The organism is Micromonospora sp. NPDC051227 (assembly GCF_044455385.1).
GTDB lineage: Bacteria > Actinomycetota > Actinomycetes > Mycobacteriales > Micromonosporaceae > Micromonospora.
Genome location: NZ_JBITET010000012.1, coordinates 110855 through 166366, shown reverse-complemented (window position 1 = coordinate 166366; position 55512 = coordinate 110855). Strand labels below are relative to the sequence as shown.

General features: G+C 72.1%; 55 protein-coding genes and 1 pseudogene (1 of these 56 running past the window's edge). 27 read left to right on the top strand and 29 right to left on the bottom strand.

Annotation, left to right across the window (positions count from 1 at the left end):
* The 5 genes and pseudogenes from ACIA47_RS25850 to ACIA47_RS25830 form a co-directional block, all read left to right on the top strand.
* Nucleotides 1–397: pseudogene (locus ACIA47_RS25850) on the top strand (BTAD domain-containing putative transcriptional regulator); its annotated part reaches 161 nt to the left of the window's first position; the annotation flags it as partial.
* Nucleotides 398–560: 163 nt separating this feature from the next.
* Nucleotides 561–1391, top strand: a complete 831-nt coding sequence (locus ACIA47_RS25845; RefSeq protein WP_396711116.1) for an NB-ARC domain-containing protein — start codon at nt 561–563, stop codon at nt 1389–1391.
* The gene (locus ACIA47_RS25840; protein ID WP_396711077.1) at nt 1334–3226 is read left to right on the top strand and encodes an Imm21 family immunity protein; all 1893 of its coding nucleotides are present in this window, start codon (nt 1334–1336) and stop codon (nt 3224–3226) included. Before ACIA47_RS25845 ends, ACIA47_RS25840 begins: the two co-directional genes overlap by 58 nt.
* 73 nt (nt 3227–3299) lie before the next feature.
* Nucleotides 3300–3575, top strand: a complete 276-nt coding sequence (locus ACIA47_RS25835) for a type II toxin-antitoxin system prevent-host-death family antitoxin (protein ID WP_203118519.1) — start codon at nt 3300–3302, stop codon at nt 3573–3575.
* Nucleotides 3572–3829: a Txe/YoeB family addiction module toxin gene (locus ACIA47_RS25830; protein WP_203118520.1), complete on the top strand. Its 258-nt coding sequence runs from the start codon at nt 3572–3574 to the stop codon at nt 3827–3829. Before ACIA47_RS25835 ends, ACIA47_RS25830 begins: the two co-directional genes overlap by 4 nt.
* A 65-nt stretch (nt 3830–3894) precedes the next feature.
* Here ACIA47_RS25830 and ACIA47_RS25825 read toward each other — a convergent pair whose 3' ends face one another.
* The 3 genes from ACIA47_RS25825 to ACIA47_RS25815 all read right to left on the bottom strand — a co-directional run bounded on the left by ACIA47_RS25825 (nt 3895) and on the right by ACIA47_RS25815 (nt 6730).
* On the bottom strand, nt 3895–4467 hold the full coding sequence (locus ACIA47_RS25825; protein WP_396711076.1) for a hypothetical protein: 573 nt from the start codon (nt 4465–4467) through the stop codon (nt 3895–3897).
* Nucleotides 4468–4515: 48 nt separating this feature from the next.
* Nucleotides 4516–5703: an NAD(P)/FAD-dependent oxidoreductase gene (locus ACIA47_RS25820; RefSeq protein WP_396711075.1), complete on the bottom strand. Its 1188-nt coding sequence runs from the start codon at nt 5701–5703 to the stop codon at nt 4516–4518.
* Between the two features lie 82 nt (nt 5704–5785).
* The gene (locus tag ACIA47_RS25815; RefSeq protein WP_203118524.1) at nt 5786–6730 is read right to left on the bottom strand and encodes an RNA polymerase sigma-70 factor; all 945 of its coding nucleotides are present in this window, start codon (nt 6728–6730) and stop codon (nt 5786–5788) included.
* 138 nt (nt 6731–6868) lie between these two features.
* Between ACIA47_RS25815 and ACIA47_RS25810 the strand changes: the two genes are divergently transcribed.
* Nucleotides 6869–7255: an HD domain-containing protein gene (locus ACIA47_RS25810; protein WP_396711074.1), complete on the top strand. Its 387-nt coding sequence runs from the start codon at nt 6869–6871 to the stop codon at nt 7253–7255.
* Nucleotides 7256–7261: 6 nt separating this feature from the next.
* Here ACIA47_RS25810 and ACIA47_RS25805 read toward each other — a convergent pair whose 3' ends face one another.
* The 6 genes from ACIA47_RS25805 to ACIA47_RS25780 all read right to left on the bottom strand — a co-directional run bounded on the left by ACIA47_RS25805 (nt 7262) and on the right by ACIA47_RS25780 (nt 11147).
* Entirely contained in the window at nt 7262–8482 is a 1221-nt protein-coding gene (locus ACIA47_RS25805) for an MFS transporter (protein WP_396711073.1), read from the bottom strand.
* A gap of 75 nt (nt 8483–8557) precedes the next feature.
* Nucleotides 8558–9037, bottom strand: coding sequence for a hypothetical protein (locus tag ACIA47_RS25800; protein ID WP_203118526.1), 480 nt, complete (start codon nt 9035–9037; stop codon nt 8558–8560).
* 25 nt (nt 9038–9062) lie between these two features.
* On the bottom strand, nt 9063–9620 hold the full coding sequence (locus ACIA47_RS25795; RefSeq protein WP_396711072.1) for a hypothetical protein: 558 nt from the start codon (nt 9618–9620) through the stop codon (nt 9063–9065).
* Nucleotides 9574–10026 carry a hypothetical protein gene (locus ACIA47_RS25790; protein WP_396711071.1) on the bottom strand — a complete coding sequence of 151 codons (453 nt, stop codon included), beginning with the start codon at nt 10024–10026 and terminating at the stop codon, nt 9574–9576. The genes ACIA47_RS25795 and ACIA47_RS25790 overlap by 47 nt, the downstream gene beginning before the upstream one ends.
* A gap of 52 nt (nt 10027–10078) precedes the next feature.
* Nucleotides 10079–10534: a GNAT family N-acetyltransferase gene (locus ACIA47_RS25785; protein ID WP_203118529.1), complete on the bottom strand. Its 456-nt coding sequence runs from the start codon at nt 10532–10534 to the stop codon at nt 10079–10081.
* Between the two features lie 10 nt (nt 10535–10544).
* Nucleotides 10545–11147, bottom strand: a complete 603-nt coding sequence (locus tag ACIA47_RS25780; RefSeq protein WP_203118531.1) for a TetR/AcrR family transcriptional regulator — start codon at nt 11145–11147, stop codon at nt 10545–10547.
* A gap of 131 nt (nt 11148–11278) precedes the next feature.
* Between ACIA47_RS25780 and ACIA47_RS25775 the strand changes: the two genes are divergently transcribed.
* From ACIA47_RS25775 to ACIA47_RS25760, 4 genes are all read left to right on the top strand, one after another.
* The gene (locus tag ACIA47_RS25775; RefSeq protein ID WP_203118541.1) at nt 11279–12298 is read left to right on the top strand and encodes an aldo/keto reductase; all 1020 of its coding nucleotides are present in this window, start codon (nt 11279–11281) and stop codon (nt 12296–12298) included.
* Nucleotides 12299–12424: 126 nt separating this feature from the next.
* Nucleotides 12425–13219: a class I SAM-dependent methyltransferase gene (locus ACIA47_RS25770; protein WP_396711070.1), complete on the top strand. Its 795-nt coding sequence runs from the start codon at nt 12425–12427 to the stop codon at nt 13217–13219.
* A 442-nt stretch (nt 13220–13661) separates the two neighbouring features.
* Nucleotides 13662–13931, top strand: coding sequence for a hypothetical protein (locus tag ACIA47_RS25765; RefSeq protein WP_124771135.1), 270 nt, complete (start codon nt 13662–13664; stop codon nt 13929–13931).
* Nucleotides 13931–14968, top strand: a complete 1038-nt coding sequence (locus ACIA47_RS25760) for a hypothetical protein (protein WP_203118546.1) — start codon at nt 13931–13933, stop codon at nt 14966–14968. Before ACIA47_RS25765 ends, ACIA47_RS25760 begins: the two co-directional genes overlap by 1 nt.
* A gap of 47 nt (nt 14969–15015) precedes the next feature.
* Here the strand turns inward: ACIA47_RS25760 and ACIA47_RS25755 are convergent, their stop codons facing one another.
* Nucleotides 15016–15546 carry an SRPBCC family protein gene (locus ACIA47_RS25755; protein WP_203118548.1) on the bottom strand — a complete coding sequence of 177 codons (531 nt, stop codon included), beginning with the start codon at nt 15544–15546 and terminating at the stop codon, nt 15016–15018.
* Nucleotides 15547–15858, bottom strand: a complete 312-nt coding sequence (locus ACIA47_RS25750; protein WP_112699184.1) for a helix-turn-helix transcriptional regulator — start codon at nt 15856–15858, stop codon at nt 15547–15549. It abuts the gene before it with no gap.
* A 98-nt stretch (nt 15859–15956) separates the two neighbouring features.
* Between ACIA47_RS25750 and ACIA47_RS25745 the strand changes: the two genes are divergently transcribed.
* Entirely contained in the window at nt 15957–16886 is a 930-nt protein-coding gene (locus ACIA47_RS25745) for an LLM class F420-dependent oxidoreductase (protein ID WP_396711069.1), read from the top strand.
* A 33-nt stretch (nt 16887–16919) separates the two neighbouring features.
* On the opposite strand, the gene ACIA47_RS25740 is transcribed toward ACIA47_RS25745, so the two are convergent.
* Nucleotides 16920–17342: a hypothetical protein gene (locus ACIA47_RS25740; RefSeq protein WP_396711068.1), complete on the bottom strand. Its 423-nt coding sequence runs from the start codon at nt 17340–17342 to the stop codon at nt 16920–16922.
* Between the two features lie 119 nt (nt 17343–17461).
* Here ACIA47_RS25740 and ACIA47_RS25735 point away from each other — a divergent pair, with 119 nt between their 5' ends.
* The 3 genes from ACIA47_RS25735 (at nt 17462) to ACIA47_RS25725 (ending at nt 20534) form a co-directional block, all read left to right on the top strand.
* Nucleotides 17462–18214, top strand: a complete 753-nt coding sequence (locus ACIA47_RS25735; RefSeq protein WP_396711067.1) for a hypothetical protein — start codon at nt 17462–17464, stop codon at nt 18212–18214.
* Entirely contained in the window at nt 18211–19482 is a 1272-nt protein-coding gene (locus tag ACIA47_RS25730) for an FAD-binding protein (protein ID WP_396711066.1), read from the top strand. Before ACIA47_RS25735 ends, ACIA47_RS25730 begins: the two co-directional genes overlap by 4 nt.
* A gap of 143 nt (nt 19483–19625) precedes the next feature.
* Nucleotides 19626–20534 (top strand): alpha/beta hydrolase, encoded by a 909-nt coding sequence (locus tag ACIA47_RS25725; protein ID WP_396711065.1) that lies wholly within the window; start codon nt 19626–19628, stop codon nt 20532–20534.
* 73 nt (nt 20535–20607) lie between these two features.
* On the opposite strand, the gene ACIA47_RS25720 is transcribed toward ACIA47_RS25725, so the two are convergent.
* Nucleotides 20608–21747, bottom strand: coding sequence for a site-2 protease family protein (locus tag ACIA47_RS25720; RefSeq protein WP_203118561.1), 1140 nt, complete (start codon nt 21745–21747; stop codon nt 20608–20610).
* Between the two features lie 186 nt (nt 21748–21933).
* A complete protein-coding gene (locus tag ACIA47_RS25715; RefSeq protein WP_396711064.1) occupies nt 21934–22788 on the bottom strand; it encodes an alpha/beta hydrolase in 855 nt (284 codons plus the stop codon).
* A gap of 254 nt (nt 22789–23042) precedes the next feature.
* Between ACIA47_RS25715 and ACIA47_RS25710 the strand changes: the two genes are divergently transcribed.
* Genes ACIA47_RS25710 through ACIA47_RS25695 form a run of 4 tightly spaced genes read left to right on the top strand, consistent with a single transcriptional unit; the run spans nt 23043 to nt 26549 of the window.
* Nucleotides 23043–23942, top strand: a complete 900-nt coding sequence (locus ACIA47_RS25710; RefSeq protein ID WP_396711063.1) for an ABC transporter ATP-binding protein — start codon at nt 23043–23045, stop codon at nt 23940–23942.
* 1 nt (nt 23943) lies between these two features.
* Nucleotides 23944–24762 carry an ABC transporter permease gene (locus ACIA47_RS25705; RefSeq protein ID WP_396711062.1) on the top strand — a complete coding sequence of 273 codons (819 nt, stop codon included), beginning with the start codon at nt 23944–23946 and terminating at the stop codon, nt 24760–24762.
* Between the two features lie 27 nt (nt 24763–24789).
* Entirely contained in the window at nt 24790–25920 is a 1131-nt protein-coding gene (locus tag ACIA47_RS25700; protein ID WP_396711061.1) for a sensor histidine kinase, read from the top strand.
* Nucleotides 25917–26549 (top strand): response regulator, encoded by a 633-nt coding sequence (locus ACIA47_RS25695; RefSeq protein WP_396711060.1) that lies wholly within the window; start codon nt 25917–25919, stop codon nt 26547–26549. Before ACIA47_RS25700 ends, ACIA47_RS25695 begins: the two co-directional genes overlap by 4 nt.
* Nucleotides 26550–26565: 16 nt before the next feature.
* Here the strand turns inward: ACIA47_RS25695 and ACIA47_RS25690 are convergent, their stop codons facing one another.
* Together ACIA47_RS25690 and ACIA47_RS25685 are read right to left on the bottom strand one after the other, a co-directional pair.
* Entirely contained in the window at nt 26566–27477 is a 912-nt protein-coding gene (locus tag ACIA47_RS25690) for a L,D-transpeptidase family protein (protein ID WP_203118571.1), read from the bottom strand.
* 75 nt (nt 27478–27552) lie between these two features.
* Nucleotides 27553–28998 (bottom strand): alpha-amylase family glycosyl hydrolase, encoded by a 1446-nt coding sequence (locus ACIA47_RS25685; protein ID WP_396711059.1) that lies wholly within the window; start codon nt 28996–28998, stop codon nt 27553–27555.
* A 271-nt stretch (nt 28999–29269) separates the two neighbouring features.
* Here ACIA47_RS25685 and ACIA47_RS25680 point away from each other — a divergent pair, with 271 nt between their 5' ends.
* The 5 genes from ACIA47_RS25680 to ACIA47_RS25660 all read left to right on the top strand — a co-directional run bounded on the left by ACIA47_RS25680 (nt 29270) and on the right by ACIA47_RS25660 (nt 37230).
* Nucleotides 29270–30916, top strand: coding sequence for a hypothetical protein (locus ACIA47_RS25680; protein WP_396711058.1), 1647 nt, complete (start codon nt 29270–29272; stop codon nt 30914–30916).
* Nucleotides 30916–32379, top strand: a complete 1464-nt coding sequence (locus ACIA47_RS25675) for an NADH-quinone oxidoreductase subunit NuoF family protein (protein ID WP_203118573.1) — start codon at nt 30916–30918, stop codon at nt 32377–32379. The genes ACIA47_RS25680 and ACIA47_RS25675 overlap by 1 nt, the downstream gene beginning before the upstream one ends.
* A 52-nt stretch (nt 32380–32431) precedes the next feature.
* The gene (locus ACIA47_RS25670) at nt 32432–33049 is read left to right on the top strand and encodes a TlpA family protein disulfide reductase (protein WP_396711057.1); all 618 of its coding nucleotides are present in this window, start codon (nt 32432–32434) and stop codon (nt 33047–33049) included.
* Entirely contained in the window at nt 33046–33936 is an 891-nt protein-coding gene (locus tag ACIA47_RS25665; protein WP_396711056.1) for a cytochrome c biogenesis protein CcdA, read from the top strand. Before ACIA47_RS25670 ends, ACIA47_RS25665 begins: the two co-directional genes overlap by 4 nt.
* Before the next feature lie 147 nt (nt 33937–34083).
* Nucleotides 34084–37230 (top strand): discoidin domain-containing protein, encoded by a 3147-nt coding sequence (locus ACIA47_RS25660; RefSeq protein ID WP_396711055.1) that lies wholly within the window; start codon nt 34084–34086, stop codon nt 37228–37230.
* Between the two features lie 161 nt (nt 37231–37391).
* On the opposite strand, the gene serS is transcribed toward ACIA47_RS25660, so the two are convergent.
* From serS to ACIA47_RS25635, 5 genes are all read right to left on the bottom strand, one after another.
* Entirely contained in the window at nt 37392–38675 is a 1284-nt protein-coding gene (serS, locus tag ACIA47_RS25655; protein WP_203118578.1) for a serine--tRNA ligase, read from the bottom strand.
* 97 nt (nt 38676–38772) lie between these two features.
* Entirely contained in the window at nt 38773–39855 is a 1083-nt protein-coding gene (locus tag ACIA47_RS25650) for a MerR family transcriptional regulator (RefSeq protein ID WP_396711054.1), read from the bottom strand.
* Nucleotides 39856–39880: 25 nt separating this feature from the next.
* Nucleotides 39881–41077: a saccharopine dehydrogenase family protein gene (locus ACIA47_RS25645; RefSeq protein WP_396711053.1), complete on the bottom strand. Its 1197-nt coding sequence runs from the start codon at nt 41075–41077 to the stop codon at nt 39881–39883.
* A 51-nt stretch (nt 41078–41128) separates the two neighbouring features.
* Nucleotides 41129–42277, bottom strand: coding sequence for an alcohol dehydrogenase catalytic domain-containing protein (locus ACIA47_RS25640; protein ID WP_396711052.1), 1149 nt, complete (start codon nt 42275–42277; stop codon nt 41129–41131).
* Nucleotides 42274–42714 carry a hypothetical protein gene (locus ACIA47_RS25635; protein WP_396711051.1) on the bottom strand — a complete coding sequence of 147 codons (441 nt, stop codon included), beginning with the start codon at nt 42712–42714 and terminating at the stop codon, nt 42274–42276. Before ACIA47_RS25635 ends, ACIA47_RS25640 begins: the two co-directional genes overlap by 4 nt.
* Before the next feature lie 143 nt (nt 42715–42857).
* On the opposite strand from ACIA47_RS25635, the gene ACIA47_RS25630 reads away from it, so the two are divergent.
* The gene (locus tag ACIA47_RS25630; RefSeq protein WP_396711050.1) at nt 42858–45704 is read left to right on the top strand and encodes a LuxR C-terminal-related transcriptional regulator; all 2847 of its coding nucleotides are present in this window, start codon (nt 42858–42860) and stop codon (nt 45702–45704) included.
* A 5-nt stretch (nt 45705–45709) separates the two neighbouring features.
* Here the strand turns inward: ACIA47_RS25630 and ACIA47_RS25625 are convergent, their stop codons facing one another.
* The 3 genes from ACIA47_RS25625 to ACIA47_RS25615 form a co-directional block, all read right to left on the bottom strand.
* Entirely contained in the window at nt 45710–46258 is a 549-nt protein-coding gene (locus ACIA47_RS25625) for a DsbA family protein (RefSeq protein WP_091409221.1), read from the bottom strand.
* Nucleotides 46255–46752 (bottom strand): redoxin domain-containing protein, encoded by a 498-nt coding sequence (locus ACIA47_RS25620; protein ID WP_396711049.1) that lies wholly within the window; start codon nt 46750–46752, stop codon nt 46255–46257. Before ACIA47_RS25620 ends, ACIA47_RS25625 begins: the two co-directional genes overlap by 4 nt.
* A gap of 96 nt (nt 46753–46848) precedes the next feature.
* A complete protein-coding gene (locus ACIA47_RS25615) occupies nt 46849–47535 on the bottom strand; it encodes a BON domain-containing protein (RefSeq protein ID WP_396711048.1) in 687 nt (228 codons plus the stop codon).
* Between the two features lie 359 nt (nt 47536–47894).
* Here ACIA47_RS25615 and ACIA47_RS25610 point away from each other — a divergent pair, with 359 nt between their 5' ends.
* Complete coding sequence (locus ACIA47_RS25610; RefSeq protein ID WP_396711047.1) at nt 47895–50606, top strand: cellulose binding domain-containing protein; 2712 nt, start codon at nt 47895–47897, stop codon at nt 50604–50606.
* Nucleotides 50607–50759: 153 nt separating this feature from the next.
* Here the strand turns inward: ACIA47_RS25610 and ACIA47_RS25605 are convergent, their stop codons facing one another.
* On the bottom strand, nt 50760–51158 hold the full coding sequence (locus tag ACIA47_RS25605) for a hypothetical protein (RefSeq protein WP_396711046.1): 399 nt from the start codon (nt 51156–51158) through the stop codon (nt 50760–50762).
* Nucleotides 51159–51327: 169 nt separating this feature from the next.
* Entirely contained in the window at nt 51328–51471 is a 144-nt protein-coding gene (locus tag ACIA47_RS25600) for a hypothetical protein (protein ID WP_158629639.1), read from the bottom strand.
* Nucleotides 51472–51856: 385 nt separating this feature from the next.
* Here ACIA47_RS25600 and ACIA47_RS25595 point away from each other — a divergent pair, with 385 nt between their 5' ends.
* Nucleotides 51857–52219 (top strand): STAS domain-containing protein, encoded by a 363-nt coding sequence (locus tag ACIA47_RS25595; protein ID WP_030330302.1) that lies wholly within the window; start codon nt 51857–51859, stop codon nt 52217–52219.
* Between the two features lie 18 nt (nt 52220–52237).
* Here the strand turns inward: ACIA47_RS25595 and surE are convergent, their stop codons facing one another.
* Nucleotides 52238–53065 carry a 5'/3'-nucleotidase SurE gene (gene surE / locus ACIA47_RS25590; RefSeq protein ID WP_396711045.1) on the bottom strand — a complete coding sequence of 276 codons (828 nt, stop codon included), beginning with the start codon at nt 53063–53065 and terminating at the stop codon, nt 52238–52240.
* Nucleotides 53062–54039 (bottom strand): PfkB family carbohydrate kinase, encoded by a 978-nt coding sequence (locus ACIA47_RS25585; RefSeq protein WP_203123098.1) that lies wholly within the window; start codon nt 54037–54039, stop codon nt 53062–53064. Before ACIA47_RS25585 ends, surE begins: the two co-directional genes overlap by 4 nt.
* A gap of 189 nt (nt 54040–54228) precedes the next feature.
* Between ACIA47_RS25585 and ACIA47_RS25580 the strand changes: the two genes are divergently transcribed.
* Nucleotides 54229–54693 carry an SRPBCC family protein gene (locus tag ACIA47_RS25580; protein ID WP_396711044.1) on the top strand — a complete coding sequence of 155 codons (465 nt, stop codon included), beginning with the start codon at nt 54229–54231 and terminating at the stop codon, nt 54691–54693.
* Nucleotides 54694–54890: 197 nt separating this feature from the next.
* Here the strand turns inward: ACIA47_RS25580 and ACIA47_RS25575 are convergent, their stop codons facing one another.
* On the bottom strand, nt 54891–55400 hold the full coding sequence (locus ACIA47_RS25575) for a hypothetical protein (RefSeq protein ID WP_203123100.1): 510 nt from the start codon (nt 55398–55400) through the stop codon (nt 54891–54893).
* Between the last annotated feature and the right edge of the window lie 112 nt (nt 55401–55512).

The window sequence follows — 55512 nt, the reverse complement described above, 5'->3', positions numbered from 1 at the left end:
ATATCTGCTCGACACCGGGCCGGATTCCACGGATGTCCAGGCCGCCGAGCGCCTCATCGAGCTGGCTCGGCGCTCGACGGACCGCAACGAGCAGGTGAGGCATCTGACGGCCGCGGTGGCACTGTGGCGGGGCCCACCGCTGGCCGACGTGGCCGGGTCGGCCTGGCTTGAGGAGCAGGCGGAACGCCTGGCACGCCTACGGTTGGAGGCCGAACGATCGCTCGTCGAGGCCCGGTTGTCCGTCGGTGAGCACGCTGGGCTGGTCCCCGGGTTGGAACGGCTCGTCCGACAGCACCCCTTCGACGAGCACCTGCACGCGCAGCTGATGCTCGCCCTGTACCGCGACGGCCGACAGGGGGAGGCGGTCGCCACGTACCGGCGGCTGCGCGACAACCTGCGGGAGAACCTGGGTATCGACCCGGGTCCGCGGCTACGCGACCTGGAGTGCGCCATCCTGCGCCAGGACACCGCGATCGCCGCACCGGCCGCGACGGCACCGACGCGGGTCGCGGCGCAGCTGCCTCCCCCCCGTACCCACGTTCACCGGACGCGACGCGGAGCTGGCGGCCCTCGACGCGCTGGTCGACCGGGGCGGCGCCGTCGTGGTGTCCGGGTCCGCCGGCGTCGGCAAGACCGCCCTCGCCGTGCACTGGGCGCACCGTGCGGCCGAGCGCTCTCCCGACGGGCAGCTCTACGTCAACCTGCGCGGCTTCGACCCGGCGGCCACACCGACCGAACCGGCGCGAGCGCTGCACGGCTTCCTGGAGGCGCTCGGCGTTCCGGTGGCCCGGATGCCCAGCGACCCGGACACGATGGCGAGCTTGTACCGCACGACGGTGGCGGGCAAGCGACTGCTGGTGGTGCTGGACAACGCCCGCGACGCGGAACAGGTCCGGCCGCTGCTGCCCGGCTCACCGGACTGCCTCGCCATCGTCACCAGCCGCGACCAGCTCATTCCGCTGGTCGTCACCGAAAGCGCCCAACCGGTGCCCCTCGACCTGCTGAGCCCCGGCGAAGCCCGCGACATGCTGGTCCGCCGGCTCGGGGAGCGCCAGGTCGCCGCCGAACCCGCCGCCGCCGACATGATCGCCGACCGGTGCGCGCGGCTGCCCATCGCCCTGGCCATCGTGGCCGCCAGAGCCGCCGCCAACCGGCACTTCTCGTTGGCCGCCGTCGCCGGCGAACTGGGTGACCTGGACGCCTTCCGCGCAGGCGACGAGACCACCGACGTACGGGCGGTCTTCTCCTGGTCGTGCCGGACGCTCAGCCCACCCGCGGCGCGGCTGTTCCGGCTGCTGAGCCTTCATCCCGGCCCGGACGTCTCGCCCCGGCCGTGGCCAGCCTGGCCGGCGTCGACGGGCAGGCGACCGGCCCCCTGCTCACCGAGCTGACCCGAGCGAATCTCTTCACCGAGCACACCTACGGGCGTTACGCGTTCCACGACCTGCTGCGCGCGTACGCCGCCAGCCTCGCCGACGAGACTGAGCCGCCGGCCGAGCGTCGGGCCGCCATGCACCGGCTGCTCGACCACTGCCTGCACACCGCCCACGCCGCCGACCTGGCACTGCACCCGCACTTCAGCGCGATCAGCCTCCCGCCACCCCCGGCGGGCGTGACGCCGGAGCGCCCCAGGAGCCGGTCGGCCGCCGCGGCGTGGTTCACCACCGAGGTTTCCGTCCTGCTCGCCGCGGTGCCGCTCGCGGCGCGGTCCGGGTTCGAGGGGCACGCCTGGCGGCTCGCCTGGACCATGGCCGGCTTCCTGCACCGGCAGGGACACTGGCAGGACTGGCTCGGCACGCAACAGATCGCGCTGGCCGCCGCGTCCCGCATCGGGGATCAGGCGGGGCAGGGCCACGCGCACCGCAGCCTCGGTCTCGCCTGCTCCCGGCTCCGACGGTACGACGAGGCCGACGACCACCTGCGGCGCGCACTCGACCTGTTCACCGACGTCGGCGACGACGCCGGACGGGCACACACCTGCCTGAACCTTGGTCAACTGGCCGAGCGGCAGGGGCAGCACCAGCAGGCGCTGCGCCATTCCCGGCGGGCGCTGGCCCTGTTCCGGGGGAACGGAAACCGGGCCGGGCAGGGGTACACCCTCAACGCTGTCGGTTGGCAGGAAGCGCTGCTCGGCAACTACCACCACGCCCTCGAATCGTGCGGCGAGGCGCTGCGGATGTTGCGGGAGGTGGACGACGTCCAGGGGCAGGCCGACACCTGGGACAGCCTCGGCCACGCCCACCACCAACTCGGGGACTACCGGCGCGCTATCGCCTGCTACGAGCACGCCCTCGAACTCTTCACGCAGGTCAACGACCGGTACGCCGAAGCCAGCACGTACGTCAATCTCGGCGGCAGCCAACGGGCGCTCGGCGACCTCGGCGCCACCCGTGCCGCCTGGCGCCGAGCCCTCGGGCGCCGCGACCGGGCCCGCTACTTCGCCGCTGTCATCGGCCGAGGTGAGCATCCCGATCTGCTGAAGCCCAACCCGGTGCCGGTTGTGCAGGCACTACAAGCGCTGAACGTCGCACCGGGTGCCGCTGTGCTGGTCGGTGATTCGATCACCGACATCGCCGCAGCCCGAGCTGCCGGTGTCGCCTGTGTCGGGTACGCCAACCGGCCCGGCAAGGCCGAAGGCCTCGCCGCCGCCGGTGCCAACGCGATCGTGACCGACATGACCGACCTGGCCGGCGTCCTCGCTCGTACGCGCAGGCCGGTCAGCCAGCTGCCGTGGGTCGATTCGGGCGGCGGGCCGCTCATCGTGGTGCCGACGACGGCGCTCGACGAGTGGGAGGGCGCGTCGGTGGACGACGATGACTCCTGGGGTGACTACGGCCGGGCCTGCCAGGTCGACGGTTACGCCGGGGTGCTGGACGTCGGTGCCGACCAGGCGCTCGTTCTGGCCGACGAACCCGCCTCCACCACGTACCTCCCGGACCGGCGGATCTTCGTGCGGTGGCTCTACGCCGTCTCCGAGGCAGAGGTCGTCCGCCTCGTTCCCCGGGCGGTCGAGATCGCCGACTGGGAAGACGCGGGTACGTGGACGACCAGCGGGCCAGCCGAGTTGTTCGACTCCGGATTTACCGGCGACGGGCTGGAGCACACCACCCACCTCACGGTCGACGTGGCTGCTGGCACCTACCTGATCCGCACCGCTTCTGTGCAACCCGACACGAGGACGGCGCTGATGCTGGTTCAACTGGTTGACCAGACGACGTCAGCGTGAACGCCACGGCCGGACTTCTGCCGCCCCCATCGCCGGTTGAGGTACAGTTTTCTGTACCTGTACGGAGGTGATCGTGCGAACCGTGAACTTCACCCAACTTCGGCAAAACCTGGCCGCCGAACTCGACAGTGTCATCAACGACGCCGAGGAAGTGGTGGTGACCCGGTCGGGCCACGAACCAGTGGTGATCGTGCCGCTCGCCGAGTACGAGTCGATGAAAGAAACCGAATACCTCCTGCGGAGCCCGAGCAACGCCGCCGCCCTGCGTCGATCGATCAAAGAGTTGGAGGGCGATGATGCGGCGGAGCATGACCTGATCGACCCGGCAACCGTGCGAGACGTCGCATGAGGTTGGTCTTCACCACGACTGCGTGGAGCCAGTACCTCAGTCACACCGACCGTAAGTTGGTCAAACGCATCAACGACCTCATTGCGGACGTGATACGCAACGGGTACGAAGGCATCGGAAAACCGGAGCCCCTTCGGGGAGAGCTGTCCGGCTTCTGGTCCCGCCGGATCGATCGTGAACACCGGCTGGTGTACCGGATCACCAAGGATGACGTCGAGATCATCGCCTGCCGGTACCACTACGGTGACAGCTAGCGCCTTCGCAGCGCCGACAGGTCCTCGCGCTTCCACGAGCCTCCGGGAGTTGCGGCGCCCCCCGGCTATGAGTCCAGCGGGGGCTCGCACATGCTCAGCGCGTTCTCCTGCCAGGGGCTCCCGACGAGCGCGATGGGGTAGCGCACCTCTCTGAGCCGCTTGTCCTCGGTCTCGACGGAGAACCGCACCGACAACGGCTCCGGCTGGAACGCGGTCGAGCACTCGAATTCCAGGTCGACGAGAATCTGGCCGGTGCCACCGGGTCGTACCAGCCGGCCCAGGCCCATACCGCGGACCTGGACGCCCGGCCTCTCCGCGTGAACCGTGCGAATCGTGATCGGCGCGGGGCCGGTGTTGATCAGTGTCAGCTGGCCGTTCAGCAGGACGGTTCCCCTGCTGGTTGAGCCTCCCGAATAGCCCGATCCGGGTAGGGCCACGAGGGAGACCACAGTGGAGCGCTCGCGCTGTGCACGAGAGTCTCGCAACTCACTGACACCGATGCCGCCGAGCACCACACCGATCACGAAGGCGGTGCCGAGTTGAAGGAGCACCTTCCGCCTGGTCGCGGCACTTCCCTGGGGGTTGCCGCTGCGTTCGGCCGGCTCATGATCGTGCTCGTGTTCGTCGAGGTCGATCACCACATGCTCCGCCGCCATTGCGACAGCCTAGGGCCGGCGGGCGTCCGATCAGGACACGCCGGTGCGGATCTCCGATCGGGTCGGGACGACGCGGTGGCGTCGCACCGGGTAGAGCACCGGGTGGGAGATGCTCCAGGCGGCGCCCGTGCAGACAAACTCCTTGTACCGGGCCGCCAGCTTCCCGGTGAGTTGGGCCGGCCTGGCCCGGTCGTCGGCGGTCACGTACTGGATGATGCCGTCGCGGCGGCCGAGGCTGATGCACTGGTTGAAGTAGCGCAGCGGGGCCTTGGGGAACTTCGCCCGACCGGTCAGGCGTGCGGCGATGGCGTCGGCGGCCTGCCAGGCCATCGGGATGCCGGAGGCGCAGGACATCCGCAACGGCTTGCCGCCCGGTCCTTCGGCGATCGCAGCGTCGCCCACCGCGTACACCTCGGGGTGTGAGACCGACCGCATGCTGGCGTCGACGATGATCTGCCCGGTCTCCGCGACCGCCAGGGTCGTGGCGGCGGCGATGGGGTGCACGGCGAAGCCTGTCGTCCACACCGTCACCTGGGCCGGGATCTCCCGGCCGTCGCGGGTGACCGCGCCGGCCGCCTCGACCCGCGCGATGTCGGTGTGCTCGTACACGGTGATGCCGAGCCGGTCGCAGACGCCGCGCAGGTGCTGCTGCGCCTTGCCGTTGAGCCAGTCGCCGAGACCGCCGCGGGCGGCGAGCGCGACGTCGAGGTCCGGTCGGGCCTCCGCGATCTCGGTGACCGCTTCGAGGCCGGTGAGGCCCCCGCCGACGACGAGCACGGTCCCACCTGCCGCGAGGTGGGCGAGGCGGTCGCGCAACCGCAGCGCCGAGGGCCTTCCGGCGATGTCGTACGCGTGCTCGGCGACCCCGGGGACGCCATGGTCGGCGGTGACGCTGCCGAGGGCGTAGACGAGCGTGTCGTAGGTGATCTCGTCGGTGCCGTTGTCGTCGGCGAGCGCTACGGTCCTGCGATCGGCGTCGACGGCGGTGACCCGGGCCAGCCGAGGCTTGACGCCGGTGCCGGCGTAGACCTTGCTCAGTGGGCGTGGTTTGAGGTCCTGCCCGGTGGCGAGTTGGTGCATGCGGACCCGCTCGACGAAATCCGCGTCGGCGTTGACGACGGTGATTTCGATGTCGTCCGGGTGCAGCCGCTTGGCGAGGCGCCCGGCGGCCATGGCTCCGGTGTACCCCGCTCCGAGGACGACGATTCGGTGCTTCATGGTGGCACTCCTGTCTCGGTGGTGGTCGCTTCCTGAACCGGACAGCGCCGCGATTCCTGACAGGGGTCGGCTATGAGCTGAATCACCAGACGTGGAGGGTGGGCTCCTCGTGCTCCGAGGCGGACCACTGCCGGGTGGCACGGACGAGCTTGTCGGGGTTGACCTGGTTGTGGATGGCCGTGACACCCTCGGGCGTCACCTCCAGGGACATCACGCCGATGACCCGGTCGTCGATCACGACCACCACCGCCGGAGCGCCGTTGGCGGTGGTGACGTACATGGCCGGACTGCCACCGACCAGGTCCCGTTTGACGTCGGCGGGCTTGAACAGGCCACGCAGGAACTTCGCCACCGCCAGCGCGCCGACGATCGGCGCGGCCCGGGCCGGGATCTTGCCGCCGCCGTCGGCGGTGCTCGTCGCGTCGGCGGTCAGCAACTCCACCAGTCGCTGGATCTCGCCGTTGTTGGCCGCGGTGAGGAACTCCGCGACGATCTTCCGCGCGGCGGCCCGGTCGACCTCCGCGCGGGCCCGTTCGGCGGTGACGTGCTGCTTGGCGCGCCGGTAGGTCTGCTGGCAGTTCGACTCGGTGATGCCGAGGATCTCGGCGATCTCACCGTGCGAGTAGCCGAAGGCCTCCCGCAGCACGTATACCGCGCGTTCGTTGGGCGACAACCGCTCCAGCAGGGTGAGCACCGCCATCGAGACCGACTCGCGCTGCTCGGCGGTGTCGAGCGGGCCGAGCATCCGGTCCCCGGCGAGGACCGGTTCGGGCAGCCACGTGCCCACATAGGTCTCCCGCCTGGCTCGCGCCGAGGTCAGCTGGTTGAGGCACACGTTGGTGAGGACCTTCGTCAGCCACGCCTCGGGCGTCTCGACGTGCTCCCGGTCGGCGCCCTGCCAGCGCAGGAAGGTGTCCTGGACGGCGTCCTCCGCGTCGCTTGCCGAGCCCAGCAGGCGATAGGCGATCGCCTCCAGGCGGGCCCTGGAGTGCTCGAACAGCTCGACCTCGTCCGGACTGAGCGGCATGGCTAGACAGTATCCGGGCGCACGGCGAACGGTTCAGAGCTGGCTCGTGCCTGGGCCGGAAACCCGGGTCGACTCCCGCGACCCGCGTAGAAGATCACCCCGGCCCACAGCAGCACGAGCGCCAGCGGCAGTGAGGCGGTGCTCTTCGGCGCCGCCACCCACGACATCGGCAAGGTCCGGCACCCGGATGAGCTGTCCGGGCCCGGGTCCGCGCACGAGGCCGCCGGCTACGAACTGCTGCTCCAGCACGGCGTCGCCGAGTCGTCGGCCCGGTTCGCGCGCGACCACGCGTCCTGGCACCGGGACGGCATCGACGTCGACGACCTGCTGGTCAGCGTGGCCGACAAGGTGTGGAAGGGAAAGCGGATCACCGACCTGGAAGAGTTGCTCGTCGACCGGCTGGCCGGCGTCACCGGCCGTGAGCGGTGGTCGGTCTTCCTCGACCTGGACGAAATCCTCGACCGGATCGCCGCCGACGCCGACCGCCGGCTCGCCTTCCAGGCAACCCATCCGGTACGCGGCTGACCCCGGTCAGCGGCTCGCCGGGCCCGTTCCCGCCGTTCGACGCGGCGCCGGCGCGGTCGGCGTCTCGTCGGACGGCGTCGACCGGCGGTGGAACGTGGCCACCACCACGGCTGTCAGGCAGATCGCCGCGGCGGCGATGAGCGTCGGGCGGGCGCCGAGGTGGACGGCCGCGGAGCCGAGCGGGATCGTCGCGACGAGCGGTCCGAACATCGCGGTGTTGGCCGTCGCGGAGACCCGTCCCAGCAGCGCCGACGGCGTGTGCGTCTGCACAGCGGTCACCGCCGCGACCAGGGTCCAGGGCAGGCCGACGCCGGCCACCACCGCCCCGACGACAGTGGCCGGCCACCACGGCAGGCAACGCGCCAGGCAGCCGACGGCGAACAGCGCCGTCCCGGCGACACCGACGGCACCGGCACCTCTCGCCGCGACGAGCCGGCCGACGATCACGCCACCGAGAATGGAGCCGGCGCCCTGCGCGCTGGCCAGCACGCCCAGGAACGTCGTCGGCAGGCGCAGTTCGGTGACGACGACCGCGTAGATCCCCGCCGTGGTGAAGCCGGACATCGCGATCGACACCGCCGCGAGCACGACCGGCAGCCGTGTCGCCCGCTGTCCGAACAGGACCACCAATCCGGTACGCGGGCCGCCGCCGCGTTCGGTGGACTGGTCGATGGGTGCCCGGTTGAGGCGGAGCACCGCGTACAGGACGGCGACCAGGACCGGCATGGCCGCGCTGAGCACGGCGACCGCGGGGCCGCCCCGCCACGCGTAGAGGCCGGCCCCGGCGAGGGGAGCGACGAGCTTCATGCCCTCCTGGGCGCTGGAGCGCCACCCGTTGACGTCGCCGAGTTCGGTCGGCGCGAGCGCCGAGGGCAGCAGCGCCGTCTCTCCGGCGTCGATCAGCACGTAGCTGACGCCGTAGGCGCACGAGACGGTGAAGATCAGCCAGGTCTGCCCCGGCCCTCGCACGGTGAGGAGTGTCAGCAGGGCGGCGGCCAGGATGAGGTTGACGGCGATGACCAGCGGCCGCCGGGGCGCCCGGTCGAGTAGACCGCCCAGCCACGGGCCGGCGAGCACCGGGGCGTACACGCAGAGGCCGGCGAGAGCGGCGAGGCTGGTGGAGCCGGTGAGGTCCAGGATCCAGATGCCGGCGACGAGCGACATCGCGCTGCTGCCGAAGCCGGACAGCAGGGAGATCGCCACGAACAGGCTCGCGTTGCGACGCATGAGCGCTCCGAGTTGAGTCGAGGTGACTCACATCTTTAAGCTTGAGCGGAACGCAAGCAATGCCGCCGCTTGCTGTCAACGGGTCGTTGACAGAGCGATGTCGAGCCTCGTCGCGGCGGTTCGAGCGGGCGCGGGTAGTCGCTCACCCGCTTCGGCGAGGTCGGTGGCGAGGTGCAGGGCCAACTCGTACAGCGAGCCCGGTGCGGCGTCCAGCGCGGCGTCCACAGTGCTCCGCACGAGTGCCGCTCGACGAAAGCGGCTGTCCCACCGCTGATCGGCACCGATCCACCGGCCGAGGTCGGCCACCGCCGCCCGCAGCGCCGCGATCTGCGGGGGCAACCGGAGGTCGAGCCGCCGCCGCCGCGACGATCGCGCCGCCATCAGCCGCTGTCGACGCTGCTCGGCGGCCTGCCGGCTGCCGAGGCCGAGTGCCGTCGCGATCTGCGCCCACGTCGCCCCGTCGTGGCGCGCGCGGTCGATGATCTCCAACTCCTGCGCGTCCAGGCGGGCGCGGGTAGCGCGAACCTCCGCCAACCGGGCCAGCTCCGACGTCATCTGTCAACGTTACATTGACACGGTTCTAGACAACCGCACCCAGTTCCTCGGCCCTGGGCACCTCCCAATGGATCCGGTACGTGCTCCGCACCGGCGGCTGGGAGCGCTTGAGGCTTGCAATTACAGCTGACTTCTCATCGACGAGCGAGTGATCGATGGTGAAGAGCCCTTGTCGCTTGATGTGCTGCGTCTCGTTCGTCATCTCATTGTCCCCGGCCAGCACCTGGAGGCCATGCCGTCGACTTCGCAGGGAATCGGGTATGACCACCTCGAAGAGGAAGTCGTCGACGGGATAACTGATATCGATCGCGCTGAACTCAGCCTCACCAGGGGTCGGGACTTTGGACAAGGGACGTCGTCGTAACGCTTCCAAAGTCCCCGTCGTCGCCAGTGGGATCTCAAGTCGCATGGAGATGGAGACCTCCTCACCCGGAGAGAGCATCGGATCGAACTCGATGCGGAACGCCAGGGCGGCTGCTTTCTTGTAGAGCGGCAGGAAGGTGCACCGGCCGCTACCAGTTCGTTGTGCCCATCTATCATGCACCGATGGAACGACCGCCGAAAGTGTAGGAAATGTCGTCATCCGCCCGCCTGACGTTCGACCAGGTGAAGTATCGGACGGGGCGCAGAGCGACGATCCTGCGTTCAATGATCTTCGTGACCGCCCAGAAATCGGTCGACGGTGCTGCACGGTAAATGTGCCGAGAGCTGTAATGCAGGTATCTTCGGTCGAACTGGTACAGCTGCTGTACCTGCCCCCGCAGCAGACGATTCTGCCTCCAAAGGTGGGTTGCAAATGCCGCCGCGGGGACACCCACGAGAAGGCCACTCGCCACCCAATCCGGCGTCTTGGACGCCAGAGTCGAAGCAGCGGCGAGGGCTTCGACACCGGTGGCAACCCAGAAGACGGGCTTTGAGTGCCGTCGCGTGCCCGCCAGAAGCCGGTCAACTGGCGAGACTTCCCTGTCACCAGAGCCCTGTGAAGACATAGATCAAGGCTAGAGTGATTAATCCACAGACACAGGTCGGCGTTTCGGTCAGTCAGAGCGCTCCGGTCGGGTTCGGGGTGCGGATCATGAACACGTCCACCGGATCCTCGGTGTCGAGCGTGAAACCGTGCCGCTCGTACAGCCGTCGGGCCGGGCTGCCCCGCAGCACGTTCAGCCGGACCGGCGTGCCGTCGCGGTCGCACCGGTCCAGCAGTTCGCGCAGCACGGCAGTGCCGATGCCGCTGCCCTGTAGCCGCGGGGCCAGGTAGAAGTGCTCCAGCCAGTGGGCGTCCGCGCCCGGGCGCAGCGCCACGCAGCCGGCGAACGCGCCGTCCACCTCGACGACCCAGGTGTACGCCGGTGCGAAACCGTCCCGCAGGCGCTGCCGCACCCGCTGGTCGTCGTAGCGCCCGAGCCGCTCCAGATCGGCCCGCAGCACCACCGCCCGCAACTCGGCCACCGCCTCGACGTCCGCGACCGAGGCCGGCCGAATCTTCCAGTCCGCCATGATCAGCAAGCTATCGCGGCCCGGCGCTCTGCTGTTCGCGTAGCCCCGCGACGAGGAGTTCGACCATGCGACGCGCGTCGTAGCGGGGCTCACCAGCGCCGATGCAGAGATTGCCGACACCGCGCAGCAACTCGAAGGCGGTCACGTCGGGGCGGATCTCGCCCGCTGCGGCAGCGGCGTCGAGCAGCTGGCCGCAGACCGGCACGAGGCGGTCCAGGAAGTAGGCGTGCAGCGTCTCGAAGGCCGCGTTGTCGGACTGGAGCGCTGCCGCGAGGCCGTGCTTCGTGACCAGGAAGTCGACGAAGAGGTTGATCCATTGGGCGAGAGCGGCGTGCGGTGAGCTGCTGGCGGCCAGCAGCGCCGGCCCAGCCTCCGCGCACGCCTCGACCTGGTGCCGGTAGACGGCCACGATGAGGTCGGCGCGGGTCGGGAAGTGGCGGTAGAAGGTGCCCACACCGACGCCGGCCCGGGCGGCTATGTCGCGTACGGGCGCGTCCACGCCCGAGGTGACGAAGGCCGCAGCGGCGGCGTCCAGCAGTGTCGCCTCGTTGCGCCGGGCGTCGGCCCGCTTCCGCGGGGTCGAGCGGCCCGATCCGCTGTCGATGTCGGCCACCGCGCTGTTACCCCCATCACTTGGCAAACGGAACGATGTTCCGTATGTTTCTTAGCGGAACATGGTTCCACTTGCTCAGGATGCCAGAGCGGGTGGGCCAGTGCCACTCACCCTTCCGTGGAGGAACAGTCATGCAGTACCGCACTCTGGGGCGCACCGGCGTCCAGGTCAGCACCCTCGCGCTCGGCGCGATGAACTTCGGCAAGCTGGGGCACACCACCCAGGACGAGGCAACGGCGATCGTCGACGCCGCGTTGGAGGCCGGGATCAACCTGATCGACACCGCCGACATGTACGGCCAGGGCGAGTCGGAGGAGATGGTCGGCAAGGCCATCGCCGGCCGCCGCGACGACATCGTGCTGGCCACGAAGGCCGGCATGCCCATGGGCGACGAGCGCAATCACGGGGGCAGCTCGCGCCGCTGGCTCGTCACCGAGCTGGACAACAGCCTGCGCCGTCTCGGCGTCGACCACGTCGACCTCTACCAGATCCACCGGTGGGACCCGACCACCAGCGACGAGGAGACCCTGTCGGCGCTGACCGACCTGCAACGGGCCGGAAAGATCCGCTACTTCGGCTCCTCGACCTTTCCCGCGTACCGGCTGGTGCAGGCCGAGTGGGCCGCGCGGGAGCACCACCTGGGGCGTTACGTCACGGAGCAGCCCAGCTACTCGATCCTGCAACGGGGGATCGAGGCCCACGTCCTGCCCGTGACCGAGCAGTACGGGCTCGGCGTGCTCGCCTGGAGCCCGCTCGCCTCGGGCTGGCTCTCCGGTGCGATCCGCGCCGGCCGGGAGATCACCACCAGCCGCTCCGCGCTCCTGCCCGCCCGCTTCGACCTCAGCGTCCCGGCCAACCAGGCCCGGCTCCACGCCGTCGAGCAGCTGGCCACCGTCGCCGACGAGGCGGGGCTCACCCTGATCCAGCTCGCCCTCGGGTTCGTCACCGCGCACCCGGCCGTGACCAGTGCGATCATCGGCCCCCGCACCATGGACCACCTGCACGCCCAGCTCGCCGCCGCGGACACCGTGCTCCCCGCCGAGGTGCTCGACGCCATCGACGCGATCGTCGCACCCGGGGTCGACCTCGCCGCCCACGAGAAGTTCGACACCCCGCCCGCGCTCCTCGACCCGGCGCGGCGGCGTCGCTGAGCCTTCGGTCGATCGGGACGGCGCGCGGGCACGGATGCCGCTGGCCTGGCTGCTCCGGACCGCCCCCGCCGACCACCTCGACTGAACGTCGGCATCGACAGCCCTGGTCTGTCGTATCGTGCCGGGATGGCACAGCCGGTGTGGGCGAACGGTGACGCGTACGAGGCGTACGTGGGTCGGTGGAGCCGCCTCGTCGCGGTGGACTTCCTGCGCGGGTTGGCCGTGCCGCCGGGGAGGCACTGGCTCGACGTGGGTAGCGGCACCGGGGCGCTGACGTCGACGATCCTCACCACCACGGATCCCGTCCGGGTGACCGGCATCGACCCGTCGGAGGGGTTCGTCGCGGTCGCGCGTACCCGGGTCACCGACCCCCGGGCGGCCTTCCAGGTCGGTGACGCGCGGGCGCTGCCACTGCCCGATCGCGTCGTGGACGTGGCGGTCAGCGGATTGACCCTCAACTTCGTGCCGGAGCCCGCACGGGCGGTGGCGGAGTTCGCCCGGGTGGTCCGGCCGGCCGGGTTGGTGGCCGCCTACGTCTGGGACTACGCCGAGGGGATGGCGATGATGCGGCACTTCTGGGCCGCCGCCGCCCAGCTCGACCCGGCCTCGGTCGAGCGGGACGAGGGCAGACGTACCACCGTGGGCCAGCCCAACACGCTCCGCGCGCTGTGGGAGCAGGCCGGGTTGCGGGACGTGGCGGTCCGGCCGGTCGACGTACCGACGACCTTCACCGACTTCGCCGACTACTGGACACCGTTCCTCGGCGGTCAGGGGTCGGCGCCGGGGTACGTCGCGACGTTGGCCGAATCCGACCGGGCCGCGTTGCGGGAGTCGCTGGCCACCCGGCTGCCGGTCGAGCCGGACGGGTCGATCCGGCTCACCGCGCGGGCCTGGGCCGTGCGGGGCACGAGGCCCGAGTAGCCGTCGCGACCGAGCCCCGCGGGGTCATGTCGCAAACCGGACAAGACGGTAAAGCCCCTGGTAGAGCACCCTTGGGACAGGTGGAGGTGGACGGGTGGCGGGCCACATCCCGATCCTCCGGCCCGGCGGGGACAACATCGTCCGCACCGGTGCCGCCCTCACCCAGCCCGGCCTCGAAACCGTGGCGGTCACGGCACAGCTGCCGTGCCGATCGCGCGTACGACGGGCCGCGGCTGCCACCGACACCCCTGCGGGCGCCCGCAGCGGTGCCTCCGCCCATCGGGACAAGGACGTCAGCACCACCGGCAGTCAGGCAACGCCGTCCGCCGGCCGTGCCGGCCGTCCCCGTGCCCCGCCGGCCTTTCGCACTGTGGACCCCGCCAGGTCCGGCGTCGCTCGACAGCGCGCCGAGCCCTGGCGACCGAGCCAGAAAGGGCCCGACATGGCCGCTCCCACCGCGACCGCAGCCTTGAACGCATCCGTCTTCACGCCGGGTGCCCAGATGCTGCTGACCGTGACCTACTCAGACGCCGACACCAAACCGCTGACCGTCACCATCGTGGTCACCGACGCGCAGGGCAACAGCAGCGCGCCGGTCAAGGTCACGGCGGTCATCGACCCGCTCACCGTGACCGTCACCGACAACTCCGGACGTACCTGGACCCGGGTTTCCGACAACGGCTCCGTGGCCGTGTACCGGTCGGTGGCGTGATGCCCCGGGTCACCGTCCAGGTCCGCGACGCTGCCGGCAACACCGCGACGGCCGCCGCCGACTACAGCCTGGGCCAACCCGTGCTCGGCGGCTACTACCTCTCCGGCGGCGCCGATCCGACCGCTGACATGGCGGGCGGCAACTTCCGGTCCCTCACCCAGTACCGCAGCCTCGCCGATGGTTACATCTTCCCCGGCTACAACCGGCCCTGGCTGGTCAACCTGGGCAGGGCCGGGGTGCAGATGAACATGGTCCTGGAGTTGAAGCACTACGGCGCCCCGAGCCAGGGAACGCAGAGCTTCGCTGTGGACGGCACCAGCTACACCGTGCCGGCACCGACGATGACCATCCAGCAGCGACCCGGCACGACCTGGCCGAAGGCGTACGGGTACAGCCAGGTGCTCAAGGGGCAGTGCGACGGGTTGCTGGCCCGCGCGCTGTCGCAGTACCGGACGCTCGGCTTCGGGGTGAACATTCAGCTCGCCTCGGAGTTGGACACCGATCACGAGTTCGGCACCACCGAGGACGGCAAGGCGTACGACTGGGCCGAGTCGGACGCTCGGGCCGTGCAGGCGATGAACTACATCCTGACGTGGTTCAAGGCGCGGACGCTGCCGGCCGGGACGACCTTCTCGGTGGGGCTGGGGGGCTTCGACCGGGCCTGTTTTCAGCGCACCCACCCGGAGTCGCTGATGTCCCGCCTCGACTACCTCCAGTGGAACGCGTACGGCACCAACGCCAGCCACACCGCGCTGGCCCGGTTTCGTCGCACCAAGGACTGGGCGGTGGCGGATCTCGGTCCGGTGGCGCTGTCCCGGCCCGTGATCATCGCCGAGTGGGGGGTCAGGTCGGCCGAGATCCCGGACCAGGCGGCCTGGATCGCCACAGTGCCGCCGGCGATCGCCCAGCTCAACGCGGAGCGTGGGCCACGGATCGTGCGGACCAACTACTTCAACTCCGGGTGGGGCACCCTGACGCCGAAGGCGACCGGGTTGGCCGCGCTCCGCGAGGCGTACGCCAAGCGGCCGTACGTCTGACCGGTTTCCGGCGGCTCCGGGCTCCGGGGCCGCCGGGACCGCACCGGTCAGCCCTCACCGAGCCGTTCGGCGTACGCGTCGCGCAGCTCGGGCCAGCCGTAGTCCTTGGCCTCCGCGCCGCGGATCGGGCCGACCGGGTCGCCGTCGAGCAACCGGTCGGCCACGTCGAGGCAGAGGTGCCAGCCGGCCGCGACCATCGGCAGTAGTCCCCGGTCGGCGACGGTGTGCCGCAGAGTGAGCCGGGTGCCGCTGCCCAGCGGGCTCAACTCCCAGCGCAGCAGGTCGTCGCCCCAGGTGTACTCCAGCAGGTGCGGCGGCTCGGCCCGGCGTACCGTCGCCGGGTGCTCCTGGGTGGTCTCGCCGTCGACGAGGGTGAGCACGGCGGCGCCGGCGTTGCCGAGATCGCGGTCGGCGAGGAACGGCGCCCACTGCGCGAGCTGAGCCGGGTCGGTCAGCGCCGCCCAGACGGTGGCTGGCGGATGCCGCAGTTCGCGGACGAGGACGAGGGTCGCGCCGGCGTCGGTGGGCTCGGCGCGCACGTCGGCGGGTGGGCTCGGGCGGAACGCGTCGCGGTCCATTCACTGCTCCTGACTGTCGAGGTGCCGTTCCAGGGCGTCCAGGTGTCGGGCCCAGAGCCGCCGGTACGGGTCGAGCCAGCCGTCGACGTCCCGCAGCGGGCCCGGGTCGAGGCGGTAGATCCGCTGTCGAGCGGCCGTCCGGCAGGTGACGAAGCCGGCGTCGCGAAGCACCCGCAGGTGTTTGGAGACGGCTGGCTGGCTGACCCCGAGCCCGTCGACCAGTTCGCCGACGCTGCGTTCGGCGTCGCGGAGCTGATCGAGGATCCGGCGCCGGGTGGGCTCGGCGAGGACGGTGAAGGCGTCGGTGGACACCCGTCTAATATGCCTTCTCCGTCATATGACTGTCAAAGCATACGACTACAGTCGCCGTCCCGAGGCGACACCGCCGATCGGCTCCCTATGCTCGGATCATGGAACTTCGGATCTTCACAGAGCCCCAGCAGGGTGCCAGCTACGACCAGTTGCTCGCCGTCGCCCGCTGCGCCGAGGACGCCGGCTACGGCGCGTTCTTCCGGTCCGACCACTACCTGATGATGGGCGACGTGAGCGGCGAGCCCGGCCCCACCGACGCGTGGACCACGCTCGCCGGTCTGGCCCGGGAGACCAACCGCATCCGGCTCGGCACGCTGATGACCGCCGCCACCTTCCGGCTGCCCGGCCCGCTGGCGATCACCGTGGCGCAGGTCGACCAGATGAGCGGCGGCCGGGTGGAGCTGGGCATCGGCACCGGCTGGTACGCCGAGGAGCACAGCGCGTACGGCATCCCGTTCCCGCCGCTGGCCGAGCGGTTCGACCGGCTGGAGGAGCAGCTCGCCGTCATCACCGGGCTCTGGGCCACGCCGGCGGGGGAGCGGTTCGACCACGACGGCCGGTACTACCCGGTCCGTGACTCGCCCGCCCTGCCCAAGCCGGTCCAGCAGCCGCGTCCGCCGATCCTGCTCGGCGGAACGGGCCCGAAGCGCACCCCTCGGCTGGCCGCCCGCTACGCCGACGAGTTCAACCTGCCGTTCGCCTCGGTGTCGGACACGGCGGCGCAGTTCGACCGGGTCCGCGCGGCCTGCGTCGAGATCGGCCGGGACCCGGCCGGGATGGTCTGGTCCAACGCCCTGGTGCTCTGCTGCGGGCGCGACGACGCCGAGGTGGCCCGCCGGGCCGCCGCCATCGGCCGCGAACCGGACGAGCTGCGGGCCAACGGTCTGGCCGGGACACCCGCCGAGGTGCTGGACACCATTGGCCGGTACGCCGAGATCGGCAGCGAGCGGCTCTACCTCCAAGTGCTGGACCTCAGCGACCTGGAGCACCTGGAGCTGGTCGCCAGCGAGGTGATGGCGAAGCTCTGAGTCGGCCGGGTGAGCGTGGGACGACGCCGCCGGTCAGGCCCGGTGGGCGCCCGTGCCGACCGAGCTCGGGTCGCCCAGCACGGTGTCCAGCTGCCCGTCGCGGTCACTGTCCACGTAGGTGATGTCCGGGATTCCGTCACCGTCCACGTCGATCTGGACGACGTCGGCGACGCCGTCACCATCGAGGTCGGTGACCACCTCCACCGAACCGTCCAGGTGACGGGTCACGATCGACTGTGCGCCGGGGGCGCGCGGCGGTGGGCCGGGTGCCGGCACCGGCGTCGGGGCGGGCGGGGGTGCCGGTGTGGGCCGAGGGCCAGGTGTGGGCGACGGGTGGCTCGGAGACCCGCCGGCCGGCGGCGGGCTGGCCTGCTCGACTCCGGTGCCGGTGGGGTCCAGCTCCTCCTCGGAGGGGAACACGTCGCCCCGCAGGGCCGGATCACGGTAGCTGCTCATGGGCGTAGGGTTCCCCGACGATGACGAGAACAACCGTGCCCGATCGACCAGTGTCCTCGGTGCCTGGTTTGGCGGAAGATGCGGGGACCGACGCCACGGTCATGAACGGGGGTCCGAGCGTGGAACTGCGCCGGAGTCGGGGCGCCCGCGTGCTCGCCCTGGTCTGCGTACTCGGTGGAGTGCTCTTGTTGGTCTATCCCAGCGACGGCGCCCTGCTACGGACGATCATCGCGGTGGGGGCGATCGCGCTCGGCGCGGTGGCGCTGGTCAGCGCGATGCGGCCGTTCCGATTCGGGATCCACGCGGACGGGCTCACCATCCGGCGGCCCGGCCTGCGCCGGGAGGTCCAGTGGGCGGAGGTCGACGCGCTGGTCCTCGACGAGCCGCCCCGGCGCGACGGCCATCCGGAGCCGCCGCGACTGCTGTTGGTGCCCGTGCCGGGTGTGACGATTGAGCCGGTGACCGCCCGCCATCCGCTCGACGGCCGACCCGCAGTCGAGTTGCTCGTCCTCGACCAGGTCCGTGAGCAGCCCGAGCAGGTGTCCGCCGCGCTCACCCAATATGCCGGCGGCCGTTTCCTCGACCTGCTCGCGCTGCGTCGCGCCGCCTTCGAGGCCCCGGAGCTCCCGGTCGGCCTGCGTGGCTACCAGATGGACCGGGTCGACCGTTTGATCCGACGCGGCCAGGACGCGCTGATGTCCGGGGACGCGTCGGCCCGGCAGGCGGCCCGGGGGGAGGTCGAACGCGCCACCACGGCCGGTCTGCCGATCGCCCAGCGTGGCTACAACACGTTCCAGACGGATACCGTTCTGGGCGCCCTCGTCGCCGCGTTGGCCGACCACCAGAGCACCGATCGGGAGACCGCCACATGACCCCGCAGGGATCGCACGCCGCGTCGACCACTGACGTTCCGCGCCGCAACTGGGCCGGCAACGTGCGGTACGCCGCGAAGGCTTTCCACCGCCCCACCTCCGTCGACGAACTGCGCCGGCTCGTCGCCGGCAGCAGCCGGATCCGCGCGGTGGGCAGCGGGCACTCCTTCAACCGTATCGGCGACACCGACGGTGACCTGGTCAGCCTCGCCGGGCTGCCCCCTGTCGTCGAGGTGGACCACGAGCGGGGGCAGGTCACCGTGAGCGGCGCGCTGCGCTACGGCGACGTCGCCCGACAGCTGCACACCCAGGGGTACGCGCTGGCGAACCTCGCCTCGCTGCCGCACATCTCGGTGGCCGGCGCGGTGGCCACCGCCACCCACGGCTCCGGCCAGACCCACGGCAACCTGGCCAGCGCGGTCGCCGGCCTGGAGTTGGTCACCGCCGACGGCGACCTGCTCCGGGTCGACCGTGACACCGACACGTTCGCCGGCATGGTGGTCGGGCTCGGCGCGCTCGGCCTGGTCACCCGCGTCACAGTGGACGTCGTGCCGACCTTCGCGCTGCGCCAGTACGTGCGCCTCGACCTGGACCGGACGGCGTTGGACGAGGCGCTCGGCTCGGCGTACAGCGTGAGTGTCTTCACCGACTTCCGTACGCCCCGCTTGCGCGAGGTGTGGCGTAAGCAGTTGGCCGACCAGCCGCCACCCCCGGCGGACTGGCTGGGCACCACCGCCGCCGACCAGCCCCGGCACCCGGTGCTCGGGATGCCGGCGGAGAACTGCACCCCGCAGCTCGGCGAGCCGGGCCCGTGGCACGAGCGGCTGCCGCACTTCAAGCTCGGCTTCACCCCGAGCAGCGGCGACGAACTGCAGTCCGAGTACCACGTCGCGCGTACGTCGGCGGCTGACGCGCTCGCCGCCCTGGACGACCTGGCGGACCTGATCGCCCCGGTGCTGCTGGTCTCCGAGCTGCGCACCGTGGCGGCCGACGAGCTGTGGCTCAGCCCGAACTACCGGCGGGACAGCTTCGTGCTGCACTTCACCTGGGTCGACGACACAGCGGCGGTGCTGCCCGTGGTGGCCGCCGTGGAGGAGCGGCTGGCGCCCTTCGCGCCCCGCCCGCACTGGGGCAAGGTCTTCGTCACCGACCCGGCCGAGCTGGCTGCCCGCTACCCGCGCCACGCCGACTTCGCGGCGCTCCTGGCCGACCTGGACCCGAAGGGCACGTTCCGCACCGACGCCCTGGACCGCTACTTCCCCCGGTGACCGGGCGCGTGCCATAGCGCTGTGGCATGGGGCGGCTGGGATTGTTGGGGTGGAAGACGCGGGGCAGACACTGATGTCTGTCGATGAGTCTCATCGTCCGGTCCCCGTCCCGGGACCGTCGGCTCCACCCCTCGGAGCGAGACATGCAGCCCGTACCCGCCATCACCCCCGAACCAGTCGCCCCTCGCCCCCGCCGCGGTCTGCGCTGGGTGCTCGCCCTGGCCGTGCTCGGCGCCGGACTGGGCGCCGCGCCGGCCGCCCACGCCGCCGCCAGCCCGTACGAGCGCGGCCCGGCACCCACAGTGGCCAGCATCGAGGCCAGCCGGGGCGCGTTCGCCATCGCTCAGGGCACCGTCGCCGCCTCCAGCGTCAGCGGTTTCCGGGGCGGAACGATCTACTATCCGACCAGCACCGCCGAGGGCACCTTCGGCGCGGTGGCGATCTCACCCGGCTACACCGCCACCCAGTCCAGCGTGGCCTGGCTGGGGCCGCGTCTCGCCTCGCAGGGCTTCGTGGTGATCACGATCGACACGTTGTCCCGCTACGACCAGCCGGCCAGCCGGGGCACCCAACTGCTCGCAGCCCTGGACTACCTCACCAACACCAGCGGCGTGCGTACCCGGATCGACCGCAACCGGCTCGCCGTGATGGGGCACTCGATGGGCGGTGGCGGCAGCCTCTCGGCGGCGAACTCACGACCGCAGTTGCAGGCCGCGATCCCGCTGACCGGCTGGCACACCGTCAAGAACTGGTCCGGCGTACGGGTGCCGACGCTGGTGGTCGGCGCGGAGAACGACTCGGTGGCGCCGGTCTCGTCGCACTCGGAGCCCTTCTACACCAGCCTGCCGTCCACGCTGGACAAGGCGTACCTGGAACTCAACAACGCCAGCCACTCCGCGCCCACCTCGACGAACGTGACTGTCGCCAAGTACAGCATCTCCTGGCTGAAGCGCTTCGTGGACGACGACACCCGCTACGACCAGTTCCTCTGCCCCCCACCCCAAGCCTCAGCAACCATCCAGGAATACCGAGACACCTGCCCCCACTCCTGACCCCTCCCACCTCTTCCGTTGATCATGAGGTTGACGGTGCCGATGTCGCCGTTTCGTGCCGCTAACCCCATGATCAACGGGAGGTGGTCGGGGTACGGAGGGTGCTGCGTTGGACGGCGCGGCTGATGTCGCTGGGGGAGATGATGCCGGTCAGGTGGCCGTCGTCGGTGACCACCAGGGCTCGGCCGTCGGCGCACTCGCTGAGCCGGGGGAGCAGGTCGTTGAGCTCTTCGTTGGGCTGAGCCAGGACCAACTGGTCGGCTCGGCAGGCCACCTCGGCCAGCGTGGTCGATGCCCGCCGCTCGGGTGGTACGCCGCGCACCCGGTCGACGGTGACCAGGCCGGTCGGCCGGCCGTCCTCGGTGAGCGGCAGTGCCGAATGCCGGTACGCGAACAGGTAGTGGTCGACGAAGTCCGCGACAGTCATCTGCGCCGAGGCGGTCTGCGGCTGCGGGGTCATCACATCGCCCACCCGAATCCCGCGCAGCGCGTTGCCGGTGCGGGCCTGCCGCTCCTCCATCCCGGCCGCGCCGATCAGGAACCAGCCGATCAGCGCCAACCAGAGCCCACCGAAACCGACGCCGGACAGGAACTGCCACAGCCCCAGACCGATCAGCAGCACACCCAGCACCCAGCCGGCCCGGGCAGCGACCACCGAAGCTCGGGTCCGGTCGCCGGTGGCCTTCCAGACCGCGGCGCGCAGCAACCGGCCACCGTCCAGGGGTGCGGCCGGCAGCACGTTGAAGATGGCCAGCAGCACGTTGATGCCCGCCAGCCAGGCCACCGCCCCGAACAGCAGCCCGCTCTGCCCGGCCAGCGCGAGCAGCGCCGCGATGGCACCGAAGAACGCCCCGATCAGCAGGCTGACCAGCGGGCCGACGCCCGCGATCCGCAACTCCGCGCCCGGGTCGCGCGGCTCGCCCCGCAACTCGGCCACGCCGCCGAACAACCACAGCGTGATGCCGTCGACTGTCAGCCCGTTGCGCTTGGCCACCACCGCGTGCGACACCTCGTGGGCGAGCAGGCCGACGAAGAAAACCACCGCCGCGGCAAGCCCTGCGAGCGTGTACGCCACCGGCGAATGGTCGGGATACGAGCGGGGGAACTGGTTCGCGGCGAGCCCCCACGCGATCAACGCGAAGATGACCAGCACGCTCCAGTTGACGCCGACCGGCACTCCCGCGACCCGGCCAAGCCGGAAACTGGCCCTCATCCCACCGTGATACCCCGCCAGACCGTGGGCATGCCGACCTGACCCAAGCTCGGCCGGTGCCGTCTGATGTCCCGATGAGCGGTATACCTCTGAGTCATAAATACACCTCTGAGGTATACCGCCTTCGATCGACCTGGCCGCACGGCCCTGTACCCGGTGAGCCGAGGTGGTCCAAACCGGCCCAGGTCAGCGGCGGGGGGCTTCGCTGGCGATGGTCGCCTCGCGGGGGAGTGCCGCCGCACGCAGCGCCCAGTCCAGCGCGTAGTCGGCGATCTGCTCCCAGCCGTCCTGTCCGACGGTGAAGTGGGAGCGGCCGGCGAACTGCTCGTACGCGGTGAGGGCCCGGGACTTCTGGTAGAGCCCCGCGTTGGCGCGGACCACCGACGCCGGCACCACGTGGTCGACCTCGCCGGCCATCAGCAGCAGCGGCGCTCGGTTGTTACGCCCGAAATCGACCCGGGCCGGCGAGCGCGGGTCGAGGTTGGCGAACGCGCCCTCGAAATAGACCCGCCCGGCGCCGGGGACGGCGTAGCGCCGCCAGGCCCGGTCGGAGTCCTCGCGGCTCATCGCGTTGCCGAAGGTGTAGGCGAAGTCGTCCTCCGTGAACGGGACGGCCTTGTTGCGGTTGGCGGGGCTGCGCAGGATCGGAAAGCCCGAGCGCAACTGACTCAGCGGCACCTTGAGCACGCCCTTCACCTGCGCGGGATGCACTCCGACCGCCGCGGCGCCGAGGCCCCGGTCGACGAGGATCTGGGTGAACAGGCCGCCGAACGAGTGCCCCATGATGATCGGCGGTCGGGGCAGCGCCCGGATGATCCGGTCGTAGTGCGCCACGATCGTGGCGATGCTCTGCTCGGCGATCGGGCCGGGGTCGTCGCGCAACTCCTCCACGGAGCGGTCCATGCCGGGCCAGGCGGGGGCGATGACGTGCATGCCGCGCTCGGTGTACCGCTGGGCCCACCCCTCCCAGCTGCGCGGCGTCATCCAGAGCCCGTGGATCAGCACGACCGTGTCGACCTGACCCTGCGGCGTGGCACCCATCGCGTCCTCCCGGTGTCGCGGCGTCCGGCCCGGCGGTTACCCGCTGCCGCCCCCGCGATGCCTCAGTCGGGGGCGGATGTGGCTGCGAGCGTGATGACTCAGGGGCATATTGATGACACAGAGGCATCACGCTCGTCGCGGCCCTCGCTCGCCGGCCCGTTCCTGGCCGTGCGATCCGGGCCCTGACAAATGTCACGGCCGGAACGTGACGGCCGCTTCAGGAGTCGAGGCCCGCGACGCCCCAGCATTTACCTATGACCAGTACGCATCCGGCTGTCGAGTTGGACGGCCTCACCAAGAGCTTCGGCATGGTCACCGCTGTCGACGGGTTGAGCCTACGGGTGCAGCCCGGCGAGGTGGTGGCGTTCCTCGGCCCGAACGGCGCGGGCAAGACCACCACCATCGACATGCTGCTCGGGCTGTCCCGTCCGGACACCGGCACCGTCCGCGTCCTCGGCGGCACCCCCGACGACGCGGTGGCCCGAGGTCGGGTCGCCGCCGTACTCCAGACCGGGGGGCTGCTCAAGGACCTCACAGTGGGCGAGACGGTGCGGATGACCGCCCACTTCTACCGGCACACCCGCCCGGCCGCGGAGGTGCTGGAGCGGGCCGGTATCACCGATATCGCCGACCGGGTGGTCGGGCGCTGCTCGGGCGGTCAGCAGCAACGACTGCGCTTCGCGCTGGCCCTGCTGCCCGACCCGGACCTGATGGTGCTCGACGAGCCGACCACCGGCATGGACGTCGAGGGTCGGCGGGATTTCTGGCAGGCCCTGCGCCGAGACGCCCGGCGCGGGCGGACCGTCATCTTCGCCACCCACTACCTCGACGAGGCGGACGCGTACGCCGACCGGATCGTGCTGGTCCGGCAGGGGCGCATCGTCGCCGACGGCACCACCGCGGAGATCAAGAACCTGGCCGCCGGCCGTACCGTGCGGGCCACCCTGCCCGGTGCCGACCAGGCCGCGCTCGCCGCGCTGCCCGGCGTGGACGCCGTGGAGGTGCGCGGCGACAGCGTGCTGGTGCGGACCGGGGACTCGGACGCCATCGCCCGGCACCTGCTGACCCGGACCGCGGCCCGGGACGTCGAGATCACCTCCCGCAACCTCGAGGACGCCTTCCTCGCCCTGACCACAGCGCAGACCGGAGCCTGAGATGACCACCTCCACCGCCACCCGCGCCGCCGTCACCGATCCGGACCTGGCCACCGAGCCGGACCGTCGGCTGCCCGCGCTGGGCGGGTTCGCTCCCGGCGCCCTGGGCATCGAGCTGCGCCGGGTGCTGCGCAACCGTCGCACCCTCGCGTTCACGCTGATCATGCCGGGCGTCTTCTTCCTCATCTTCGGCCTGCCGCAGGGCGGGCAGTCGCTGGACAACGGTCGGCCGGTGACGGCGTACATCATGATCAGCCTGGCCGTCTACGCGGCCATGGTGGCGACCACCAGCGTCGGTGGCGCGGTGGCCACCGAGCGGGCGCTGGGCTGGAGCCGGCAACTGCGGCTCACCCCGCTGCGCCCGGCGGCGTACGTGGCGACCAAGCTGATCACCGCGATGAGTCTCGGTCTGCTCGCGGTGGTCATCGAGTTCCTGGTGGGTGCCGTGGCCGGCGTCCGCGTCCCGGCGTACGTCTGGCTGCTGTCCGGGCTCGCCGCCTGGGTCGGCTCGCTGGTCTTCGCCGCGTTCGGTCTCTTCATCGGCTACCTGGCGCCGGCCGAGAACGTCATGCAGATCATCGGCCCCGTCCTGGCGGTGCTGGCCATGTTCGGCGGGCTGTTCGTCCCGGTCGAGGTGCTGCCGGACGTGCTCCAGCAGGTCGCGAAGTTCACCCCGGTGTACGGCATGGGCGTGCTGGCCCGCGCCCCGCTGACCGGCGACGGGGTGAGCCTGGCGGCGGTGGCGAACCTCGTCGTCTGGGCGCTGCTCTTCGGCGTCGGCGCGGCCCGGCTGTTCCGCCGGGACACCGCGCGGGTCTGACCGGCCGCGACCGTTAGCGTGAACCCGATGGACCTCTCGACCGGGCAGCCCTGGCCGGTGAGCCGCCACTGGCGGGTCACCGGCTGGCTGCTGGCCGCCGTCTGGCTGTTCTTCCTCAACGTGCCGCTCGCCACCGCGCTGCACCAGCCGGAGCCGTGGCGGCGGGTCCTCGGTGTGGTGACCCTGGTCGTCTTCGGCATCGGTTACGTGCTGCTGTTCCAGTGGGCCCGCAAGCTGCGCCAGTCCATGCTGCCGATCCCGGTGGGCCGGGCGCGGGCCGGGCTGGCGCTGCTGCTCGCTGTGGGCCTGGCCAGCCTTCCGGGCACCGAAGGGGACTGGCTGGCCACCCTGGTCTACGTGGCCGCGGCGGCGGTGTTCCTGCTGCCGCTGTGGGAGGCACTGGCCGCGGTGGTGCTCTGCGCGGTGACCCCCGTGCTGGCCTCCTGGCTGGTGCCGGGGTGGGAGGCGGAGAGCGGCATCGTCTTCGCGGTGCTGCTCGCCTCGTTCGCCATGTTCGGGGTGTCCCAGTTGGCCCAGCGCAACAGCGAACTCCGGGCCGCGCAACAGGAGATCGGTCGGCTTGCGGTCGCCGAGGAGAGGTCCCGCGCCGCCCGCGACCTGCACGACATTCTCGGGCACTCGCTGACCGTGGTGGCGATCAAGGCCGAGTTGGCCGGGCGTCTGATCGCTGTCGACCGGGAGCGGGCCGCCGCCGAGATCGCCGAGGTGGAGGCGCTGGCCCGGGCCGCGCTGGCCGACGTACGACAGACGGTCGGGGCGTACCGCGAGGTCAGCCTGGCCGCCGAGCTGGCCGGCGCCCGCTCCGCGCTGGCCGCGGCGGGCATCGCGGCGGACGTGTCGACCGTGCTGCCGGAGCTGCCGGAGGAGTGGGACCGGTTGTTCGGCTGGGCGGTACGGGAAGGGGTGACCAACGTGGTCCGGCACAGCGGGGCGCGGTGCTGCGTGATCCGGGTGCACCCGGATCGGGTCGAGATCAGTGACGACGGTTGTGGCCCGTCCACTCCCGACCCGAGCGGGCACGGGCTGGTCGGCCTGCGGGAGAGGGCGCGGCGGCTGGACGCGGTGGTGACAGTCGGCCGTCGGCCGGAGGGCGTCGGCTTTCTGCTGCGGGTGCACGCGCCGTGGGAGGCCCGGTGAGCGGCGGGTCCACGCCGATCCGGCTGCTGCTCGCCGACGACCAGGCGCTGGTCCGGGGCGCGCTGGCCGCCCTGCTCTCGCTGGAGGAGGACCTGACAGTGGTCGCCGAGGTCGGCCGGGGCGACGAGGTGGTGCCCGAGGCTCGACGCAGCTCTCCGGACGTCGCCCTGCTGGACGTGGAGATGCCCGGCCTGGACGGGATCGCCGCCACCGCGGCGTTGCGGGTCGCGCTGCCGACCTGCCGGGTGCTGGTGGTGACCACCTTCGGCCGACCGGGCTACCTGCGTCGGGCGATGGAGGCCGGTGCGAGCGGTTTCGTGGTCAAGGACACCCCGGCCCGGCAGCTCGCCGACGCGGTCCGTCGGGTGCACGCCGGCCTGCGGGTGGTCGACCCGACGCTGGCCGCGGAGACGCTGGCCGCCGGGGTCAGCCCGCTGACCGAGCGGGAGACCGAGGTGCTGCGGACCGCCCGGGGCGGTGGCAGCGCCGCCGACCTGGCCAGGGCGTTGCACCTCTCCGAGGGGACGGTACGCAACCACCTGTCGGCGGCGATCGGCAAGACCGGTGCCCGCAACCGGGCCGACGCGATCCGGGTCGCCGAGCAGAACGGCTGGCTGCTCGGCGACTGACAGTGCCGGCCGGTGCTCAGGCGGTCGGCGGTGGGGCGGCCAGTCTGTCGACCACGACGACGCTGCTACCGGGACGGACCTCGGCGAGCAGTTCCCGTTGACCGCTGCGGGTCAGCCGGATACAGCCGTTCGTGGTGTTCTCGCCCAGCTCGCCGTCGTGGCTCCAGGTGTGCACCCCGATGTGCGCGCCGCGCAGCCCGGACGGCACCGACTCCGGGTCGTCGGGCACCGAACCGAGGGCGTAGATGTCCACCCCGCCGTAGACCTCCTCCGGCGGTGGGGTGCGGCCCAGGATGAAGGTCCGCCCGAGTGGAGTCTCCTGCCCCGACTGGCCGAGGCTGACCTCCCAGGAGCGCACCGCCTTGCCGGCCCGGTACCAGGTGAGCCGGTGGACCTTGCGTTCCACCACGATCTGGTCGCGTAGCGGCACCGTCTCGAACCCGCCGGGCGGCAGCCACGCGAGCCGGCGGTTGGCCGAGGGCAGGAGCACTGCGGTCCAGCCGGCACGCCGCTGGGCGATCGGCATGGTCAGCTCGACACCGCGGATGGTCGGTTCAAGGAAGGCGCGTGGCCGACCGCCGGGCGCGTCGTACGCGGCGATCCGTCGGGTCGGATGCGCGCCGTCGGTCAGCGGCGTGACGTCCATGGTGTTCGGGTCGGCGGGGAACCCTCCGGGTGCGGGGTCGTAGTCGACCACCGGCAGCCCGTCCGGGGCGGGCGCGGCCGGGGGGATCGACTCCTCCGGGATCTGCTCCACACTGTTCGGAGTGGGGTCGGCTGCCACCACGTTGCGGTCGTCGGGGGCCGTCGAGCTCGGGGTGAGGGCCTGGCCGACCAGCAGCGCGGTCACCAGCAGCGCGGGTACGCCGATCGCGGCGGCCACCCAGAGGCCGCGACGGCGGTACGGAGTCTTTCGGTCAAACGGCACGAAACCACTCTATGGTGGCGGATGCCTCGGGGCCCCCGGTTCGGCGAGACCCGCCGTCCGGAGGCCCCTGTCGAGTCAGATTCGCGCGCCGATGTGGATGGCCACGGCGTCGTGCGCCGGCACGTTCGCCGCGAACCAGCCGGTACCGTCCACCGTGATCACCGGTCCGCTGCACGTGCCGCCCGCGTACGTGCCGTGGATGACGTCGCAGTATCGACCGGCGGGCAGCCCGGTGTAGTAGGAGCGGCCGTTCACAGCGGCGTCCTCGTCGTTGACGGTGATGAAACCCTTGCCGCTGCGGCTGAACGCGATGTGGTTGTTGCCGTTGTCGTACCAGTTGACCACGCCGGCGCCCTCGGTGGCGTTGCGGAAGCCGACCATGTTGGCGATCACCGGCCAGCGGTGTTCGCACTCCCAGCCGGAGTAGCAGGTGGTGTTGAGCGTCCTGTTGGCGCTGTCCGACGGTGGGCCGGCGTCGCGGTTGCTGAAGGTGTAGCTGGACATGACGGTCGGCGAGCCGTACGGCCAGGCCAGCATGAAGGCGTTCGCCAGCGCGTAGATGCCCCGGTCGCGGTAGGTCAGCACCCCACCGGAGTCGCGCTGGGTGTCGTGGTTGTCGACGAACACCGAGGCCGGGCCGGTGGGCAGGTGCCCCCAGCCCTCGCCGAAGTTGCGCAGGTACGCCAACCGCTCGGAGCGGAACACCCGGGCCAGGTCCTTGCCGTAGCGGAACTCGTGCACGTCACCGTTGCCGGTGTACTCGCTCGGCTGGACCGGCTCGCCGGCGCCGTGGATGACCTCCTGCACGATGTACGCGGAGCGGGACAGCTTGCCCCTGATGGCGGCGATGTCGGCGGCCGGCATGTGCTTGCTGGCGTCCAGTCGAAAGCCGTCGACGCCGAGCGAGAGCAGGTCGTTGAGGTACGAGGCGATCTTCGTACGAACGTAGTCCGACTCGGTCAACAGATCCGAGAGGTTGACCAGCTCGCAGTTCTGCACCTCGTACCGGTCGTTGTAGTTGGCGATGTCGTCGCCGCCGTTGCGCCCACAGTGGTGGAAGTCCTGGGTCTGGTAGATGCCCGGGTAGTCGTAGTGCGAGTAGGACGAGCCGGCCCAGCCGGTGCCGGCGTTGTCCTGACCGGACATGTGGTTGATCACCGCGTCGACGATCACCTTGACCCCGGCCGCGTGGCAGGTGTTCACCATCGACTGGAACTGGGCCCGGGTGCCCTTGCGGGACTCGATCCGATAGCTGACCGGCTGGTACGCCAGCCACCACTGGTTGCCCCGCACGTGCTCCTGCGGGGGCGAGACCTGCACGAAGCCGTAACCCTTCGGGCCGAGGGTGCTCTGGCACTCGCTGGCCACCGAGGGCCAGTTCCACTCGAAGAGCTGGACGATGACCTTCTTGCCGCCGGACGGGGCGGCGACGGCCGGGGGTGCCGTCACGGCGGTGGGGACGAGCAGGCTGGCGATCAGGCCGAGGGCGAGGAGCGCCGAGCCGCGTCGACGTCGGTGCATGGGGACTCCTGACGGGAGCGGGGTGGTGGTGCGGTGGGGGAGTGTCGGGTTGCCGGAATCTTGCAAGCCTGGCTGAAATTTGCTGAAAGGTTACAAGCGTGTTGCGGCGACTGTCAATGCATGGACATTCGTCACTGTTCGGATCGGTGGGTGAGGGCGGGTACAACGCACGGCCGCGCCCCTCGGTTCGATTCCGGTCCAGAAATTTCTGTCGGCGGGTGATCCGCGCGCCCCGCCGGTCCGTACTGGATGGGGGAGCAGGGGTCGGCCGGTGGTACGCCGCCGCGAGACGATCGAGGAGCAGATGGCCCGGGCACAGCAGGACAAGAAGGCGGCGACCGTCCGGACCAGCGAAAGCAGTCGGGGGGTGCGCACCCCGTCACGGTCGGCGAGCGCCCTGCTGATCGCGTCGGTGCTCGCCGCGCTCTGGGCGGCGATCATGCTGACCGGCACCGGTCAGACGGCGTACGCGTACGGCTTCTTCTTCACCGAGTTCTTCGCCGGGGTGGTCTCCCTGGTGGCGTTGAGCCTCACCGTGATGCTCGGCCTGCTCGCCACCGACCGACTGGTGCTGCGCATCCCGCACCGGGTGCTGATGCAGTCGGCGCACCGGGCCACCGGCGTGCTGGGCGTGGCCGGGCTCGGCTTCCATGTCCTCACCAAGGTCGCCACCGGGCGGGCGGCGGCGACCGACGCGCTGGTGCCGTTCGTCGGCGGCCGAGGGCTCTACGTCGGGCTCGGCACTGTGGCCGCGCTGCTGATGGTAAGCGTGATCTGGACCGGCATCATCCGGGCCCGCTTCGCCGGCGTCGGTCCGAAGTGGCTGTGGCGCACGCTGCACTCCACCGCGTACCTGGCCTGGCCGTTCGCCGTGCTGCACGGCCTCAACGCCGGCCGGGCCGCAGCGCCCTGGGTGGCGTTCAGCTACCTGGGCTGCATCCTGCTGGTGGTGCTGGCCCTGCTGGTCCGCTTCTCGGTCACCATCGGTCGGCGCAGCCGCGAGCAGCACCAGGCCGCTGTGCGCAACGCGGTGATGGCCGGCCGGGCCGAGGAGGCGAAGACCGCCCGAACGCTGCTGGCCGGGTTGGGTCGGCGCCCGAAGGCCGCCGACAAGCGGCCCGCCTGGGCGGACACCACCACCGCCACCTGGGCCGCCCCGGCCGCGCGACGTGACCCCGAACGGTTCACCGTCCCGGTGGTGCCTGAGCCCGGTTCCCTCGTCGAGCCGGCCCGGCCCAGTCGACGTCGGCGGGAGGAGGAGCCGGCGGCCCGCCGCGACACCGAACGGTCCTCGCGTGGCCGGCGGGCGGAGGAGAGCACTACCAGCCGGTCGGCCCGCCGCAGCGTGGAGGAGACCGGCACCCGCCGACGCGACGAGGAGGAGTTGGAGCCGGTGACCCGGCGGCGCGGCTCCCGCACCCGCGACGAGGCCGCGCCGACCGGCCGGCGACGCACCGATGAGCCCACCTCTGAACGGTCCCGTCGCCGGTCCCGCAGCGAGGACGACGGCAGCCGCTACCCGGCGCCGCCGCGGTCGACCTTCGACGACGCCGAGGAGCCGTGGGACAGTCCACGCCGGTGGCAGGCCGACGAGCCCATCTCCGCCGGCCCGATCTCCGTCGAGCCGATCTCGGCCGGCCCGATCTCCAGCAGCCCGATATCGGCGGCGCCGCGCAGCGGCAGCGGCCGGCACAGCGCCGAGGACGACCTGCCCGAGGAGCCGGACTACTGGCGTCCGCCGGCCCGGTACGTGCCGGACGAGGTGGCACCGCCCGTCGACGACACCCCGACCCTTGTCGACCTGGCGTCCCGCCGTGCTCGACGGGCAGCCGGCGAGGGCAAGTCCAAGCGTCGCAAGGCCAGCGCCGACGCGGTGGACGGGGCGTACTGGGCCGGGCTGCGGGGTGAGGCGAAGTGATGCGGACCGCCGTGCCACCGGTCGCCTGTGTGGGCGAACCGCGGCTCACCGCCGGCTTCGCCGAGTACGGCCGGCTCGACCTGCTCGCGCACGAGGAGGTGCACGGGCCGATCGGCCCGATGGAGCCGGCGCAGCTGCTCCAGCTCGCCGAGGGCATGCAGCTCAAGGGCAAGGGCGGAGCGGGTTTCCCGTTCGCCCGCAAACTGCGCGCGGTGCTGGAGTCCTGCGAGCGGCAGGACCTCGCCGCAGTGGTGGTCGTCAACGCCACCGAGGGGGAGCCGGCCAGTTGGAAGGACAAGGTGCTGCTGACCCGCGCCCCGCACCTGATCCTGGACGGGGCGGCGCTGGCCGCGTACGCGCTGGACGCCGACGAGATCGTGATCGGCGTGGCGGACGACGGGGTCGGCCGGGACTCGCTGATGGAGGCTCTCGACGAGCGCCGGATGCCGGTGCAGACGACGATCGTCACGGTGCCGCACCGGTTCATCTCCGGCGAGGGCGGCGCACTGGTCAACGGGATCAACGGGCTGCCGCACATCCCGCCGGGCACCAAGAAGCGCTCCAGCGACTCCGGGGTCAGCGGCCTGCCCACCCTGCTGTCCAACGCCGAGACGTTCGCCCAGCTCGCCGTCGGCGCCCGACTGGGCCCGTACGAGTACGCGGCGCTCGGCACCGACGACGAGCCGGGCACCGTGCTGCTCACAGTGACCGGTGCGGCGGGCCGACCGGCGGTGGTGGAGTGCACAGCCGGTATGCCGCTGCGGGACGTCCTCGATCTCTGCGAGGTGCCGGACGTCCAGGGCATCCTGATGGGCGGCTACCACGGCAAGTGGATCACTCCGGAGGCTGCGGAGAAGGCCGAGGTCTCCCGCAAGGGCCTGGCCGCCGTCGGCGGCACCCTCGGCGCGGGCATCATCGTCCCGCTCGGTGTCGACACCTGCCCGCTCGGTGAGGCCGCCCAGGTGGTGCGCTACCTGGCCGGCGAGTCCGCCGGCCAGTGCGGGCCGTGCAAGATGGGCCTGCCGGACCTGGCCCGCGCGGTGGACCTGGCCGTCGCCGGCAGCCAACCGGCGGACGTGGTGCGCGCCGCAGCCGGCGAGGTGAAGGGCCGGGGCGCGTGCAGCCACCCGGACGGCACCGCCCGGTTCGCGCTCTCCGCGATCGAGGTCTTCGCCGAGGACCTGCGGCTGCACAGCACCGGTGACGGCTGTGGCCGTCGGGTCAAGGGCGTGATGGGGCTGCCGGGCGCACCCGACGCGAACCCGCAGAAGCTCAGCCTGGACTGGTCCCGCTGCGACGGGCACGGCCTCTGCGCGCACGTCGTACCGGACTTCATCCGGCTCGACGCGAACGGATATCCCGCCTTCCCGGCCACCCCCGTGCCGACCTGGCTGCGCGAGGGCGCGCTGAAGGCGGTCAAGGTCTGCCCGGAGTTGGCTCTCCGACTCGCCAAGGCCGAGTAGGAAAGCCTCAGGTCCAGCAAGGGTCCCTTCCGGACCGGAGACGGAGAAGCGGATGCGGATCAGCAGGGCGTGGACAGCGGCCGGGCAGTTCCGCCGTGCCGCCACCGCCGGGGCGCTCGTGGTGGCCCTGTTCGGCGTCGCCGCCTGTACCGGCACCGCGCCGGGTGGACCCGCCGCCGCCGGATCGGCCCCGGCCTCGACCGGCACCCCGTCCACGCCGACCGGCGCTGCCACCGGCGGACCACCCGCCGCCCCAGCGCAGGTCCCGGACGTGCTGCGCTTCACCGGGACCACGCTCGGTGGGGCCGCGTTCGACGCGGCACAGCTCGCCGGCAAACCGGTGGTGCTGTGGTTCTGGGCGCCGTGGTGCGCCACCTGCGCGAGTCAGGCCTGGACGGTGGCCGAGATCGCACCCCGGTACCGGGACACCGTGCCGATCGTCGGCGTCGCCGGGCTGGGCGAGCGGAAGGCCATGAAGGAGTTCGTCACCGAGTTCGACCTCGGTGCGACACCACAGATCGAGGACACCAAGGGCGCGCTCTGGAAGCGGTTCAAGGTAACCGAGCAGAGCATCTTCGTGATCATCGACCGGAACGGCACTGTCGTCCACCATGGCTTCCTCGACGGTGAGGCGCTCACCGCCAAGGTTGCCGCACTGGCCGGGGCGTGACCGCCACACTGCTGCTCGCGCTGACCGCCGGCATGCTCGGCGCGGTCAACCCGTGTGGCTTCGCGTTGCTGCCCGCGTACCTCTCGCTGTTGGTCGCCGGGTCGGACACCCGCGGCGCGGTCGGCCGCGCGCTCACCGCGGCGGCCGGGCTGACAGTGGGGTACGTGCTGGTGTTCGGCGCGTTCGGCCTGGCGCTCGCGCCGCTGGCCGGCTGGTTGCGGCCCCGGCTGCCGTGGCTGACAGTGGCGCTCGGCGTGCTGCTGGTGGTGGCCGGCTGCTGGCTGCTCGCCGGTCGGCGGCTGCCCGCCCCCGGCTGGTCCGCCCGGGCGCCCCGACTGACCCGGTCCTGGCCGTCGATGGTGCTGTTCGGCGCGGCGTACGCGCTGGCGTCACTCGGCTGCGCCATCGCGCCGTTCCTGGCCATCGTGGTGACCAGCCTCCAGGCCGGCTCGACCGGTCAGGGGTTGGCGCTGTTCGGTGCGTACGCCCTCGGGATGGGTCTGGTGGTCGCGGTCGCCGCGCTCGGGGTGGCGCTGCTGCGCGACGGCCTGGTGGCCCGGCTGCGCGTCGCGGGCGCGCTGGTGCCCCGCCTCAGTGGCCTGATGCTGCTGGTCGCCGGCGGTTACGTCGCCTGGTACGGCTGGTACGAGCTACGGCTGGCCGCCGGCCGTCGCGACGCCCTGCACGACCCGGTCATCCAAGCGGCGTCCCGGGTCCAACACACTCTGGCCAACGCCCTGGACGCCATCGGCCCGGTGTTGCTCGTAGCCACCCTGGCGGCCCTGCTGATCCTGGCGGGCCTGACCCGGGCCCGCACCCACCGTCTCCGCACCCCACCCGGCCTCGTTGATCATGAACTTACGACACGCCGAGGGGACGGGCAATAACTTCATGATCGACGGCCGGAAGGTCGGGGGTGTCCTGCGGTACCGGGACCCCCGCCGGCCGAAGCCCTGAGGCAACGACGTTGGCCTTGACATCCGGAAACGATCGTCACAGTCTGTCTGACAACGTTGTCACACCGAAGGGCCACCATGCGTATATCCGAATTCGAGTTGAGCAGGCGGCGGCTCCTCATCCTTGGCAGCGCCGTCGGCGCTGGACTCGCCATCACCCGACCCGCCGCCACCGCCCAGGCCGCGCCAGCCGCCACCTCGTCATACGCCGCGGCCACCGGCCCGGTTGCCAGCACCTACCACGCGCTGCTGCTCGCCCACACCCGATGGGCCGAGGAGCAATGGGATCCGGCGATCAACGCATACCGCCTCGCGGACTTCAGGTTCGCGGTCGTCCTCGGTAACGCGGTCCTGCTCATCTCGCCCGGGTACGACCCGGCGGCCGCGGGCGTCGACCGGGACACGCTCCACGCCCGTACCGTCGCCACCATCCGCCGATTTGCGGCCACCAACCGGCTCGCCGGCGGCACCGAGTGGGGCCGACAGCTCTTCTGGGACAGCACCTTCGAGCTGTACTTCGTCCTGGCCGCCCGACTGCTGTGGTCCGAACTGGACGAGGTGACCCGCAACAACGTTGACCGCATCGCCCGCGGGCAGGCCGCGTACGCCCATTCCCTCGGCACCGGTAACGACCCGCTGAGTGGCAGTTGGACGCCGAACGGCCTCACCGGTGGCTGGACCGGTGACACCAAGCTCGAGGAGATGGGGGTTTACGCCCAGGCGATCGCGCCCGGCCTGGCCTGGGCGACGGACGACCCCGCAGCCGCGGCGTGGCGCGAGCGGTTCCTGACGTGGACGCTCAACGCGACCGGACTACCCGCAGCCGACCGCGCCAACCCCGCCGTCATCGACGGGCGGGCGGTCGCGGACTGGAACACCGCCCACAACATCCACGACACGTTCCTCGTCGAGAATCACGGCTCCTTCGGCCCGCACTACCAGGAAGAACTGTGGCGCACTGCGGGTCGTACCGCTGCGCACTTCCTGACCGCCGGCCAACCGCTTCCCGAGGCACTCACCCGGCAGCCCAGCGCCGCCCAGCTGTGGCGGACCATGCGGCTGCTGGCCAGCGATGCTGGCGAACCCTTCATGCCGATGGTCGCGGACCGCTACCACCTGTACGGCCGTGATGTCCTGCCGCTCGCCTTCCTCGCGCAGGTCCAGGGCGACCGGCACGCCGCCCGGGCCGAGGCGGACCTCGCCGACCGGCTCATGCCCTACCTGAACTACCCGCCCGAGTATCGGCTCACCAAGTTCAGCGGCGAGCCGAAGTACGAGCCCGAGGCACGGGCCGAACTCGCCATCAGTTATCTCTTCCATTCCTGGCGGGCAGCCAACGGCGGCGTGGTCGAGCCGGTCGCCAGCACCACGTTCTTCGCGGCGGCGGCGGGCACCCGGGACTTCGGGGAGCAGGCCGGGCTGACCGCCCAGCAAACCCCGACCGCCTTCGCCGCGGCGGTCAGCAAGACCGGGTACGTCTCGTTCCTGTGGGCCCCCGCCCACGACAACTGGTTGTTCGACACCCGGGCCGCCTCACTGCTGCCGAGGCAGTCGGCGCCGGTCCTCGGTCGCACCTCCGCTGCGTACACCATGGCCCGGGACGGTCTCGACGCCACGGCCACCGTTCTACGCGTCGCCGGCGGCACCGCGGGATACGTCACGCTGCCCACCGGGACGGTCGTGTACGCCACCACCGGCATCGGTGCCGATGAGGGCGCGCTCACCCTGTTCAACCTGGACATGCCCGGTGTACCCGGGCTCACCGGCACCCGCACCTTCACCGGTGAACAGGGGTCCGTCACCCTGGCTGGGCAACAGGGCCTCGGCGACGGCGGAACCGACCGGATCAGCTTTGCGCCTCGTCCAGCCAGGTACGTGCGGATGCTCGGCCGATCCCCCGTCAACCAGTACGGCTACTCGCTGTTCGCCTTCGCCGTGCTCGGTGCCAGCGGGATCGACCTCGCCACCGGTCGGCCCACCACGGCCTCGTCCGCCGACCCCGCCTACCCCGCACGGAACGCGACCGACGGCAACGCCGGCACCCGCTGGGCGGTCGCCCGGGAGGAACGCGGCCGCGCGGACAGTTGGCTCGCCGTCGACCTCGGCGAGTCCATCGACATCAGCGGCGTACGCCTGGACTGGGAGGCCGCGTACGGCACCCGGTACGTCATCCAGACCTCTCTGGACGGCACCAACTGGAGCGACGCGGCGGTCGTGCCGGACAGCCCGACCATCGCCGGCTCCTGGCTGGACGTCGACGGACGAGCGGGTCTGGTAGTCCACAACGGCCAGAACCCGATCACCGTGACCGCCACCACCGTCACCCTGTCCAGCGGGCCGGCCACCGGCAGCACTCGGCTGATCATCGAGGGGTACACGGGCGCGAGCAGGTCGGCCCTGGCCGCCGCGGCGTCTCGAACCCTGCCCAATGGCGGTCCGGAGGCGTTGCGGGTGAGTGACGCGGACGGATACCTGAGCCTGCTCAACCTGTCCGACGACGACATCACGACGGCGGCCGTCACCCTGTCGCAGCACGCCACGCTGCGGCTGTACCACGGAAGCCAGGTCACCGGATCCGGGACCACCAGCTATCAGGTCGACCTTGCCGCCGCCACCGCACGCGTCGAGCCGCCGCGGTTCACCGCGACCGCGGCACGGCCGGCGAAGTCGATTCCCGCCGGTACCCGGTTCGACGTCACCGACTCGCACCACCTCCGAATCACCGCACCCGCCGAGCACATCGTGATGGTGGAGTTGGAGTCCGCGGCCGGCGGTGCCCGACGGCGGGTGACGGTACCCGCTGGACGCAGCCGGGACGTCGCGTTCGCGGGCGGGACGGTGACGCCAACCAGCGACCTGGCCCGGTCTCGGACGACCTACCCGACGTCACCGCTCCCGGCTGGCATGACCGACCCGTCGGCCGCCGTCGACGGAGACCCGGATACCGCCTGGCAACCCGGCCCGACCGGCCGATTGGTGATCGACCTCGGATCGCTCCAGGATCTGGCATCGGTCCGCCTGACCTGGACCCCCGGTCGGCGGCGGCCGATCACCGTAGCCACCTCTGCCGACGGGCTCAGCTACGTGGCGGTCGCCTCGGTCCCGAAGCCGCGACCCGAGACCACCATCTCGACCAGGTCCTCCGGGCGGTACGTGGCGATCGCGGTTGCCGACTGGCAGCCCGGTGACGCCCGACTGACCCACGCGGAGGTGTTCGGTGCCTGAACCGGCACCGCACGTCCGCGCTGAAGCCGGAGCAGCTCAGCGTCGGGACTGACCACGGTGTCACACTCGTGGCCGAGTGGACGGCGGCGGGGGGGGGGGGGGGGGCCCCCCCCCCCCCCCCCCGCCGCCGTCGACCAGGTGCGGGGAGCGTTGTCCTCCAGCTAGCGCGGGGTCAGGCGGTCGGTGCCCAGGCGGTCCTGGAGGACCTTGGGGATCAGGACGCTGCCGTCGGCCTGCTGGTACTGCTCCAGGATGGCCGGGAAGAGCCGGCTGGTGGCCAGCGCCGACCCGTTGAGGGTGTGCACGAAGCGGGTCTGCTTGCCGCCCGGCTCGCGGTAACGGATGGCCGCCCGACGAGCCTGGTAGTCGCCGGCCCAGGAGACCGACGACACCTCCTTGTACTTGCCGGTGCTCGGCATCCACACCTCGATGTCGAGGGTCTTCTTCATCGAGGCGCTGGCGTCACCGGCCGAGAGCAGCGTGCGCTGGTAGTGCAGACCCAGCCCCTCGACCAGGCTCTCGGCGTGGGCGAGCATTTCCTCCAGCGCCGCGTCCGCCTGCTCCGGCAGGGTGAACTGGAAGATCTCCACCTTGTTGAACTGGTGCCCCCGAACCGTGCCGCGCTCGTCCGAGTGCGAGCCGGCCGACTCCCGCCGGTAGCACGGGGTGTACGCGAACGCCTTCAGCGGCAGCTTCGGGGTCTCCAGGATCTCGTCCTGGTACGCGCCGAGGATCGCCGTCTCCGACGTGGGCAGCAGGAACTGGCCGCGCGGGGCGGACGCCGAGTCCAGGTGGTAGACGTCGTCGTAGAACTTGGGGAACTGCCCGGCGGCGAAGCCGGCCGAGTCCAGCAGCAGGTGCGGCGGGAGCAGGAACTCGTAACCGGCCTTGATGTGCTGGTCGACGAAGTAGTTGAGCAGCGCCCACTCCAGCCGGGCGCCGACCCCGGTGTAGATCCAGAAACCGGACCCACCGAGCTTGACCCCGCGCTCGTAGTCGACCAGGCCCAACGCGCGGCTCAGCTCCACGTGGTCGCGGACCTTCTCGATCACCGGCGGCTCGCCGAAGGTCTTCACCACCCGGTTGGCTTCCTTGCCGCCGGCCACCACGTCGTCGCTGGGCAGGTTGGGCAGCTCACTCATCGCGTCGCGCAGCCGGGCCTGCACCTCGTCCAGCTGGGACTCCAGCTCGGCGAGCTGCTTACGCTCCGCCTCCGGCGCGGCGGCCTGCGGCTCCTCGCCGGCCCGTTTCGCCTGCGCGTACGCCCGGGCCTCGGCCTTGCGGCGTTGCCGCTCGGCGTCGATCTCCGTGATCAGGGCGCGGCGTTCCTGGTCGAGCCGCTGGATCTCGTCCAGGGCACGGTTGACCTCGGCGGGATCCAGACGCTTCGCCAGCGCGGTCGCCACCGCCTCGCGATCCTTCCGGATCAACTCCATGTCGAGCATGCTGCTCCGTACGCCTCCGTCCGGGGTTCACAGGTGAACCACCAGATGCTACCGTCGCGGGCTTTTCCTCCCCGGACGGGGAGTGCTGGCCGCCGACTCAGAGCCGGATCGGCATGAGCACCGAGTAGGTGTCGGCGTCGTCCGGTCGGCGTACGGCCAGCGGGGCGATCGGTCCGTCCAGCTCCAACACCAGTTGCGGCGCGCCGGCCGCGTCCAGCGCGTCCAGCAGATAACCACCGTCCACCCCGACCCGCAGCGCGTCGGTGCCCAGGTCGGCGGCGGGAAGCAGCCGCAGCCCGCCCTGGTCGTCGACACCGAGCACGGTGACCTTCCGGGTCGTGCCGTCGTGGTCGAGGGCGACAGTGGGGGCCGCCGGGTCGGCCAGCGCGGCGCGCAGCGCGGCCACGTCCACCGGGATCCGGTGCGCGGTCGGCCGCTCACCGACGGACTTGCGTAGCAGCCGGTGGTAGTCCGGGAAGTCGTACGGCAGGGCGGCGCCGGTCAGCGTGCGGTCGGCCACCCGCACCCGCAGGTCCGCGCCCGCCACGGTCAGCCGTACCGGCCAGGTGTCGGCGGTGTCGAGCAGTGGCCGGAGCTGGTCGACGAGGGCCACCGGCACGAACACCCGCACCGGCGGTCCGTCGACCTCGGCCCCTGCCCGAGCCAGCGCGAGCCGGTACCGGTCGGTGGCGACGAGCCGGACGCCGTCGGACTCCACGTCGAACAGCACGCCGGCGAGCATCGGCAGCTCCGGATCGACGCCGACGGCGAAACGCACCGCGTCGAGCGCGGCGGCCAGGGCGGCCGGGGCGACCAGCAGGGTGGTGGCGGTCGGCGGGGCCGGGTCCACCAGGCCCCGGAGCCGGTCGGCCTCGCGGCGGGCGTCGCTGAGCCCGTCGGCCAGCCGGCGCAGGTGCGCGTCGAGCAGTTGGTGCACCACGGCCGGCTCGGCGCGTACCGCGGCGGCGATCTCCGGCACCGGCATGCCGATCCGGCGCAGCCCGGCCACCAGTCGGGCCGGGGCGATCTGCCCCTCCGTGTACCAGCGGTAGCCGGTCACCGGGTCGACCACTGTCGGCTCCAGCACCCCCGCCGAGTCGTAGAAGCGCAGTGCGCTGACGGTCAGGCCGCTGGCCCGAGCCAGCTCGCCGATGCTGTGCAGGTCGCTCACGCTGGGCATCCTGCCCCCTCGACCCGGTTGAGGGTCAAGCCGACGGCTCCCGCGTCTCCCGCTTGAGCACCCGGAAGGTGAGGTCGGCCCGGACGAGCCGGTCGAGCAGCGCGTCACCCATCGCGGCGACCGGGGTGAGCTGGCCGGCGGTCCGCGGCAGCTCGTCGAGCGCCAGGCACAGCGCCGACTCGGCGAGCATCTTCGCCGTCTCGTCGTAGCCGGGGTCACCGCCGGCGACCTCGGTGACCACCCGCTGCCCGCCGCCGGTGCCGACGAACCGGACCCGGAACCAGGACGACGCTCGCTGCTGGGCGGTTGGCCCCTGCCCGGATGCGAGCCGGCCGAGCAGCCAGCGACGGCTGGGCGGCAGCTTCACCAGCCCGATCAGCGCGCCGAGCCCGGCCGCGCCGGCCAGCACGGTGGGCAGCCGTTTCACGGCGGCGAAGTGCCGGTAGCGGAAGTCCGGGCCGTACTCCGGGCGGGCCGTGGCCGAGCGGCGGACCACCTGTGGGTCGATGGTCGGCAGCGGCACGGTCCAGATGCCCAGCTCCGCCGAGCGCGCCAGCCGGCCCGGCACCGCTCGGACCCGCCGGTCGGTGGGGCGCGGTTCGACCGCCCGGCGGGCCCGGGCGGCCTGGCTGGCCTGCCCGGAACGGGAGAACGCGGTGAGCGCCGAGTGGTAGGTGCCGGCGGAGAACCGGCCGCCGGCGCGTACGTACCCGTCAACGGTGATCGGGACGTCGGCGGGCAGCTGCTTGACGGTGAACCAGACGCCCAGGTCGTGCGGGACGGAGTCGAAGCCGCAGGCGTGCACCAGCCGTGCGCCGGTGCCTGTCGCCTCGGCGTGGTGGCGCACGTACATGAGGTCGACGAACTCCGGCTCGCCGGTGATGTCCAGGTAGTCGGTGCCGGCCCGGGCGCAGGCCGCGACCAGCGGCTCCCCGTGGTGGATGTACGGGCCGACGGTGCTGGCCACCACCCGGGCGCTCTCCGCCACCGCCCGCAGGGAGTCGGCGTCGGTCACGTCGGCGGTGAGCAGCGGCAGGTCGGCCAGGCTCGGGTCGATCGCGGCGAGCCGGTCCTGTACGGCGGCGAGGCGCTGCGGGTTGCGCCCGGCCAGCGCCCAGCGCAGCTCGGCAGGCGCGTGTCGGGCCAGGTATTCAGCGGTCAGGCCGCCGGTGAACCCTGTCGCTCCGAACAACACCACGTCGTACGTTCGCTCCACGGCCATCCCCGGAGTCTGCCATCTACCGCCGACGATGAGGTGATCACGAGTGGGGAGTCAGGGCGTGAACACGGCGCGTACGCAGCCGTCGGCCCGGTCCCGGAACAGCGCGTACCCCTCGGGGCCCTGCGCCAACGGCAGCCGGTGGGTGGCCAGGTGTTCGGTCCGCAGCTCGTCACGGGCCATCCGGTCCAGCAGCATCGGCACGTCCCGCAGATCAGGTCGACCGGCGCCGCGCAGCGTGAGCCGCCGCTCGGTCAGCGCACCCAGCGGGAACGCGTCGACGAACCCGCCCGTCCCGCCGAGCACCACCACCACGCCGCTCTTGCGACACGCGTGCACGGCCTCCCGCAGCGCGTCCGGCCGGTCGGCGTGCTGGCCACCGAACCGGTCCGCCCTCGACCGGGCCGGCGGCGTGCCGACCGCCACCACGCACACGTCCGGCCCGCGCCCACCGCTACGGTCGCGCAGTTCGGCCGCGACGTCGGTGCGGCGGTAGTCGAGCGGCTCGGCGTCGGAGTGCCGCTCGGCCATCCGCAACCGCTCCTCGTGCCGGTCCACGACCAGCACCCGGGCGGCGCCCCGCAACACCGCCGTCCGGGCGGTCAACTGACCCACCGCCCCGGCACCCCAGACCGCCACCACGTCGCCGGGACGCACCGCACCCAACTCGGCGGCGAGCCACCCGGTCGGCGCCACGTCCGCGGCGAACACCGCCCGGTCGTCGTCGACGGCGTCCGGCACCCGGAAGGCGCTCACGTCGGCGTACGGCACCCGCACGTACTCCGCGTGGCCACCCGCGAAACCGCCCGTCGCCCGGGGCCGGCCGAAACAGCCGGCGTCGGAGCGAACCCAGTCGGGGTCGGCGCTGGCCAGGTCGGCATGGGCGTTGTCGCAGCAGGAGTGCAGGCCCTTCCGGCAGTACCAGCAACCGCCGCAGGCCACGCTCGCGGCGACGACCACCCGGTCGCCGGCGCGGTGTCGGCGGACCCCCGGGCCGACCTCCACCACCTCGCCCATGAACTCCGCGCCCAGCACGTCGCCGGGCCGCAGCAGCGGGTGCCGGCCGGCCAGCAGCGGCAGGTCACCTCCGCAGGTGGCGCTACGCCGCACCTGGACGATGACGTCACGCTCGTTGCGCAGCTCCGGGTCGGGAACCTGGCGTACCGCCAGCTCTCCGGCGGCCACCCAACACAGCGCTCTCACCCGTGGACCTCGGGGCGGTCCAGCGCGGACCGGTCCGCGCGGAGCACCTCACCGGCCTCCACCCGTTGCTTGATCTGGCACAGGGTCCGGCGGACCAGCAGACCTGGGTCGTCGCCGACCAGATGCGCGGCCAGCCCGGTGGGCGGGGTGACGCCGGCCAGCGGCCGGGCGGCCAGTTCGGTGCCCCGGTCACCGGGCGCCGGGCGCACCCGCACCTCGACCGCCCCGTCCAGGCGGCGCAGCGGCTCCGGCCAGCGGCCCTCCGGAAGCACCTGCTCCGGCGGCCGGTCGACGGTCACCACCTCCCACCGGGCCGGCGCGGCAGCGTCGCCGTCCGCGCCAGGTCGGGCACCCCGATGGGGTACGCGCAGCAGCCGCGCCGCCCCGGCCAGCGCCGCGCCGCCCAGGGCGGGTCCCGCCCGCGCCAGCCGTCCCATCGGTACCACCCGTCCTCCCGGTTCACGTCCCCCGATCGTCGGTCGCACCCGGGTGAAGCGCGCTCGCCCGGAAGGGGTGAACCGGCCCCTGCCGGGTAACCGCTCGCCGACCGGGGCGGAGCGCGTGGTGGGGGTGGGGCTGGGTGCCGGAACAGGATCACGTACGCGTCGAATCGGCACAGGGGCCACGGCTGTTGGCGTCCCGGCTGACGCCGGCCGTGCCGCCGGAGCCGGTGGTCGCCCGGCCCCGCCTGCTGCGCCGGTTGGACGAGGGCAGCGCGGGACCGGTCACCCTGGTGGCCGCCCCCGCCGGCTGGGGCAAGACCACCCTGCTCGCCTCCTGGATGCGGCTGGGCGGCGCGTCACCCGACGTGGAGCCGGGCGCGATCGTGCCCGACTCGGGCGACCTGTCGGTCTCGTCGGCTGACGGCCCGGTGTCGGCGTGGATGTCGGTGGAGGCCGGCGACGACTCCGACCGGCTCTGGGCGTACCTCGCCGCGGCGCTGCGCTCGGCGACCGGGGCGACGGAGGGCGGCCCGGTGCCCGACCGACCGCCCCGCCCCGACCAGTTGGAGGCGCTGGCCGCCACGCTCGCCGCCGCCGACCGGCCGGTGCTGCTGATCCTGGACGACCTGCACCGGGTCGCCGACCCGGCAGCGTTGACCGGCCTGGAGTTCCTGCTGCGGCATGCCGGGCGGCGGCTCCGCCTGGTGATCGGCGCGCGGGCCGGACTGCACCTACCACTGCACCGGCTCCGCCTCGCCGGCGAGCTGACCGAGATCGGCCCGGACGAGCTGGCGTTCACCGACGACGAGGTGGCCGACCTGCTCACCGCCCACGGCGCCGCGCTGCCGGCGACCGCCGTGCACCGGCTGCGGGAGCGCACCGGCGGCTGGCCGGCCCCGCTGCGCATCGCCGCCCTGGCGGTACGCGGACAGCCCGACCCGGAACGCTGGGTGGGGCAGTTCGGCGGAGACCAGCCGGAGATCGCCGGCTACCTGCACGAGGAGGTACTGGCGACGCTCGACCCGGCCGAGGAGGATCTGCTGCGCCGTACCGCCGTCGTCGACACCGTCTGCGCCGACCTGGCCGAGGCGCTGACCGGCCGCGCCGACGCCGGGCAGGTGCTGGCCGACCTGGCCGGGACCGGTGGTCTGCTGCACCGGCAGGACACCCGGCCGCCCTGGTACCGGTACGAGTCCCTGCTCGCCGACCTGCTCCGCGCCGACCTCGCCCGGTTGCCCTCCGACGAGCTGCGTGAGCTGCACGTCCGGGCCGCCGACTGGTACGCGGGCGATGGCCGGCCCGGCGACGCTCTGCGGCACGCCCTGGCCGCCGGCCGCTGGGACCTGGCCGGTGACCTGTTCGTTGCGCACTGGCCGGAGTTGACCCGCTACGACCGGGGCCCGGTGCGCGCCCCGGCACCCACGCCGCCGCCAGCGGAGGTGATCCGCGCCGACCCGGAGGTGGCGTTGGCCTGCGCCGCCGAGCGCGCGTACGCCGGTGACCTGCCGGCCGCCAGCGGTCACCTGCGGGCCGCCGCCGGGCATGCCGCGGGCCTGCCGGTGCCGCGCCGGGACCGGTTCCTGCGGTTGGTCACCGCGCTGGAGCTGACCGTGGCCCGGCTCGCCGACGACCGCACCGAGGTCCGGGCCGCCGCCGCTCGCCTACTGCGCACCCGCCCGGCGGAAGCCACGCCGACCCGGCTGCCGACCGGGGTGATCGGTTCCGCCCCGACGGCCGGTGGTGGCGGCGCCGCCGACGACCTGGACCTGCGGGCGTTCACCGGTACCGCGCTGGGGCTGGTCGAGTTGGCCGACGGGGCGCTGCCCACCGCCCGGTTCGTCCGGGCCCGGGCGGCCGCTCGGGAAGCCGGCCGGCCGCGTACCGAGCTGGTCGCCGCGAGCCGCGCCGCGCTGCTGCTCGCGGTGCGCGGCGAGCTGCGGGCAGCCGAGCAGGCGGCCAGGGACGCGCTCGGCATGCCGCCCTGTCGAGGCTGGTCCTGTCGGCTCGACTGCGGCCACGCGTACGTGGCTCTCGCTGTGGTGGCGCTACTGCGCGACCAGCCCGAGGAGGCCAGCGCGAACCTCGCCCTCGCCCTCCCGGCGCTCGACGTGACAGGCGGCTGGCCCGGCGAACCCGAGGTGAGCGACGACTGGCTGACCGCCGCCTCCGACGAACCGGTGGCGGTGACGGTGGCCGCCCTGTGCCGGGCGCAGCTACACCGCGACTCCGGCGACCCGGCAACCGGCCAGCGGCTGCTCGTCCGGGCCCGGGAGGCGCTGGCCCACCGGCCGTCCGCTGACGAGCTCACCGGTCTGCTGCGGGCCGCCGAAGCCGAACTGCGGGCCACGCGGGGCGACCTGGACTCCGCCCGCGACCTGCTGGCCGACGCCGCCGACGAGGGAGCCGACCCGGTGCTCGCGGTGACATTGGCGAAGGTGCAGTTGCTGGCCGGCGACGCCGCCACCGCCGAGCGGACCCTGCCGGACTGGCAGGCGCCGGCCGCCACGGCCTGGCCGCTACCGGTACGCCTGGACGCCGGTCTCCTCGACGCGGTGCTGGCCCAGCGCGCCGGGGACGGGCGTCGGGCAGGTCGGATCCTGGAGCAGACGCTGGACCTGGCCGGCCCGCAGGGCTGCCGAAGGGTCTTCACCCGCGCCGAACCACCCGTGCGAGACCTGCTGGCCGCACACCTGGACGCGGGCACCGCGCACTTCACGCTGGTCAGTGACCTGGTGCGGGGCGTGGGACAGGGCGCACCCGGGCCAGCCGCCGGCCCGAGGGGCGTGCTCGACGAGCCGCTCACCGAGCGGGAGCTGACCATCCTGCGCTACCTGCAGAGCATCCTGTCCAACGTGGAGATCGCCAGCGAGTTGTCCCTCTCGGTCAACACAGTGAAGACCCACGTCCGCAACATCTACCGCAAACTCGACGCGACCCGCCGACGCGAGGCGGTCCGGCGGGCGCGCGAGTTGCGGCTGATCTGAGCGGGTCAGGCGTTGGCGGCGGCGTCCGCGGCCGTCAGCAGGTCGGGCAGGTCGTACCCGCCGTCGTGCCGGATGCCGTTGACGAACAGGGTCGGGGTGCCGTTCACCCCGCTGCGGATGCCCCCCACGAAGTCCCGGCGCACCCGGTCCGCGTGCGCACGGTTCTCCACCTCGGCGTTCAACTCGTCCGGCGGCAACCCGACCTGCTCGACGCCGAGCGAGAGGTGCACCGGGTCGAGCTGGTCCTGGTGCTCGTAGAGCCAGTCGTGCATCTCCCAGAAACGTCCGCGAACCCCGGCGGCCTCGGCCGTCTCGGCGGCCCGTTCGGCGTACGGGTGCACGTTGGCGATCGGGAAGTAGCGGTAGACCAGCCGCACGGTGTCGGCCCGCTGCCGCAGCAACTCGTGCAGGTTCGGGTACGCGGCACCGCAGAACTGGCACTGGAAGTCGCCGTACTCGACGATGGTCACCGCCGCGTCGGCCGGCCCCCGGATGTGGTCGTCGGTGGTCACCGGGTCTCGAAGTCGGGCGGTGACCTGCAGTGGCGTGCTCATCCGGCCATCACCTTCCGATCGGCGGCGAGTTGGTCCAGCGCGTCGAAGATGCCGTCGGCGCCGGGGTTGACGTCGGGCGGCGACAGGTAGCTCCAGGTCACCTTCCCCGCCGGGTCCAGCACCACCAGCGCGCGGGCCGCCTCACCGTTCGCCATGTACGCGCCGTAGCTGCGGGCCACCTCGCCCTTGGGCTCGAAGTCGGCCAGCAGGGGGAACTCGATGCCCCGGCTCTCCGCGAACGCCCGGTGCGACCAGATGCTGTCCACCGACACGCCGAGCACCACCGCCTGGTACTGAGCGAAGACGGGAGCCGCCGACTGGTAGAGCGACATCTGGTCACCGCAGACCGGGCTCCAGTCGGCGGGGTAGAAGGCGAGCACGACCGGCCGACCACGGAACTGCTCGGGCCCCAGCAGAGCCCCGTCCGGGGTGGCCGGCACTGTGAAACCGGGCGCGGTGCGCCCCGGTTGGATCAGCCCGTTCGGATCACTCATGCCACCAGCCTGCTCCCGGGGTGGGTGAGGCCGGCTCACCCACCCCGGGTGGTTCCGCGCCCGTTCACCGCTCGCTGAGCGGGCGCCCACGCCCGCTCAGCGCAGCGCCGGGGCGACCGCGATGTGGTTCTGCACCTCCCGGATGCCCGGCGCGGACCAGGCCACCTGCTCGACCTCGGCCCGTTCGGGCATCGAGTGCACCAACCCGGCGAGTATCGCGGTGTCGCCGTGCACCCGAACACTGATCCGTTCGGCCTCGGTCGCTCCGGCCCGGGCGAGGGCGTCGACGATCCGGTCGGCCAGGTTGCGGGCGTCCGGCGCGGTGGCCGGTCGGACGGTGATGCCGTTGCTCACCCCGCGTACGCCGGTCAGCCGGGCCACCGCGCGTTCGGCGGCTCGGCGCTGGTACTCCCACTCGACGTCGCCGTGCAGCGTCACCCAGCCGGCCGAGACGGTGACCTGGAGCTTCTCGATGGGCACGAACGCGTCCCACTCCAGCCCGTGGCTGGCCGCGGCGGCCAGGTCGCTGTCGGCGCGCTCGGTGTCGTTGGTGAGCTGCACGGCCACGTCGTTGGCGACCGCCCGGACCGAGGCGACCCGGTGGGTGGCCCGTTCGGCGGCCCACTTCTTGGCGTAGCTGTCCACCCGGCCGGTCAGGGTGACGACGCCCTCGGCGACGGTCACGCCGATCTCGTGCGGCTGCACCCGTGGTTCCCAGGTCAGCTCGTCGAGCACGGCGGACTGGATGTCCTGGTCGGTGCGGTTGATCTCGGCGATGGCCATCTGTCCCTCCTCCGCTGTTCCGATGGCGGACTCCGGTGGTGGCCGCGGCCGGAGGTCCGCCGTGCTGCGATCCTGCCGCAGCCTCGGGTGAGGCGCCCTCGCCCGGACCGGGTGACGGGCCGGCCCGACCTGGGCGGCACGGGTGGGGAACGGGGACGAACATCGATGATGGGAGCGCTTCCAAAGCGAGCCGCTTTCGGTTACGGTAATCGCATTCCTCGATCGCGGGAGCCGTCGCGTCGGGTGGTGGAGCCAGGGCAGCTCCGCTCGTCCCCGTCGTCGTGCTCGTCCCCCGGGCCACGGCGTCACCCAGGCGATCGACCCCGTCCCCCGGGGCTCCATAGCGAGAGGATCCGCAGATGCGGAGAAGTCTCGCCGGCACGGTCGTGTCCGTGTTGGCCGCCGCCACAGCCGTCGTGGTGGTCCCGTTCACCGCCGCTGGGTCGGCCCCCACCCCGGCCGCAGCGGAGGCGTACACCTGGCGGAACGTCCCGGTGGGCGGTGGCGGCTTCGTGCCCGGCATCGTCTTCAACCCCACCGAGAAGAACCTCATCTACGCGCGCACCGACATCGGTGGGGCGTACCGCTGGGAACAGACCAGCCAGTCCTGGACGCCGCTGCTCGACTGGGTCGGCGCCGACCGGTGGGGCTACAACGGCGTGGTCAGCATCGCCACCGACCCGGTGCAGACCAACCGGGTGTACGCCGCTGTCGGCATGTACACCAACGGCTGGGACCCGAACAACGGCGCGATCCTGCGCTCGGCCGACAAGGGCGCCACCTGGCAGGCCACCGAGCTGCCGTTCAAGAACGGCGGCAACATGCCGGGCCGGGGCATGGGGGAGCGGCTCGCCGTCGACCCCAACCGGAACAGCATCGTGTACTACGGCGCCGAGGGCGGCAACGGGCTGTGGCGCAGCACCGACCACGGCGTGACCTGGGCCCGCGTCGCCGCCTTCCCCAACGTCGGCAACTACCGCGCGGACCCCAGCGACCCGAACGGCTACAACGGGCAGAACCAGGGCCTGACCTGGGTCAGTTTCGACAAGAGCACCGGCACCGCCGGCTCCACCACCCAGACCATCTACGTGGGCGTGGCGGACAAGGAGAACCCGGTCTACCGCAGCACCGACGGCGGCGTCACCTGGGCACGCATCCCCGGTCAGCCCACCGGCTACCTGGCCCACAAGGGGGTCGTCGACCCGGTCGGTGGTCACCTCTACATCGCCACCAGCGACACCGGCGGCCCGTACGACGGCGGCAAGGGTGACGTCTGGAAGTTCACCCGGTCGACCGGAGCCTGGACGCGGATCAGCCCGGTGCCCTCCACCAGCGCCGACGCCTACTTCGGCTACAGCGGGCTTACCATCGACAGGCAACGCCCGAACACCCTGCTGGTGGCCACCCAGGTCTCCTGGTGGCCGGACGCCATCTTCTTCCGCAGCACCGACGGCGGGGCGAGCTGGACGCGGATCTGGGAGTTCAGCAACTACCCGGAGAGAACCCGCCGCTACACCATGGACATCAGCTCGGTGCCCTGGTTGACCTTCGGTCTCAACCCGGCACCCCCGGAGGACGCGCCCAAACTCGGCTGGATGAACGAGTCGGTGGAGATCGACCCGCACGACCCCAACCGCATGATGTACGGCACCGGCGCCACCATCTACGGCACCACCGACCTGACCAGGTGGGACACCGGCGGTCAGTTCACCCTCCGGCCGATGGTCCGGGGGCTGGAGGAGACCGCCGTCCTCGACCTGGTCAGCCCGCCCAGCGGCGCACCCCTGATCAGCGCGCTCGGCGACGTCGGCGGCTTCCGACACACCGACCTGGACGCGATTCCGTCGATGCTGTTCACCCAGCCGGTGTTCACGTCCACCACCAGCCTCGACTACGCCGAGAGCAAGCCCGCGGTGCTGGTGCGCGCCGGCAACTTCACCGACGCCGACCGCCCCAACGACAGTCACGTCGCCTTCTCCACCGACGGCGGCGCCACCTGGTTCCAGGGCACCGAAGCGTCCGGGGTCAACCTCGGCGGCACGGTCGCCGCCGCGGCCGACGGCAGCCGCTTCGTCTGGGCGCCCGGTGACGCGGGCCAACGCGTCGTCCACTCGGTCGGTTTCGGCAACTCCTGGGCAGCGTCGACCGGCATCCCGGCGAACGCCACTGTCGAGTCCGACCGGGTCGACCCCACCCGGTTCTACGGCTTCAGCGGCGGGCGTTTCTACCTGAGCACCGACGGCGGGGCCAGCTTCACCCCGACCGCGGCGACCGGGCTGCCCACCACCGACGTGCGGTTCAAGGCCCTGCCGGGCCGGGCCGGCGAACTGTGGCTGGCCGGGCCGGGTGGTCTGTGGCGCTCCACCGACGCCGGCGCCAGCTTCACCAGGCTGAACGGCGTCAACGCCTCCGGCAACGTCGGTTTCGGCAGGGCGGCGCCTGGGCGGACCAACCCCGCCGTGTTCCTCTACGGCACGGTGAACGGTCAACCTGGCGTGCACCGCTCCGACGACACCGGCGCGACCTGGGTACGCGTCAACGACGATCGCCACCAGTACGCCAATCCGACCGAGGCGCTGACCGGCGACCCGCGTGTCTACGGTCGGGTCTACCTCGGCACCAACGGTCGCGGCATCCTGGTCGCCGACCGCACCGGCGGCGAGCCCCCGACCACGCCGCCGCCGACGACGCCACCGCCGCCGACCACGCCGCCGCCGACCACGCCGCCGCCGACCACGCCGCCGCCGACCACGCCGCCGCCGTCCGCCGGCTGTGCGGCCACGTACCGGGTGACCGGCTCCTGGTCCGGCGGTTTCCAGGCCGAGCTGGTGGTCCGCAACGCCGGAAGCGCACCCATCGCCGGCTGGACGCTGGGCTGGACCTTCACCGACGGCCAGCGGATCGACCAGCTCTGGGGTGGCAGCCACACCCAGACCGGAGCCGCCGTGTCGGTCCGGGACACGGGCTGGAACGGCGCGCTCGTCGTTGGGGCCAGCACCACCGCCGGCTTCCTCGGCTCGTGGACCGGTAGCAACACGTCCCCGGCCGCCATCACCTGCACGAGTCGCTGAGCGGGTGATCCGGGCCGGGACCCCGGATCACCACCAGACACCGGTCCGTCGGGCCGCCTGAGGGGTCCGGCACCCGGCGGACCGGTCCACCCCCAGCACCACGACGGGCCCCGCTCGACCTGAGTCGATCGGGGCCCGTGGTGGCGCTGTCGTTCAGATGGCGGGGGAGTTGGGGCGGTCGACGTCGACGAACTCCACCTCATCGACGGCACGATCATCCCGGCTGCCGGCGGCCCGCGCGGCGGAGCCGACGGCCCAGCCGACAGCCGCGCCGACGAGCGCGGCGCCGATCAGGAGCGTCCAGGGCAGTGCCGGCTGGCGCCCGGCGAGCGCGTCGAAGGCCAGCGAGGCTCGGCGTCGCGCCTCCTCGGCCGCTGATCCCACCAGGTCACCCGCCCCGTCGGCGAGGTTGCTGCTGTTCTGGCGGGCCGAGCGGGCGGTGTCCCGCACACTGTCTCCGGCATAGCTGACGGCCGAGAGCAGGTGCTCCCAGGCCTGGTCCGCGATCCGCTCCGGCTTGCTGCGGCGGTCCAGCAGGTTGGTTCCGAACATCGTGGTTACCTCCTCGAATGCCGAAGCCGCCGGCCACTTCGGACTTCGGCGTCTTTCCAGCGCGTCACGGTGTCGCCTATTTCGCAGTGCCCCGCGTCAGCCGGACGCAAACCCCGACCTCCGCGGAGCACCGGTAGCTCGGCGCGCCGGAACTCGACGCGCCACCGAATCAGCGCACCGCTGACACGGCGACACCTCGAGCGAAGTCGTCGTCGTCATCGTCGTCATCGTCGCCTCCGCCACCGAAACCGCAGGCCAGGACGAGGGCGAGCAGAACACCGACGCCGGCGAGCCCGGCAAGTCGCTTGATCATCGAAGATCCTCTCCGTCGTGATGGTGTCCCGGCCGATGCTAGGGCGCGTCGGCAACCGGGGGCGCGGATCGCGCCGGCCGGCGGTGGGCGACACGCCGACGGCACACGGGCAGGCGTACGTCATGGGCCGGTTGTCGGGCGCGCCGGGTCCAGACCGCTACCCTGGTTCGGCGGCGCGTCGGTCACGACCGATCGTCGATGGTCAGATAACGAAAAGTCTTGAGTAATCAGATACTGAAAAGTGCGGATATGGGCGGCTTTGTGGGCCCGGATCCGCGAATTGCTCATCCCGAGGGGTGGCGACCGAGGCCGTCGGAGGAATACTCTCGGTCGCGGCCCGCGTACTGATGAGGCGCCCGGGGGACGGGCGGGTGGAGGTGCTCGCGTGAGCCTGTCGATCGTGAAGTCGGTTCTGTCCGGTGGTGTCGTGGAGATCGCCCCAAGGGGTGAGATCGACGTCGACACAGCGTACGAGGTGCGCGAAGCGATCGCAGAGGTGCTGGCCAAGGGCCGCCCGCTGCGCATCGAACTCAACATGAGGTTGGTCACCTTCATCGACTCGGTCGGCATCAGCGCCATGGTGGCCGGCTTCCAGACGGCCGAGGTCAGCGACGTCAAGTTGGTGGTCACCGAGCCGAGCCGGTTCGTGCACCGGCAGCTCTGGGTGACCGGCCTGCTCGGCCTCTTCGGCGCCCCGGAGCCCTACTTCGCCGGCGCCGCCACCCCCGAGGTGCTGCCCGGCGCCTGAGCGCGCCGGGCGTTCCCGTCACGGCTGCTCGTCCAGGCCGGTCAGGTCGATGTCGGCCGCCTCGGTGACCGCTCGGATGGCCGTCACCGACGCGTACCCGGCGGCCAGCAACGCCACGTCCGTGCCCGGCTGTGCGGCCTGCCCCGGCTCCTCCAGCGAGGTACGGACGAACCCGTGGCCGGATTCGGCCACCGTCATCTGCACCTGACCGAAGCTGGCCAGGGTGCCGCGCCGCACCCCGCGCAGCTGCCCGTGCGGCAGGTCCGGGGTGTTCACGTTGAGCACGCTCTCCATTGGCGCGGAGGTCAAGCGGGGGAGCAGGTCCAGGGCGACCCGGGCGGCGGTGCCCCAGTGCCGCTCGGCGTCGCGTACCCGGGCCGCGGCGTCCACGGCGGCGCCACCGCTCGCGGCCGTCGCCTCGCCAGCGGAGAGCACGTCAAGGGAGACCGCCATCGCCCGGCAGCCGTTGGTGGCGGCGGTGAACGCGGCGCCCACGGTCCCGGAGTGCAGCACCGCCCGGCCGGCGTTGGCGCCCCGGTTGACGCCGGAGAGCACCACCGACGGCGGTGGGCCGAACGCCCCATGCAGGGCGATCAGCGTGATGAAGCCCGGGGACCCGGCGACCCCGTACGCCGGCACACCCGCCAGGTCTGGCAGCGGGTGGTCGTTCACGACGACCTGCCCGTCGCGCTCCATGGCGCTCATCGCGGCGCTGGTGCCGCTCGCCTCCTCCATTGGCGCGGCCACCACGACGTCCAGGCCCCGCTGTCGGGCGGCCCAGGCCAGCGCCTGGATGCCCGGCGCGGCGATCCCGTCGTCGTTGGTGATCAACACCCGCACTGTCATCGCTCGACCACCCGGCCGGCCAATTCGTCCGGGGTGGTCCGCTCCTGTTGCCGGCTGTCCGCCGGCACCAGCCGGACCCGGTCCACCAGGCCGGTGATCGAGTCCTGCCGCCCGGTGCCCAGGCCGTGCCGGGTGACGTTCAGCGCGCCAGCGGCGGCGCCGGTGCGGATGGCGGTCCGAATGTCCCCGCCCCTGGCCACGACGGCCGCCACTCCGGCCGTCATCGAGTCGCCCGCGCCGCGCGGGTCGGCGGCCTCCAGCCGGGGCATCTCGACCTGGAACAGCTCCCCGTCGATGAGCGCCAACGCCGGCTGGTCGGCGCGGCTCACCACCACCGTCTCGGCGCCGCCCGCGTGCAGCTCGTACATGGCCCGGGTCAGCTCCTCGGTGTCGTCGCTGCGGGCGCGGCCGTCGCGGATCAACTCCTCGTGACTCACCTTGAGGAAGAAAACCCCGCTCTCCAGCACCGAACCGAGGTGATCGCCGGAGAGGTCGACGACCACCCGGCCGCCGTTCGCGCCGAGGTCGGCGGCGAAGCGTCGGTACAGGTCGGCCGGTACGAGCCACGGTTCGTTCGGCCCACTGAGGATGCTCACCGAGGCCCGCAGGCCCTCGCCGAGGGCGAGGTTGTACAGCTCGTCGATCTCGTGCCGGCTCAGCGGCTGCCCGGGCACGTCGGCGATCTCCTGCCGGGAGCCCTCGCGGCGATCGTGCACGTACCCGCCGCTGCCGGAGTCACGGACCACCACCTTGAGGTCCACGCCCTCGCTGACCAGCAGCGGCTCCAGCACCTGGCCGATCTCACCGCCGAGGGCGGCGCAGAGCACCACGTCGACTCCGAGGGAGATCACCATCCGGGCCTGCCAAACGCCCTGCCCGCCAGGGTGCAGGTGCAGCTCGGGGTGGTCGTTGGGCTGGTCCACCGTCACCGTCAGCTGTGGAGTGGGCGCGAAGACCATCACGTGCCCACTCATCGATCGTCGCCGTTCATGCTGGCCGCCCTCCGGCACCTTCGGAAGATTTTGCACTAACCGACCTTAATGGCGCAGGTGGTGACAGGTCGTCGCATCGGCCCGGTCCGGCGCGGCGCTGAGGGCGCGGGGGCGTTGCCAGCCAGGCATCGGTACGGGACGATCGGGCGACCAACGACGGCGGGAGACGGTGTGCTCAGCAGCGGTACCTTCAGCTACACCGTCCAGGCCCGGTGCTCACCCGCCGAGGCGGCTGCGTTGCTCAGCGACCTGACCCGGCAGGGCGAGTTGCATCCGCTGATCGTCCGGGTTCGCCGGGTGCCGCCCCGGCCCGGCGCCCAGGCCAGCTACACGATCAACGACCGGTTGGCGGCCGGTCCGCTGCGCTTCCGGACCACCTACCACGCGGACGTGCTGATCAGCGAGGCCGACGAGATCGTCATGGTTGCCCGCCAGTGGCCGGCCACCACCGTGCGAAACCACACCCGACTACGCGCCGAGCCGGACGGCCTGGTCCGCATCGACGTCGAGATCACCCTGACCGCGCCGACGCCGCTGTTCCGGTACGCGTTCCGCCAGGCCCAAGCCGCTCACCTCGCCCTCGCCACCCGGCTGGGCGCCGCCCTCGACCGCACCGGCAACCCCCCGCCCACCTGACCCGCCCCGCCCCGCCCGCTGTCGCCGCCCTACCCGCTTTACGCGCCCGCTGCGTCGATCTTGCAGTTCCGGTTGTCGATATCTGTGGGATGCCCCATGTGTCGGGACAGTAAATGCAAGATCGCGGAGTCGGGGCAGGTCGCTTGCGCGTAACGCGTCGGCACTGACCTGCTGCCCGCGTCCAGCGGCCGCGGCCCCTAGATCGTGGTTGCGGCGCGATCGCGGCTCGTGCGGGCGGGGCGGGAGGCGGGACGCCGGCCCCACGGCTTGTAGGTGGACAGCACCGTCGCGATGATCATCAGGCTGGTCGACACCGCTGGCGCGATGACCAGGTCGGCGCGATCCCGTGCGGGCAGGGCGGCGCCGACCGCTCCCGCGTGACGCAGGTTCGGGGTGAGCAGGAACAGCACCAGCCCGACCATCACCGTGGTGAGCACGAGCTTGACCAGCACCCAGCGGTGGCGCAGCAGGCCCCACGGGGTGAGTAGCGAGCTGGCGACTCCGATCAGCCAGACCAGGACGCTCAGCGGCGCGAACAGCACCGTGCCGACCAGGGCCGTTACCGGATAGACCACCGCCGGGTCGGCACCCCGCTGCACGGCGATGCCGAGGGTGAGCAGCACCAGGTCGGCGCCGAGCCAGCCGAGCGAGGTGACGAGGTGCAGGGTGAGCAGAGCCTTGCGGGTGGTGGGTCGGATCCGAGGCATACCGCGATGCTGCCCGCCGACCGCGGCCGGGTCGTCCGACGAGCGACGACATCAGGGGTACGCCCGGCGACGTAGCCCGGCCCCGGACGCACGTGATGCCTGCGAGCCATCA

Coding starts and splice junctions, on each gene's coding strand:
- ACIA47_RS25625 (WP_091409221.1), bottom strand. CDS start 46,258: ATGAGCACGCCACTGCAGGTCACCGCCCGACTTCGAGACCCGGTGACC.
- ACIA47_RS25715 (WP_396711064.1), bottom strand. CDS start 22,788: ATGGGTGCCACGCCGCAGGGTCAGGTCGACACGGTCGTGCTGATCCAC.
- ACIA47_RS25725 (WP_396711065.1), top strand. CDS start 19,626: ATGCAGCCCGTACCCGCCATCACCCCCGAACCAGTCGCCCCTCGCCCC.
- ACIA47_RS25830 (WP_203118520.1), top strand. CDS start 3,572: ATGAGGTTGGTCTTCACCACGACTGCGTGGAGCCAGTACCTCAGTCAC.
- ACIA47_RS25585 (WP_203123098.1), bottom strand. CDS start 54,039: ATGAGTGGGCACGTGATGGTCTTCGCGCCCACTCCACAGCTGACGGTG.
- ACIA47_RS25765 (WP_124771135.1), top strand. CDS start 13,662: ATGGCCGCTCCCACCGCGACCGCAGCCTTGAACGCATCCGTCTTCACG.
- ACIA47_RS25660 (WP_396711055.1), top strand. CDS start 34,084: ATGCGTATATCCGAATTCGAGTTGAGCAGGCGGCGGCTCCTCATCCTT.
- ACIA47_RS25785 (WP_203118529.1), bottom strand. CDS start 10,534: ATGGCGGACTGGAAGATTCGGCCGGCCTCGGTCGCGGACGTCGAGGCG.
- ACIA47_RS25645 (WP_396711053.1), bottom strand. CDS start 41,077: ATGGCCGTGGAGCGAACGTACGACGTGGTGTTGTTCGGAGCGACAGGG.
- ACIA47_RS25760 (WP_203118546.1), top strand. CDS start 13,931: ATGCCCCGGGTCACCGTCCAGGTCCGCGACGCTGCCGGCAACACCGCG.
- surE (WP_396711045.1), bottom strand. CDS start 53,065: ATGACAGTGCGGGTGTTGATCACCAACGACGACGGGATCGCCGCGCCG.
- ACIA47_RS25745 (WP_396711069.1), top strand. CDS start 15,957: ATGGAACTTCGGATCTTCACAGAGCCCCAGCAGGGTGCCAGCTACGAC.
- ACIA47_RS25670 (WP_396711057.1), top strand. CDS start 32,432: ATGCGGATCAGCAGGGCGTGGACAGCGGCCGGGCAGTTCCGCCGTGCC.
- ACIA47_RS25820 (WP_396711075.1), bottom strand. CDS start 5,703: ATGAAGCACCGAATCGTCGTCCTCGGAGCGGGGTACACCGGAGCCATG.
- ACIA47_RS25575 (WP_203123100.1), bottom strand. CDS start 55,400: ATGCCTCGGATCCGACCCACCACCCGCAAGGCTCTGCTCACCCTGCAC.
- ACIA47_RS25685 (WP_396711059.1), bottom strand. CDS start 28,998: ATGCACCGACGTCGACGCGGCTCGGCGCTCCTCGCCCTCGGCCTGATC.
- ACIA47_RS25710 (WP_396711063.1), top strand. CDS start 23,043: ATGACCAGTACGCATCCGGCTGTCGAGTTGGACGGCCTCACCAAGAGC.
- ACIA47_RS25605 (WP_396711046.1), bottom strand. CDS start 51,158: ATGTTCGGAACCAACCTGCTGGACCGCCGCAGCAAGCCGGAGCGGATC.
- ACIA47_RS25635 (WP_396711051.1), bottom strand. CDS start 42,714: ATGGGACGGCTGGCGCGGGCGGGACCCGCCCTGGGCGGCGCGGCGCTG.
- ACIA47_RS25615 (WP_396711048.1), bottom strand. CDS start 47,535: ATGGCCATCGCCGAGATCAACCGCACCGACCAGGACATCCAGTCCGCC.
- ACIA47_RS25730 (WP_396711066.1), top strand. CDS start 18,211: ATGACCCCGCAGGGATCGCACGCCGCGTCGACCACTGACGTTCCGCGC.
- ACIA47_RS25805 (WP_396711073.1), bottom strand. CDS start 8,482: ATGCGTCGCAACGCGAGCCTGTTCGTGGCGATCTCCCTGCTGTCCGGC.
- ACIA47_RS25675 (WP_203118573.1), top strand. CDS start 30,916: ATGCGGACCGCCGTGCCACCGGTCGCCTGTGTGGGCGAACCGCGGCTC.
- ACIA47_RS25650 (WP_396711054.1), bottom strand. CDS start 39,855: ATGCCCAGCGTGAGCGACCTGCACAGCATCGGCGAGCTGGCTCGGGCC.
- ACIA47_RS25755 (WP_203118548.1), bottom strand. CDS start 15,546: ATGGACCGCGACGCGTTCCGCCCGAGCCCACCCGCCGACGTGCGCGCC.
- ACIA47_RS25800 (WP_203118526.1), bottom strand. CDS start 9,037: ATGACGTCGGAGCTGGCCCGGTTGGCGGAGGTTCGCGCTACCCGCGCC.
- ACIA47_RS25720 (WP_203118561.1), bottom strand. CDS start 21,747: ATGAGGGCCAGTTTCCGGCTTGGCCGGGTCGCGGGAGTGCCGGTCGGC.
- ACIA47_RS25700 (WP_396711061.1), top strand. CDS start 24,790: ATGGACCTCTCGACCGGGCAGCCCTGGCCGGTGAGCCGCCACTGGCGG.
- ACIA47_RS25790 (WP_396711071.1), bottom strand. CDS start 10,026: ATGTCTTCACAGGGCTCTGGTGACAGGGAAGTCTCGCCAGTTGACCGG.
- ACIA47_RS25705 (WP_396711062.1), top strand. CDS start 23,944: ATGACCACCTCCACCGCCACCCGCGCCGCCGTCACCGATCCGGACCTG.
- ACIA47_RS25610 (WP_396711047.1), top strand. CDS start 47,895: ATGCGGAGAAGTCTCGCCGGCACGGTCGTGTCCGTGTTGGCCGCCGCC.
- ACIA47_RS25795 (WP_396711072.1), bottom strand. CDS start 9,620: ATGACGACATTTCCTACACTTTCGGCGGTCGTTCCATCGGTGCATGAT.
- ACIA47_RS25600 (WP_158629639.1), bottom strand. CDS start 51,471: ATGATCAAGCGACTTGCCGGGCTCGCCGGCGTCGGTGTTCTGCTCGCC.
- ACIA47_RS25815 (WP_203118524.1), bottom strand. CDS start 6,730: ATGCCGCTCAGTCCGGACGAGGTCGAGCTGTTCGAGCACTCCAGGGCC.
- serS (WP_203118578.1), bottom strand. CDS start 38,675: ATGCTCGACATGGAGTTGATCCGGAAGGATCGCGAGGCGGTGGCGACC.
- ACIA47_RS25740 (WP_396711068.1), bottom strand. CDS start 17,342: ATGAGCAGCTACCGTGATCCGGCCCTGCGGGGCGACGTGTTCCCCTCC.
- ACIA47_RS25775 (WP_203118541.1), top strand. CDS start 11,279: ATGCAGTACCGCACTCTGGGGCGCACCGGCGTCCAGGTCAGCACCCTC.
- ACIA47_RS25620 (WP_396711049.1), bottom strand. CDS start 46,752: ATGAGTGATCCGAACGGGCTGATCCAACCGGGGCGCACCGCGCCCGGT.
- ACIA47_RS25770 (WP_396711070.1), top strand. CDS start 12,425: ATGGCACAGCCGGTGTGGGCGAACGGTGACGCGTACGAGGCGTACGTG.